This window comes from Pseudomonas sp. NFPP25, assembly GCF_900116505.1.
GTDB lineage: Bacteria > Pseudomonadota > Gammaproteobacteria > Pseudomonadales > Pseudomonadaceae > Aquipseudomonas > Aquipseudomonas protegens.
Genome location: NZ_FPBG01000001.1, coordinates 1,529,601 through 1,586,187 on the forward strand (window position 1 = coordinate 1,529,601; position 56,587 = coordinate 1,586,187).

Here is a 56,587-nt window from a genome sequence, read left to right on the forward strand (position 1 = left end):
GCCTTGTGAGAGGTTGCTGCCTCACTCGACCTGAAGACCACCATGGATATTCGACCGACGCAAACCAAGGACTGGAGGCTGTTGAAGCAAGTTCGTCTCGCCGCGCTGCAGGACGCCCCGACCGCGTTCGGGGTCAGCTACCAGAGTGCCGCCCGGTACAGTGACCAGCAGTGGCAGGAACGTGCCTCGGGCGCGACCAGCGCATTCTGGCTGGCCATCGAGGATGGCCAGCCCCTGGGAATGATCGGCGCCGCAGTCAGTGAGGCAAACCGCTACAACCTGATCGGCATGTGGGTCGCACCCGCGGCCCGTGGCTCCGGCGTGGCGGCCCGGCTGGTGGAAGCGGTGAAGTCGCGCGCACGGGAACAAGGCCATGAGCGGGTGTTCCTCGACGTCTCCCCCGCCAATGCCAGGGCCGCGAGTTTCTATCTGCGCCAGGGGTTCGCGTTCATTGATGAGTGGGAGCCTCTGCAAAGCCACCCCCACATCCAGGTGCAGACCATGCTCTGGACAGTGCAGGGCTGACTGCAACGGCCCCTTCGGCATCAGGCCCGCCGGTTAGCCCTCGCCAATGCCGCAAGCGGCAGGCCCGTACCCTGGACCGCCGCCCTGGCTTGCCGGTGGTGCCGGCTGTTCTGGGAGCCCGTCAAGCGATCAGCGGGCCATGTCGAGGACCAGCCTGCCATGGCCATGGCGGCCCCTGCTTTTTTCCAGCGCCTGCGGGGCGTCACTCAGGGGGAAGGCTTGGACAGCGACCTGCAAGCGGCCCTGGTCGAACAGCTCGGCAATCCTCGCCAACTGGCCACCATCACCACGGGTGGCGAAATTCACCGGGGTCACGCCATAGTCGTTGGCCAGGGTGATGTCGGGCTGGCTCACCGGGGAAACCAGCACCCCGTGCCGTTTCAACAGGGCGAACGACAGCGCCTGGGTTTGCTCCCCCACCAAGTCCAGGACCACATCGACCGCGGGCCGCCATTGAGTGAAATCCTGGCGGCGATAGTCGATGACCTGATCGGCCCCTAGCCCTTTGAGGTAGGCATGGTTGTCCGCCGAAGCGCTGGCGATGACCTCGGCCCCCAGGTACTTGGCGATCTGCACCGCCATGCTGCCCACACCTCCTGCCGCGGCATGGATCAACACCTTCTGCCCGGGCTGCACGCCGGCATGTTCGGTCAGGGCCTGCCAGGCGGTCAGCGCCGTGGCGGGCACGGCGCCGGCCTGCAACGCAGTGAGGGAACGGGGCAGCAACGCCAGCGTGGATTCCCGGGCAACCGCCTTGCCGGCATAGCCGCCCGTGATGTTGATGAAACCGAACACCCGGTCACCGACCTCGAACCGGCTGGCGCCCCGGCCGGTGGCAAGCACCCGCCCGGCCACCTCGACCCCCGGGGTGAAAGGCAGTGGCAGCGGGATGAATGCCTGCATGGCACCGGACAGGATCTTCCAGTCGATAGGGTTGACTCCAGCACCGGCGACATCGATCAGCACTTCACCTTCGCCAGCCACAGGGTCGGCAACTTCTTCCAGGCGCAGGACATCGGGACTGCCGTATTGGTAGGCACGTATGGCTTTCATGGACACCTCGATCAGGCAAGAAAACACAGGGAAACCGCAGCCGCCGCGAGGGAACCGGCCCCCGCTGGCGGGTGATCAGCGACGGCGGGCGTCGAGGCTGAAACGACCGGCACCGAACGCCACGACCTGCAACAGGCCACCGGCCATGGCCAGGTTCTTGAAGAAGTGGATGAACTGGTTCTGGTCGCCCAGTGCGTTATGGAAGGCCAAGGCAGTGACCACGCTGAACAACGCCAGCAATGCCGCGACAGTGCGGGTCCGCCAGCCAGCGACCAGGGCCAGGCCGCCGCCAATTTCAACGATGACCGCCAGGGCCAGGGCCAGCTGCGGAAATGGCAAGCCGACAGAGCCGATGTAACCGATCATCATCGCCGGTGCCGCCAGCTTCGAGACGCCGGACAACAGGAAGATCGCGCTGAGCAGCACTCGGCCAGCCAGTGCGGCCACGGCCTGGGGAGTATCGGAGCGGCTTTGTTGGCGAGTGTCGGGTTGAGCAATATGGGCAGAAGCGGACATGAGGTATTTCCTTCAGTTGGGTGCGATCCGAGATGAATCGCCCGGGTGAAGAAAGCTTGCGCCGCCACAGCTTCTCTGAATAGCCGACTAATTTAGATCATTAGGTTCGATAAAATAGGCAAGAATACAACGCTCACTGGACACTGCCTCACCCCCTCCCCGGCTGGAATCGATCACACTGCCGGGGCGTCAACGCCGATAACGCTCAAGGAACCCGAGATGATCTACGACCCCGGCACCCCGACGCTGGACCAATTGCGCGTATTCCTGACCGTGGTGGAAGTCGGCAGCTTCGCCGGCGCCGCAAGAAAACTGCACCGCGCTACGTCCGTCATCAGCTACTCCATCGCCAACCTGGAAATGCAGCTCGGGGTCTCGCTGTTCGACCGCCAGAGCACGCGCAAGCCGCAACTCACCGAGGCCGGACGCACCGTGCTCGTAGAGGCCAGGACCATCGCCAACGGCGTCCATGGCCTGCGTGCCAAGGTCAGGGGCCTGTTGCAAGGCCTGGAGGCCGAGGTCCACCTAGTGCTCGATGTGATGCTGGCCCCCGAGCGTGTGGTGGACGCCCTCAAGGCCTTTCGCGAAGCCTTTCCCACGGTGGCCCTGCACCTGCACATGGAAGCCCTGGGAGCAGTCACCGAGCGGGTGATCGAGCGCGGCGCAGTCGTCGGCATCAGTGGGCCGATGAACGAAAGCATCGACGGGATCGAAAGAATCGGGGTGGGCAGTGTCGAGCTGATTCCGGTGGCCGCGCCGGATCATCCCCTGGCCGTCAGCGATGCCAACCTAACCGGCGCCGGGCGCGAATTCATCCAGCTGGTGCTGTCGGACCGCTCGACGCTGACCCGGGGCAGGGATTTCGCGGTGCTGAGCAACCGCACCTGGCGGCTGGCGGACCTGGGCGCCAAGCACATGTTGCTGCGTGCCGGCATCGGCTGGGGCAACATGCCGCGGCCCATGGTCGAGGAGGACCTGCGCAGCGGCCGGCTGGTGCGCCTGAACCTTCCGGAATATCAAAGCGGGATCTACGCCTTCGACGCCATCTACCGCAGCGACACGCCGCCGGGCCCGGCGGCGCGATGGCTGATCGAACGGTTCCTGCAACAGGTTTCGACGCCGCCGGCCATCCAGCCCCAGGCATAAGGCCTGGAGCCGGCAACGCGCTGAGCGTGGGACATTGCGCGGCTCGGTAGCGTGTCGTACGGGCCGGCGGTGATTGGCACCGGGCCCTGGCAAGCGGCCGCCTGGCGCACTCAGCCCAGCAACTCGCTGATCCAGCGCACCTGCCGGGCCATGTCCTGCACCTTCTCTTCGGGCACCGCCTGTGCCCGGCTGAAGTTTTCCAGGGTGCGCTGTTTCAGGCGCAGCAGGCGCTGCCATTTGGCCAGGAACGCCGGGCTGCGGGCCTGCAGTTGCAGAGGGCCGAAGTACAGCTCCCGGGGGCTGTAGCTCACCGGCCCTGTGCGCTCGGCGACGATGATTTCGTAGTCGAAACGGTTTTCCCGCAGCACCTCTTCGCACAGGATGCGGTAGCCGTTGTCCATCAGCCACTGGCGCAGGGGCTGCTCGCCCCCGTTGGGCTGCAGGATCAACCGCTCCTGGCCATTGAGGCGCGCCTTGCCGGCTTGCAGCAGGTCACGGATGGTCTCGCCACCCATGCCGCACAGGCTGATGGCGCTGATGGCGTCGCCCGGTTCGATCGCCGCCAGGCCATCGGCCAGGCGCACGCTGACCTGCTGCTCCAGGCCGTTGTCGCGCACCGTGCGCCGGGCCGCGTGGAACGGCGTCAACGCCACCTCTCCGGCCACCGCCGCGCTGATGCTGCCGCGCAGCAGCAAGGCCACCGGCAGATAGCCGTGATCCGAGCCGATATCGGCCAGGCGTGCGCCGGTTGGTACATGCGCCGCCACGCGCGCCAGGCGCATGGACAATGTCTGCTGATTCAACTGCTGCCCCTTTTCACCACCAAGGTCCGGCACCTTGTGCCGGATCGGGGGGCGATTCTGGCGAGCAATGCCAGGCATTTCAAATTTATGCGACCGGGGCCGGGGATGCGGGTGCCGCAAAGGCCCGCTCCGGACAGGGTCGAAAGCAGCGTCCTCCATGGCGGGTTTCTGAGCGCAGGCAGACCTTCGTTGCTGGCCGCGTGCAACCTGGTCAGTGATAGACTGCGCGCCCATGGGGAGGTGAAAAAATGCTGTGTCCGGAATGTGAACAAGGCGAAGTAACCCAGGTTCAAGTGCGGGCAACGCAGGAAATCCTGCACCTTTGCCAGGAGTGCGAGTTGCTCTGGCTCAGCGCCGAGGTCATTGGCACCGAGCCTTTCAACAGCTTCACGTCCTACATGGAGGAACTGGGTTTACCGCCGCTCTGGAGCTCGCTGTATGTCCTTGAACCCGAAAAGATCACCAGCCCTCAGGCACGGAAATACCTGCGTTCGGTCGGATCGATCTAGGTTGCTCGAGCCACAACGACGATAGCCTCCCCCACACTCTGAAGCGCAAGAGATGAACTACCAACTCTGGATGGAACCGGATGACTGCCAGACCTTCTGCCTGAGCGGCCCACAGGGAAACACCGCACGCAAACTGCTTCACCCCGACGCCCGGCTTGTGTGGGAAGTGGAAGCCCCCAGCCACTTCGAAGCAATGACCCGGTACTACGCGTACATGCAATGGGGCGAATACAAGAGCGACCTTCCCGAACAGGAGCCCATGCCTTGAACTCCGCCCAGCAGGTGGGCATAGCCCCCGAGTTCATCATTCTGCAAACCGACCATTGGGTGCTCAATCATCACCTGTCGTCCGCCCTGCCCGGCTACCTGATGCTGGGCTCGCGATCCCGGGTCAATTCACTGGCCGAGCTGCACGAGAGCGCCCTGACGGAGTTGGGCGGCCTGCTCGCCAGGGTGCAGAAAAACCTGGAGCTGCAGCTCAAACCCAAGTGGCTGTATATCAGCCGGTTCGGCCATGCCCCCGGCTACCCCATCCATTTCCACTTTATTCCGGTGTACCCCTGGGTCGAGGAGCTGTTCTGGAGTGATCAGCGCTACCGGCTGCTTGAAACTTTCGCCCATGAGGAAAACGCCCTGTCACTGACTGACGGGGCGGAACTGACCCTGTTCATCTGGCGCGAATTCGGCGAAAACCCGCAACCGCCGGCCATTCAAGGGCCCTCCATCGAACAGGTCATCAAAGGCTTGCGCAGCTCCTTCAACTAGCAATGGCCCGTGGCGCTGCGCGCTGTTCTCCGCGCCCCAAGGCAAGCCCCCTTACCTGGCGGTTTTCTTCAGGGAAACCGGGATGCCCCACACCAGCTCTTCCATGCCGGTGTCCCCTTGCAGGCGGGTTTTCATCGGTTCGATACGCGCCAGCACCCGGCGGCCTGTGTCGTTGACATTCGCCAGCTCCTTGTCGCTGAACTTCTTGACCAGTTCCACGGGGGCCGGCCTCACGTAGACCTGGATATCCCGCAGTGCGCATTTGATGTTCTGCGGGTCGATAGCCTTGCAAGTCTTCTTGTCGTAGCTCACGGCCGGGGTTTTCAGGTGGAAGCGGTCGCTGAGCAGTATCTGGCCGGGCTGGATACTGAAGGCCAGGGGCGCGTAGGCGTCGGGGATCTGTGCCTTCAACTTGACGGACTGGACATCACGGATCTTGGTGCCTTCGGTCCAACCGCCTTCCGACACCTGCCGGCGGGTGTTGTATTGCTGCTCTTGCCAGGCCACGCACTGGCCGGAGGCGACATGCACGGTACTGCAGACATTCTGGGTGTGGGTGGTATCCGCGTAGGAAGCGTCGCGCCAGTATTGTTCCTTGACGAACTGGCGATACAGCACCGCAGACATGTCCACCGAACCACGGGCACTGCTGGCCGGCTGGCCCTTCGCGGCGCCTACCTGGGCCAGGCTGCTGTCGATCCTGTAATCAATGCCGCCGGACATCAGGTAGGTTCCCGGCGGGACGATGTGCACTTCAAGGAAGTCCCAGAGAAATACGGTTTCCTTGATTTTCTCCAGGTCGTTATTGGCGAAGGACTGCATGTAGCCCTGGCCCGGCTGGTCCTTGTTGCTGAAGATCACGCGATGGGAATAGCTGGAGAGGTCGGTCACGCTCTTGTTGGGCATGAGCGCCGGCACCAGCACCACGGACATACCGTCCCGGGTCGCGCCATCGATGATTTCCAGGATCTGGTTGGTCGGGTTCTGCGTGGCGCTGCCATTGAGGTCGGAACTGCCCAGCGGGGCACAGGCGCTCAAGAGCGTGACTGAAACCAGAACAGCCAGGGGGCGGAGGCGCTTTACCAGGGTCTTCATTGGATATCCTTATCTGTAACGCAGCGAGGGCCAGATCCCTTTGGCAATACCGCTCAGATCAGGGGCGAGTGCCGGCCAATGGGGGCGAAAGCGGCCTACTTTACTGCGTCGACCCGCCGCAGTAAAAGGCCGGCGCGGCAAGGCCGCACCTTGCTGCCTGGTCCGGAGAGGGCCGCCCGCATCCTAGAACTTCGCCTGCATCCCCACCCGCAGCGTGCGCCCCGGTGCCGGCATGAAGCTCTGCGCCAGCGGGTCCAGGTAGTAGCGGTCGGTGAGGTTCTGCAGCGACACGTTGAGGCTGGCGTCTTCCTTCAGTTTGTAGTTGAGGAACAGATCGAACAGCGCCACTTCGCGGTAATTCAGTTGCGGCGTGGTGGCGCCGGTCTGCCAGGGCTTGTCGGCGGTAACCGTGGGGCCGGAGGTGTAGGTGATGCGCGTGCCGAGGGTCAGGCTCTGGTCGAAGAAGCGCAGGCCAGTGGTCAGGTTGCCGGCAAAGCGTGGCGGGTTCTGGGTGTTGGTGTAGGAGCCCATGAAGCTGCCCGGGGTGCAGTCCGGGGTGTCGGCGGTTTTCTGGTAGGGGTTGCTGGTGGCGCGCAGGGTGGCCGCGAAAGCCGCGTCGCAGGTTTCGGTCTTCAGGTAGTAGGTGGACGACAGGTCGGCAAACACCCGCCCGGCATCGTAGCGGGTCTGCAGTTCCAGGCCGCTGGTTTTGTAGCTGTCGGTGTTGCTGAAGCGCATCAGGCCCCACAGGCCCGGGCTCGGGTCGTAGTAGCGGGTGATGTAGTTCTTGATGGTGTTGTTGAAGTAGGCCAGCTTGAACGCCGCCGAGTCGTCATCCACCAGCAGGCCCTTTTGCAGGGTGCTGGCGCCGATCTCCCAGTTGCTCGAACGCTCGGGCTTGAGGCCCTTGCCGGGCATCGTCTGCTGCACGCCCTGGCTGGTTTCGAACAGCGAAGGCATGCGAAAGCCCTGGGTGTACGAGGCATACACGAAGGTGTCCGGCAGCACTTCGATATTGATACCGAAGGCCGGGGCAAAGGCGCCACCGCTGTTGCTGTTCTTGCCGGAGTAGTTGTAGCCGGTGACCACCTCGCCGACCTGGGACGGATAGACCGTGGAGTCGGTGGCGCCAAAGTCGTTGTAGCGCACGCCCTCGAAGGGGAAGTTGGTGTTCTGGAAGACGATGCCGTTGTTCAGGCGCGGGTCGGTGGCGTCGGTGTACTGGCCGTTCTGGTCGGGGAACCACATCATGTTGCCGGAATTGTCGCCGTTGGAAACCCGCAGGTAGCGCAGGTCACGTTCCTCGCGACGCGCCGTGGCCGTGGGCACGTGATCCTTGCTGCGATAGTGGGTGTAGCGCCCGCCGCCCCACAGGGTGAGGCTGTCCACCGGCTTGTACTCCAGCTTGCCGTTGAAACTGAACTCCTGCCGCGAACCTTCGCGCAGCATGCGGTTGGCGTTGATATCGTCCTGGGTGGTGGCCACGCTTTTCTGCGGGCGCAGTTCCTCCAGCTGGAACGAGCCGCCCAGGTCCAGCTTCAAGTCGCCGTAGCCGGTCTCGAAACGCGAGGTATTGGCCAGGCCACCGCCCACCCGGCGATCGGCCTGGCGGCTCCAGTTGCGGTCCGAACGGTAGGCCTGGGATGCCGGCGCCGAGACGGCGGTCAACTGGCTGGTCTGCGCATCGGTCATCCACAGGTCGGCGCTCAGGTCCACCAGCGGGTTGCCTGCAGGCAGGTAGTTGTAGCGCGCGGTGTAGGTGTCGATCTGGGTGTGGCCCAGGGGGTACTGGTAGATGCCGCCAGTGCCGAAACGGAAGATGTCCGAGGGCATGATCTCGCCGATGCGTCCGTCGTAGCGCCGGTAGCCCAGGTCGAAGGTGTGGCCGTCCGCCGGGCGCAGGGTGGTCTTGAGCAGCCAGGATTCGGTCTTCGACGAGGAGTTCAGCACCTCTTCCCCGGCGTTGTAGGTGGTGGCGACGCTGGTCTCTTCATCGCCGTAACGGTCATAGGTGCGGTAGCGATCCTGGCCCTTCTTGCCGGCGAAATAGTTGCCCTGATTGCGATGGGCGTAGGCCGCCACCACATCGAAGAATTCATGGGAATAGGCGAACGCGGCACTGCCGGCCTCGGCCTCCGAGCCGAACAGCCCGCCGCGGCTCTGATGCGGCTCGGAGTACAGGTCCTGGGTCTTGGAGTGCGGATCGCGGGAGGCCGGGGCCACACCGTTGTTCCAGACATCACCCTTGAGGCGCAGGCCGATATTCTGACCGTCCTTGAGGATGTCGCCGACCCCGAGGGTGCGCATCTTCACCGTGCCGCCTATGGCACTGGAGGTCAGGCTCGGGCCCTTGTCGATGGCGATGTCGCTGATCATGTCCGGGTCGATGTAGCTGCGTTGCTGGGTCCCGGCATAACCGCGATAGACATCCAGCGCCTGCTGCGAACCGTCCACCGTCACCGCCACCCGGCTCTGGCCCTGGATGCCGCGGATGTTCACATCCAGGCCGCCGCCATTGCGGCTGTCACCGACCTGGACCCCGGGCTGGCCCTTGAGCATGTCGCCCACCGACACCACGCCAAAGCGCTGCATGTCGTCGGCAGAGATGTATACCGATGAACGCGGTGCCCGGTACACCTCTTCCTCGTCAGGATTTTCGCCCTTGACCTTCTGGGTCGGCAGCGACACCGCATCAAGGCGCAGGCGCAAGGCATAGCCGCCGTCGGCCTGGCGCACGTAGCCCAGGCCGGTGCCCGACAGCAGCTGGTTCAAGCCCGCCTCGGTATTGAAATCCCCTTGCAGGCCCTGGCTGGTCTTGCCTGCGGTGAGCAGCGCACTGCCGGCCATGCTGATGCCCGCCTCGGCGCCAAAGCGCGACAGCACCTGGTCCAGGGGACCGGCGCCGATGCTGTAGTGGCGCTCGCCGGCAGCCAACACCACTTCACTACAGAGCGGCTGCAAACCGAGCAACAGCAGGCCGAAGGTATGGGTACGCAAGACACGAGCAGGGAAAATCATGCAGGGCTCCTAGGGATCGAAACCCACCTGTGCCGGTGGGTAATACCTGAAGGCCAAGCCAGATCGAAAAAACTATCGCGCCGGTGAAAAAAAAGTTTCAGGCCGGCACCACGGTCACCCAGTAACGGGTTCTTCGCTCGATGCGCACCGGCAAGGTATTGGCTACCAGGGCCAGGGCGGCATCGGTGTCGTCCAACTGGAAACTGCCGGTTACGCGCAGGCCCGCCACGGCTTCGCTGCAACGCAAGAAGCCCGGGCGATAGCGCGACAGCTCTGCCAGCAACTGATCCAGGCGCATGCGCTCGGCGGGCAGGATGCCGCGCATCCAGGCCTGGGCCAGAAACGTATCGATGGGGCTTGGCCGCCCTGCTCCCCGGCCATCGACTCGGGTTTGCCAGCCGGCCTGCAACGCCAGCGGTGCTGGGTGCTGCCGTGCGCTCACCTGCACCAGCCCGCGCAACACCGTCACCTGGGTGCCCAGGCGATCGTGAAGCACCAGCAGGTTGGCACCACGGCTATAGAGCACCGCATCCGGGGTCGACAGTTGCAGGGATGCAGAGCCCGCCGGGGTGTCCAGGGCCAGTTCGCCCTCGATCAATTGCAGGCTGCGCTGCCGGGCGCTCAGGTCCAGGTTCACCGCACTGGCGGTGTTCAGCCATAACGAGCCACCGTCGGCCAGGGCCCAATGGCGTCGCTCGCCGACGCCGGTGCGATAACTGGCCAGGGCTGAGCGCACCAGGGTGGAATCCGCCCCCTGCCAGGAAATGCCCCCCAACAGCCCCAGGGCCAGCAGGCACTTGAGCACCTGTCGCCGTCGCTGCGGATCGGCGCCCGCCGCTTGCAATGCCCGGCGCGCCGTGGCATCGGCCAACAGATTGGCCCCTGGCTGCAACATCAGCGGCAGGCTGCTGACCCGCTGCCACGCGTATTCATGCTCGACGCTGGCTTGCCGCCACTGCTGCAGGGCCTGATGGTCCGCGGCGCTCATCAGCCCGGACTGCATCCGCACCAGCCAGTCGATGGCGCTGTCCCGCACTCGGGGATCGACCGCAGCGCCACTCATTCAAAACGGCTCGCGTAACAGACACTGAAGGCCTTGCCCATGGCCCGCTGCACCTGGGCCACGGTCAAGCCCAACTGCGCAGCGATCTGCGGATAGGTCAGGCCATCGAGCTGGGACAGAAAGAAAATCTGCCGCACCCGCGACGACAACCCCACCAGCAGCGAATCCAGCTGCAACAGGGTCTCGATCATCAGATGCCGCTCCTCCGGCGAAGGCTCCTCCCCCACCGGCCGCGCCGCCAGGGCTTCCAGATAAGCCCGTTCGATCGCCTGGCGGCGCCAGCGATTGATCAGCAGGCCGTTGGCAATGGTGGCCAGGAACGCCATGGGCTGGCGCAACTCACGCACATCCTCCTGGGAGCGCAGCACCCGGATAAAGGTGTCATGGGCCAGGTCCTCGGCATCGGCACTGTGCCCCAGGCGCCGGTGCAGCCAGCCCCGCAGCCAGCCGTGATGGTTCGCATACAACTGGGCGACGGGCGAAGAGAGGCTGTGGTTGTGCATGGGAGATTCGCATTAATGATAATGCTTCTCATTTTATTGTTTCAGTGCGGGAGTTGTACAGCGGCGAATCAGGATGTCTGTCGATCGATATCGCGGCGAAGCACCACAGCCGTGGTGATGTCCTCGACGGACTCGTGACTGGCCACTGCATCCCGGACTCGGTTCAGATCATCAATGGTCCGGGATTCGATCTCGATCACCAGATCAAGCTGGCCACTGACCGAAGAGATGCGTCGCACCTGGGAGTGCTGGGCCAGCATGTCCAGCAGGCTGATGGCCGGCGTGCGTTTCAGGCACACCAGAAACATGGCGCGAATCACGTTGGCGTCGATTTCGCCAATATCCGCCCGGTAGCCCCTGATCACGCCATTGCGCTCAAGGTTGAGGACACGCTCGCTGGTGGCGCTTCTGGACAGTCCGATTCTCGCGGCCAGGGCCTTCAGGGCAATCCGCGCTTCTTTAGACAGAATGTCCAGTATTTCGCGATCTTTCACGTCCAGGTCGCGCATCAAGACTCCTCACTTTGACTACCGAATTTGTGCCGGTCGATTCCGACAATATGCAGGCCAACACCGACCGCATACCTACTGCCGTCAAGGATTTCGCATGCCAAGCTAACTGAAAACAATAACTTGGAAAACCATTACCATGACCAACCTTTCCCATCCCGCCCCGCAGTTCTCGCCCCGCGATGCCGAACAACTGGCCGAGCAGCTTTTCAATGTCGTCGCCACGGCCTCGCCCCTGGATGGCGAGCGCGACTGCAACTACCGGTTGAACACTGCAAGCGATGCGGGGTGGATTCTGAAGGTGGTCAATTCGAGTGAACCGCGAACTGAAAGCGAGCTGCAGACGGCCATCCTCAGCCACCTCGCCAGCTACAACCCCGAGCTTGCCGTGCCGCAGCTGAAGAAGAGCCTTGCCGGTGGCTTCCTCGCCTCGGCCGTGGCGCCCTCCGGTGAAACCCATGCGGTGCGCCTGGTGAGCTGGCTGCACGGCACTCCCCTGGCCGAGGTCAAGCGCACCTTCGCCCTCATGCGCAGCCTGGGCCAATCGTTCGCCGACATGGATCGTGCGTTGCAGGGCTTCATGCATCACGGTGCGGTGCGCGACCTGGACTGGGACCTGCGGCACGCCGCGCGCTCCAGATCGCGCCTGCATTTCGTCAAGGACCCTGGCCGACGAGCCATTCTGGAGCGCTTCATTTCCGCGTTCGAAAACACCGTGCAACCCAGGCTTGCGCGGTTGCGCACGCAGGTCATTCACAATGACGGCAATGACTGGAACATCCTCGTCGACCCGCAGACTCATCAGCAGGTCTCGGGCATCATCGACTTTGGCGATGCCGTGCATACGGTGCTGATTGCCGAAGTCGCCATCACCTGCGCCTACTCCATTCTCGACATGGAGGACCCCATCGGCGCGGCCGCCGCCCTCACCGCCGGCTTCCACGAGCGCTACCCGCTGCAGCCGCAAGAACTGGACGTGCTGTTCAACCTGATCGCCATGCGCCTGGTCATCAGCGTCACCTTGTCGGCCTCGCGCCACGAGCAGACCCAGGACAACCCTTACCTGGCCATCAGCGAAGCCCCGGCCTGGCGCCTGCTGGAAAAAATGGACCGCATGAACCCGCGCCTGGCGACGGCGATCCTGCGCAAGGCCTGCGGTTATGACGCGATAGAAGGTGCCGGGGCGGTTCGCCGCTGGGTGGATGAAAACCGCCACGCCTTCGCGGACATCGTGCATCCGGCGGCGGCGACCCTGAACAAGGCCATTGTGCCGTTCGCCGATGCCGCCCATGTGCTGACGGTCGCCTCCGCCGAGCAGCGTCCGGCAGAGGCGGCGAAATGGTGGAACGATTTCGCGGCTGAACATCAAGTGCCACTGGGCATCGGCCCCTGGGGCGAAGAACGGACCATCTACACCGATGCGGCATTTGAATCGCGCTTCATTGCAGGGCAACGTCGGATCATTCACCTGGGCGTCGACTTGATCATGCCGGCCGGAACGCCGCTGTACACACCGCTTGCCGGCGTAGTGCGCAGCGTCGAGGTCGAGCGTGAACCGCTGGGCTATGGCGGCTTGATCATGCTTGAGCATTCGCCTGAGGGCTGCCCGCCGTTCCTGACCCTGTGGGGGCACATGGCCCACGAAGCGCTGACCCGCCTCAAGCCCGGGGACCGTCTTGAGGCGGGTGCCCTGGTGGGCCACATGGGCGCGGACACGGAAAACGGCGGCTGGCTGCCCCATGTGCACTTCCAGATGTCCACCGATACCCAGCTGCAAGCGAGCGAGTTCATCGGCGTCGGTGAGCGCGCCTACCTTGAGGTGTGGGCCGACCTGTTCCCGGATGCATCGACCCTGGCCGGAATCCCTGCGGAAACCTACAGCCAGGAAGGCAGAAGCAAAGCAGAGATCGTGGCCAAGCGTAAACAACTGCTGCTGCCCAACTTGTCGATTTCCTACTCGGACCCGATCAAGTTCGTACGCGGTGATGGGGTCTGGTTGATAGACAACTTTGGCCGGGCCTACCTGGACTGCTTCAACAACGTCTGCCATCTGGGCCACTCCCATCCCGATGTGGTGCAGGCCCTGGCGCGCCAGGCTTCACGCCTGAACACCAACACCCGTTACCTGCACGACAACATCGTCGAGTACGCCGAGCGGCTCACCGCGACTTTGCCCGAAGGCCTGGCGGTGGCCTCCTTCGGCTGTTCAGGCAGCGAAGCCAATAGCCTGATGCTGCGCATGGCGCGCAATCACACCGGGCGCAACGATGCCATCGTGCTGGACTGGGCCTACCACGGCACCACCCAGGAGCTGATCGATCTGAGCCCCTACAAGTACAAGCGCAAGGCCGGCAAAGGCCGTGCAGAACACGTATTCGAGGCGGCGGTGCCGGATGCCTACCGCGCTGCGGATCACTGGCCATTCGAGGAGCTGGGCAAGCGTTTCGCGCAAAGTGTCGCCGAGCAGATCGATAGCATGCGCAAGCAGGGCCGGGCCCCGGCGTTCTTTCTCGCGGAGTCCATTCCCAGCGTCGCCGGGCAACTGTTTTTCCCGGAAAACTACTTGCAGGAAGTCTATGCAATGGTGCGTGCCGAGGGCGGCCTGTGCCTGGCCGATGAAGTCCAGGTCGGCTTTGGTCGAGTGGGCAGCCACTGGTGGGCCTTTGAAACCCAGGGCGTGGTGCCCGATGCGGTGTCCATGGGCAAACCCATTGGCAACGGGCACCCGATGTCGGCAGTGGTGACCACCCGCGAAATCGCCGACAGCTTCAACAATGGCATGGAGTACTTCAACACCTTCGCCGGCAACCCGGTTTCCTGTGCCGTGGGGCTCAGCGTTCTCGATGTGATTGAACGCGACAACCTGAAACTCAACGCACTGACGGTGGGCAACTATTTGCTCGATGGCTTTCGCACGCTGCAGCAGCGCTACGATGCCATTGGCGACGTACGCGGCCTGGGGCTGTTCCTCGGGATTGAACTGGTCACCGATCGCAAGAGCAAGGCTCCCGCTACGCAACTGGCCAGAAAGGTCGCCGATGGTGCCCGGGAGCGCGGGATTCTGATCGGCACCGAAGGCCCCTACGACAACGTACTGAAAATGCGCCCCTCGATGATTTTCAGCCAGAAGAACGCCGACTTCCTGCTTGAGGTCCTGGACGAAAGCTTCAAGGCGGCACTGCGCTAGAGCATCAGGATCGAGGCCACAGTGCTCCAAACCGGGCTGGCCGACATAGTGTCGGCCAACTCCGGCAATGTGTCCGGCACGCGGACACCTTGCCGGGTGCTTTGCGCAATGACCTGTGCAAAGCTTTTCCCGAGCCAGGGTGAAGAGCCCACAACAAAAAATAATAATTCTTCAAAGGTGCCATCCCATGCTAACCAGAACGCTCAAGGGTCTGCTTGCCGCATCCACCGTCGCCGCCGCGGCGCTCCTCTGCCCCGCAGCCGCTCAGGCTGATGACTTGCAATCGATCCGGGAATCCAGAGAAATCCGCATCGCCATGAGCGGGCAATACTCGCCCTTCAGCTTTGCCAACGAGCAGAACCAGATCGTCGGCTTCGACGCCTCCATCAGCGAAGCCCTGGCCCAGCGGCTTGGGGTGAAGGTCAGCATTGTCACCACGCCCTTCGACGGGATCATTGCCGGGCTCCTGGCCAAGAAATACGACGCCATCATCGCCTCCATGACCATCACCCCTGAACGCCTGAGGGCCGTGGATTTCGTCGGCCCCTACTACCACGCCGGCCGCACCATCGTGGTGAAGGAAGACTCGCCGATCAACAGCCTGGCTGACCTGAAGGATGTGACGGTGGGCGTCACCCTCGGCGATGCCCACGACAAATGGGCCAGGGCGCGCGGCAACCTGAAGGTCAAGACCTACAAAGGGCTTCCCGAGATGCTGGTCGACCTGGAAGCCGGGCGCCTCGACGCGCTGGTGATGGACAGCGTTCCGGTACTGGTGGCCGTCAAGGAAACCGGGCAGAAAGTGCGCATCATCACGCCACCCGACAGTGACGGTGGGGTTGAAGGCATGGGCATTGCGCTGCGCAAGAACAACCCCGAGCTCAAGGCGGCGATGCAGCAGGCACTGAACGACATGCTCGCCGATGGCAGCTACGAAAAGATCTCGATGAAGTGGATCGGCAAGGACATTCGCTGACTCCTCTTCAGCCTGGCTCGACCTGGGGTCGGGCCGGTCAACCTGACCTTTTCGAGCCTGCCCATGGATCTGACACTCATACAGCGCACCCTGCCGTTTTTTCTGGAGGCGGCCTGGGTCACGGTGCACGTTTCGCTACTGGCACTGCTGCTGGGCCTGCTGGTCGCCATCGTGCTGGTGGCGGCCCGGCTGTCCGGCTTTTTCCTGCTTCGCTGCCTGGCCAGGGTCTACATCAGCGTTTTTCGCGGCACGCCCTGCCTGGTCCAACTCTTCCTCCTCTACTTTGGCGGCCCGCAGATCGGCCTTGAGCTAGAGCCGTTTTCCGCTGGCGTCATCGGCCTGGGCCTGAACATCGCGGCCTACATGGCCGAATCCATTCGCGGCGCCATCAGCAACGTCGATCCCGGCCAGGTCGAAGCGGCCCGCTCAATCGGTTTCGGCAAGGGCCAGACCCTGTGGCTGATCACCCTGCCGCAAACCGCCAAGCTGATGATCAGGCCACTGGGGGTCAATGCGGTCGCGCTGATCAAGGGCTCGGCCCTGGTGTCGACCATCTCGGTGGTGGAACTCTCCTATACAGCGCAGCGCTTTATCAGCTCCACCTACAAGCCATTCGAGATCTTCATGGTGTCGGCCATTTTGTATATCGCCATGGTCTACACGGTCAGATTGCTGGTTGACCACCTCGACAAACGCTTCGCGGCAAAGTGAGACGCGTCAATGCAAAGCCTCGATCTCAGTATCCTCACCCCCTATTCCGAGCTGCTGGCAACCGGACTCTGGTGGACCATCGTCTTGTTTCTCTGCTCCAGCGTATTGAGCCTGATGGCGGGCATAGCCTTCGCCCTTATCGTGCTCTACACCCCCAAACTGGTATCCCTTCCCATACGCTTCATGACCTGGCTGCTGATGGGCACGCCCCTGCTGCTTCAGCTGTACCTGATCTATTACGGCCTGGTGCAAGTGGGGATCGATATCCCGGCATTGATGGCTGGCATCATCGGCCTGAGCCTGCACTTCGCCGTCTACAACGCCGACGTCATTCGTGCCGGGGTCCTGTCGGTCGATCCGGGGCAGATTGAAGGCGCGCGCTCCATTGGCCTGAGCCGCAGCCAGGCTCAGCGCTACGTGATTGTGCCGCAAGCCCTGCGCAGTACCCTGGCGCCCCTGGGCAACAACCTGATCGTGCTGCTCAAGGACACCTCCCTGGTGTCGATCATCGGCATTGCCGAACTGGTCTACAGCGCCCAGCGCGCCGTGAGCGAGACCTATAGCCCGTTCGAGTTCTATCTGGCCGTCGCGGTGATTTATTACGCGGTCAATCTTGTCCTGGAAGCCGGCCTGCACCTTCTTGAAACCAAGGTAGAGATGTCACGATGACCACAGAAAAGCTCATGGTTGAAGTCAAGGGCGCGCGCAAGGCGTATGGCGCACTTGAAGTGCTCAAAGGCATCGATCTGTCTGTCTCGCGCGGGCAGATCATCGCCATCATCGGCCCCAGTGGTTCGGGCAAAAGCACCCTGCTGCGCTCCATCAATCACCTGGAAGTGCTGAACGAGGGGGAGATCTGGCTGGAAGGCGAACACGTCAACCGCCCCTTGAAAGGTCGAGCCTTTGAACAGCACATCAATAGCGTGCGCCAGCAGATGGGCATGGTGTTCCAGCACTTCAACCTGTTCCCGCACCTGACCGTGCATGAAAACATCGCCCTCGGCCCGGTCAAGCTCAAAGGGCTGACCAGGCCAGCCGCTCGCGAGCTGGCCATGGAGTACCTGTCGAAGGTCGGCCTGGCCAACAAGTTCGACGAGTACCCTTCTCGCCTGTCCGGCGGGCAGAAACAGCGCGTGGCCATTGCCCGGGCCCTGGCGATGCGCCCCAAGGTCATGCTGTTCGATGAAGCCACCTCGGCGCTGGACCCCGAGCTGGTGGAAGAGGTCAACCAGGTCATGAAGCAACTCGCCGCCGAACACATGACCATGTTGATCGTCACCCATGAAATGCGCTTTGCCGGCGAAGTGGCGGACCGGATCATCTTCATGGACGGTGGCGTGGTGGTCGAGGAAGGCGCGCCACAAGAGATCCTGCAGAACCCGACTCACGAACGAACCCGGTCGTTCTTGAAAAAGCATTTGCACGCCTAGATGAGTGGCCCGCGCACTGGCTAAAGGTTGCTTCGCATCAAGATTGATCAGGCAACCACGCAGTGAACACCACAAGGAGCGATCAAGAAGGAACGCTTCGTTGCTTTCGACCGCACAGATCGCACTGATGCCCAAAACGCCCAGCCCGCGAAAAGACGTAACATCGATAGTGGCATTTTGATAGCAACCCCCGGATCTCGTTGTTTATGATGCAAGCCATGCTCGGGGCAACAGGCACCTGTGCAGGCCAGTTTTCAAGGATAAAAGCAAAGGGATACTGTGAGTCGAGTCATCAACCGTGTCATTCAACAAGCAGCGGAAAACTTTTCCGACAGCTTGAGTGCGTTCTACCCATCCTACGGCCGCAATGGCATGAACGAACGCAACCTCACCTTTCAGTTGGCCAATGCGTTTGGCACACGCAACAACGCCCATGCGTTCATGGAAGTGCCGTTCCTCAACCCGCTCACCCAGCGCTATGAGTATCGGATCGACTGCATGTTGTTCGACAAGGAACGTGTGTTCTTTGTCGAGGCCAAGCGCCTCTTCACCCCGAAGAAAGCCGAACAACTGCGTATCGACTTTCAAAGGATGAAAGCGGAAAACCTGGCCCCGGTCCTGGAGAAGTTCATCTCCCCTTCCACCAAGACCCGCAGTGTCTACCGCTTGATGCTTGCCGAAACCTGGCACCCGAACATTGTCAGTTGGTGGCAAATGGAAGACTCCACCCGAACCTGGGACAACAGCTGGCTGCCGGAGAACCGTGGCGTGGTCGAGGTCAAGACTTTCAACAACCAAAGAACACTGTATTGGCTGTACGCTTATGAACAGCTGGAGATGCCCGTATGAACGCTCCCACATTGATCAAGCCCTACGACATTGCCGAACACCTTCACCGCTACACCGCCTGGGCGGCAAGTCGTGCAGCGAGCACCAAGACCTGTCGCTTCGATGTGAGTACCGGCAAGACAATCATCGAAGCCACAGGCCTGCACCTGCTACTAGCGGGCCCGCAACTTCTGCCGTCTCCCGAGAACATCGATGCCCAGCACAAAATATGGCGCGAGACCGCAATCGAAGCAGCCAGGAACAAGGGCCTGGTCGGATTCGGCCACGGCGTCGCAGCAAAGCTCATCAATGTTTATCTCAAGGGTGCCTTTGTCTGCGCCGGCCAGGAGTTGCACCCCCATGTCCAGGCTCTGCATCCCCCTATCGACAAGCTTTTGCTGGATGAGCTCTACGATCAAGATGTTGGCGGTTTACGGGCAGTCTGGGCACAAGCACGAAAGCAACGCTGGTCGAAGTTCGATGCCGAGCAGTATCAAGCCGTGATCAATGGCATACGGGAAGTCCTGACAGGACGCCCACTGTGGCACGTCGAGGCCTATTGGCGTGGCTACCAATGAGTGTCCAGAATCCGTGCATTTGCAGGATGCCCTCTCGATACCACCTCGTTTATCTACCTGAACGCTGAGGCGACATCGACAGGCGAGAAAAGAGCGGAACCGATGTGCACCGGTTGGCGGAATGTCGCTGGGACCGGGCCAAGCCTTAGGTCGGTATCACGGGCGCAACGGCAACGGCAGCCTGTGTGACCTGTAACCATGGTTTTTTGACCGGCGATGCCGCGTCATCTATTTGCGGTGACGGCTTGAACTGCAGAATGGCCAGGCACCTGCGAAGGCGAAATTCCCGCCCCTCCACTGGGGTCCGTTCCTCAGCCGAGGCGGTCGATGGCGCTTGTAAGATTGACGCGGGCTTGCTGTTCGAATGCATCGAAGTACGGTGCGGTCGTATAGATGCGCCCGCGTGCCAGGAAGCCCTCCAGGACCTGGCGCCGCTTTCGGCGGTACACAAACAGAGGTACATATCGGTACTCGCGACGGACTTGGCGGTCGTACTCCTCAAACCGCGCAGCCGATGCCCCAAGGATCGCCAGATCCGTGTCCACCAACACGGCCTCGTCTGCCGACGCTGGAGCGCCGTCGTGTCGCGTCACCATGATCAGGCCGTAAAGCCTGCGTCGGATTTCATCGTCCAGGCCGCTATCGCGTGCCACGTCGTCCAGCCATTGCGCACTGCGCAGCTCGTTGTCGCTGCGAAGGGGGTCGTATATGGCGTCATGAAACCAAAGTGCGAGGTCGACTTCAGCGGGGGCGTGACAAGCAGCGTTGATGAGTCGGCGCACCTGGAGGCATTCCTGCAAATGCTGGCAGTTGTGATACGCACGATGGGGCTCGCGGTAGCGTCGAAGGAGCTCTTCGTAGGTTTCTCGCGGCGGGCATCCGACGCCAAGCTCCGCCCAGAGGCGAGCCCAGGCGGCGAAATCCACACCATCAGGCACCTCGGGGGCGCCGTGCGCGCCGGCCGGAAAGAGGTTGCGCCCTTCTGGCGTTCCCCTCATCGCTCCTCCTCCCCATCAATGTAACGCTCGACCCAGGCGATCAACGTCGGTGCGGCGAAGGCCGTCGGCAGCAGCGGCCGCGCCGTGGTGGACAGCGTGAACGCCCCCTGGATAAAGCATGTAATGCCCGCCACCAGCGCGTCGAGCCCTCGGACGCGGCGTCCGCGTTCGGCGAACCGCTGCCGGAGCAGGCCCTTGAGGAGCTTCATCTGCGCCGCTAGCACGGCCTGATAGACCTCACGCACGTCTGGGTCGTGGGCCGACTGCTCGCCGATCATCACCCATGCCGCCACCGCATCGGGCTGCGCGTCCGAACCGTAGGCAAGGTGTGCTGCAATGTAGGCCTGAAGCCTTTGCTCGGCGGTCTGGGCCTCAGCGGCCCGGGACTCGTAGCGCTGATGGGCGTAGCCGGCCAGTGAGTCGACCAGTGCCACCAAGATCTCGCGCTTGTCCTTGAAGTGGTAGTGCACGAGGCCAGGCGCTAGCTCCGCATGCCGGGCGATGGCCGCTACGGTTGCGCCAGCGTAGCCGGCCTTGGCCATGACGGCCTGGAGTGCCGCCACGATCTGACCGCGTCTTTCATCAGTGTTCGAGCGCCGTGCCATGTCACCTTTCCAATGTTGGTTGCGCGACCAGCTTAGCATTGACATCGACCCTGCCACACCCTAGCTTTCCGAATATTGGTTATCAGACCAATTTTGGAGATCACGATGAATTCCTTCGCTGAAAAACTGGTGGCCGGGGCCACGGCTCCGTCGGCCTCGGTCGAGCTACCGCTGGGTGACAAGGTGCGGTGTGTCCTGGTGCACGAGTTTCTTTCAGCCAGCGAGTGCGAAGCGTTGATAGAAGCCACGGAGCAGTGCGGATTCGCCAGCGCAGGGTCGGACTACCCGTCCTCCTACCGCGATAATGACCGGATCGTGGCAGACGACCCAGCTCTGGCCGGGCGGCTATTCGAACGCTTGAAGCACTGCGCCTTGCGGATGCCGAGGCTCGGGACGGTGATCGATGAGGACGGCTGGCGTCCGGTCGGCATCAATGAGCGGCTGCGCTTCTGCCGCTACCGGCCCGGCACCCAGTTCCGTGCCCATCAGGATGGTGTACACCATCGCCAGCGCCAACAGTCACGCCTGACCTTCATGATTTATCTTAACGACGATGCATTCAGCGGCGGAGAGACCGTGTTCTTCGAGGGACGGTCCGCCGCCATGTCGAACCGGAATTCCACGCTCAGGCTGCGCCCCCGAAAGGGCAGCCTGATCGTATTCGACCACACACTCTGGCACGCCGGCGCCTTAGTGGACGCTGGCCAAAAATACGTCATGCGCAGTGACCTGATGTACGAGCCACAGCAATCCTTGCAAGTCGACGGCCCCTTCCAGCCGGGCCACCGCGGTTACGTATGGGCGCTTGCCGACCTTGGCGACAGGGGCTTTGCAAGCGCCGGGCGTGACGCAACCATCCGGCTGTGGGATCGCGAGGGCCGGTGCCTGGGCCAGCTTGACGGACATACACAATCCATTCTGGGTCTGGTGGGCGTGGCGCCTGGCGAGCTTGTTTCTCACTCGCGGGATCGAACAGTCCGGCATTGGTCCTTGGCGACCGGCAAGTCAAGGTTGATCGGCACATCGGACTCGGCCGTCCTGTCCTCGGCAAAGTTAGGCGCTGGCCTCTTCGTAACCGGGGCTGCTGACGGTCGCGTGACAGTCTGGAACCTGGCGACAGGTGCCACGGACAAGCGTCAGGCCCACGCCTGCTGGGTCTGGGCGATCGCGCCTACGGCCAAGGGTGGTTTCGCCAGCGCATCGGAGGACGGAACCGTCAGGCTGTGGCAACCCGAGGAGCGGGACTGCGTACAAGTGCTCGATCTGGGCCGCCCCCTGAGGACGCTGGCGAGCTGGATCGACGCCGATGGCAGCGTCACCTTGGCCGCTGGTGATCTCGACGGCGCGGTGCACCTGCTAGCGACCGAACCGATGCTCGCGCTCCTGGATTGCCTTGCCACTCATGACGGGCCTGTGCGGCGCGTGCGCTTCGAGGCGCGACACATGCTGCTGACCTGCGGCGAGGACGGATTCGTCAAGCGCTGGAACCTGCCCTCACGACAGGGGGTGAGCATCGGCTCACACGACAACTTTGCAACCGATGTGCTCCCCACCCGCGCCGGTGGCTGGATCAGCTGTGGGTATGACGGCCGGATATTGGTGCATGGCGACAAGGGTTAGGGTTTAGGTGGGCACCGTCGCCGACTCCGTGTCTACCTATCGGTCGGGTCCGCTTTTGGCTGTGGACTCAACGTACAAGTTGCCACTTGCTCTGGTGCATTAATGTTCAAATGCTGAGGGCGAGAACTCTAGATGCGCGGGCCGTCGGGGCGCAAATCAATGAAGCGGTTAAGCTTCAGAGGTTGGTCGCTACCGCGAAAGTAGACGTCGGCCTCGACAATTGAAGTTCCATTGGCCAAGTCCTTCATCTTGAATCTTGACGCGCGGTCGCGAGTCTCTCTTGTTCTGAGCGCTTCAGGCCAAGTGTTTTCGAGGCGGTAAACTACCCTGTCCACGTGCTCCATGACGACGTCTGGCGCCATAACAACCACCTCAAACTGGTAATACGCTCGACCGTCGCCACCGTACAAACGTGTTCCTGTCTCCGAAAAGAAGCTCGTGTGCAGCAAGGCGATGTTTTCCAGCGTTACATTCTGCTCCTCGCTGGGAACAGGAATCTTCCGCGCTTGCTCGGGAAGACTCTGGATCTCAAGAAAACTTCCAATTTTTAAGCCAGACCCTCCCTTGATTCGCTCGGTTATCTCTAAGAAAAGCCTTTCGACGTACGGCTGGAATAAAACCAATATCACCAGGACGATAATCGGCCATATGAGGCTTGTAATAATGCTGACAACTGGCACGGTCATTCGCTCAGGTGGAACCAGGAAGAGCGCGTGTACAAACAAAACTCCACATAGTGCAATGATCGCAGCCTTACGCTGCCGAGCCCTTGCCTTCAACTTGCCCTTATCTTCCGGCGATCGTGCGCTATCCATGTGTTGATCCTCCTGTATTTCCCCCGAAAGCGTGCTACCGCCGTGCAGCGTTCAATTGGCCGTGAACAAAAAACGGCAGAGTCCGTCTGCAACTAAAATCAGGTTAGGCGAGGAAGTGGATGAGCGTTTTTTTTATGGAACGTGCGTGCGCCACATCTGTATGAAATCTCCCGGAACTGAAGGCCCGGTGGGCAAAGAGACACGCTCAAAGTTAAAAACGGCTAATAGCAGACGTTTAGGGTAGAGAAATAAATCTGTCCGTGTTTCTTGTGGCGACCACTACAGTTCAGCTTTCATGTAGAAACGCGGGTTTCGATTTTTACTTGGGTTCTTCACACCGCCTGGGCCGGAAGCAGACAGCTGTCGAGATGGGGTTCAGTAGCCGAGTTAAAGGGCCACCCTGCCTTTCTGCGCCTTTGGCCAACAGGTCGCTGGTATGATTTGCGTCGGGAGCCGCCTGCTGGAGGCGGTGTGTTTGAGCACAGGAAGTCCCATGAAAAGAATGCTGTTCGGTGTGTGCCTGCTTTCACTGGCCGGTTGTGTCAGCTCGCCCGATACCTCCTTCACCCAGGCCACCCCAGGTTGCAAAGCGGCCACCGCTGAGTTCAATGGGAAACCGGTCACGACGCAGTTCTGCATCAAGACCATCGCCTTCAAACCCTCACAATACCGAGTCACTGTTAACGACCAGGTGCTGTTCACCGGTACCGACTACCAACGCGTCGCCTTTACCAAAACCATCAAGGAAGGTCCGGCCAAGGGCACATGCAATGAGCTGATCGAGTTGCAGGGCTCTGGCTCGACAACAGTGCCATTGAACGAGTTGCCCACCGAATTGGTGGCAGGCTGCCGGATTACGGCAGACGCGGCCGGTAACTCCCAAGCCTTCAGCAAAGACGACGCCTGTGACAAGGTGTTCTACAAGTCGCTGGCGCCGTTGCTGGGCAAGGTGATGCCGGCTGAAGTGGCCCGCCAATGCAGCGTGACGGTGGGCGAGCAGACCGTGTTTGACCAACGTTTCAACTTTTAGAAAAAAGCACTGGAGCAGAGGCAGGAAAGCGGGCACAAAGCCGATCGCTGGAAAGCGCCCCGTTCAAGCAAAAAGGCGACGCATTGCGTCGCCTTTTTTGTTGCTTCATTACGCAACCAGGGGTCAGGCAGGATCAGCCTGCCCCAAGGTTCTATCACCCAAGGTACGCAACAGATCGAAGCCATCACTGAGCAACAGGCCGATGGCAAAGCGGATCTGTGAGAGGTCCTGCGGACCAGAAGCGCAGTCGAGGATTTCCAGCAGGTTGCGAGCTGCGCCGATGCGTTGCTGAGCGCAGGTATACAGATCGGACAACGAGGCGTTGGCGTCCAGGTAGAGGACGGGATAGTCGGTGTCGTTGCGGGTGAGCGGGATGGGGTTGCAGGTAGGTGTGCGGGTCATTGGTGAAGCTCCATGAGAGACAAGTCTTTACCGCCGTCAAACAGCCAACTGGAATCGGCTAAGAGACGAGGTTTATGCCCATAGTTTTTTGGCCCGCGATGACCAGTCACTTAAGTTGCGGTGACGTGTTGGACTATAGAAGTGACATTCGCTCGATGACAATTTCTGGGTAAAAGATCGTTCGGTTTATCGTTTCAAAAACATACAGTGATCAGCTTGTGACAGGCTGCCTTTGCCCGGAAGCAGCCTCTTACCAATGGCCGCTTTCGACCCTAAGCTGACGGTGGGCATAGGCAGAAATCGGCCAAAAGGTGCCTCACACGCATCTCAGCTTCGCCCCCATGACCCAGCCCGTCCCAGTGAGCGAAGTGAGCTCTTTGAGCGCGTTGTTAGGAGATAGTGAGGACATGCTGGTAGACAGTGCTTCTTTCGGTATCACAGAATAATTTTTTATGAGCTCCTGTCAAAACGTTTGCCTCGACGTTGCCTGCAATTGCTCTGTAATGAGCTCCCCTCATGTTTTTATAAATATCGAAGAAACCACTTTCGGGGAGTCCAGTGTCTTTTTTTGAAAGCAACGCGCCGTAGATTGCTGTTTTGCTGTCGCAAATACCTCTGCACGCCTCCTCAAAAGTATCCCATACCTCGTTCTTTGGCGTGCCTGTTTTGAAGACATTGTAAATTTTCGGGTAAGAAACAGTTTTCCTGTCTCTTGCAGCTGAGATCAGAATTTCTCGGATTGTCTGAATCGGGTCTTGCATAGTTTGGCCATTCCCTAACTATAAGTAGACGACACACGCGGGATAAAATTTTCCGCCACTTGTGTCTGATAAAGTTACTTCCCCTTCAGCAGCACCTTAGGTACGGCTATAACGCGACAATAGCGGGGGAAAAGCGACATGAGTCTTCACGGAGATTACGAAGTCGCTAGCAACGTGTCCATGGCCTGTTACTGCTGCTGCTCGTAACGAGCCACCCTCCCCGAGGGTGACGCTTCTGGCCGAAAACTTTCAGTCAAAGTAGGAAAATCAACCCTGCTCCATTGCTTCCTTCGCTCCCCCCCTACCGGCTCACGCCTCCTCAATTTTCCGGTGAATCGCGATCAGATCAGGAAGGAATTTTAGACAATTCCCTGTAAAAAACTCTCGGGACTTATTGATCCGATATTTATCAAACAAACAATGCAAAGCCTGCTCTAGCTTTGAATAGTTTGTGGTTTCAAGCTGGCTTAAGATCGTGAAGCGAAAAGGTACCCCCGTCGTATAGAGCTGTGTGATGCGCTTGTCGACTGACCCACTGGTTATTCCAATCTTTACGATCTCGACTTGCTCAGCGGTATAGAGACCGGTGGAGAGCACGTACAGCGTCCCGATATCCGCCTCTAGCTTGGCAAGGTCCTCCCCCTCAATGAAATCATCAGCCTTGGTGTCCACTGAGGCGGCGTCTGCCAAGAGAGTCATTAGGTGAGGCTTACGACTTTTATCTGCCGCGATGTCCGAGGCGCCTCTGCAGGCTAAGTAAATTCGGGCAAGAACAGCATGGTCAACATCTTTGTAGTTACCTGCAGCGACGTTTTTCAAATGGCTTGGCGTGCCAACGTACTGAGGGTATCCGGTCTTCACGAACTCTCGGATCTGTTGCGGTGTCAGTCCCTCAGGATGCTGCCGAAGAATCTCCCGTACCACATCGGTGAAGCTTAGTTCGCCCTGCATACTCAATCCTAGAAAATGCTGATTTACGTTGATGGTACCAGCGGATCAACCAATGAAACATAACTCACGCACATCGCAGAAATACGCTTTTCTTCACAACTTGTGACGACTCCTGCTGGCCGATAGGTGCCTCTCGCAAAGGGCAGCTACCGGCCAATAGCGGCCCGTCAGATCCTGCTGAAGTCATCCCTTAGATGCCGGTGAGCAACTGTAGAGTTCTAGTCTCACTTCTCAATCGAAACTACACAATTCCACTTTGGCCTTTGCTGAATGCTGTTCGCGTGCTGAAAACCATGCTGCCCACAAATAGCGTCCACCGTCTAAAACAAGCAACCCAACCGCAGTCCAGATTGGCACATATGTCAGCCACTGTTCAGGCTTGATCCGCTCACCCAGGATCAACGCTACTGCGACCATCAATATCGGTTCTACGTAACCCAGTAAACCGAACAGGCTGAAAGGTAGATGCTTTCCTGCAACGGTGTAGGACATGAATGCCGCCGAACTGATGATTGCCAACAGCGCAAGCAATAGATACAAATTGGGCACCTGAGTGAACACCCCCGGCGTCGACCTGACTCCCATCGCAAAATAGGCGGCAACCGGTAGCGTAAGCCGAGGCTCGCGGTAGAGAGCTTACGCCGCAACATGAAATACAGTGGAAAACCGAAGGCAACCAACAGCGTAGACCACGATATTTTCCCAACCTGATAAAGCTCATTGAGCGCGCCTAGCCCAGCGCAAAGAGCGGCAATTTTTTGGATTGGTGTCAGCTGGTCACCGTAAGCAACTTTGCCGAACAGGAGCATTACGAGAGGCTGCAGGAATTAGCCAAGTGAAACATCGAGGCCATGCCCGTTGAGCGGTGCCCACATGAATAGCCATTGCTGTGTACCCAGCAGAGCGCTGCTCAAGCAAAGTCCGATGAGTAACCGTGGCCTCTGCCTAAGGCGTTGCCAGACGATCTTCACTTGGCACCATGCCATGCTCCGCTAATTATTAAAAAAGCGGTGATACAAGGCAGCATCAGCAGCATGCGCCAGCCAAAAATTTCCACTCCAGTGAGTGGGGATAGCAAGGTTGCGTAGTAGTAAAGGATGGCGAAAAGGCAGGATGAAGTGATAGACAGAGCGACGCCTTTGAACAAGGGGCCTCCATTTCTTTGAAGTGAGAATTATCCGACGGCTAAATTGCCCATGGGGGCGCGGGAATAAATTTTGATTCGACCCATTTTTTGAAGGCCGTTACTACGGCGCTGGGAAACTTAGATGAGGGTCTGACCAGATAAACCCCTCCGGCGGTGTCCAGCTGCCAGTCCGGGAGAACATGAAGCAACTTTCCGGCCGCAATGTCATGACGTATCAACCATTCGCCAGCACCCAATATTCCTGAATCAGCGCAAGCCGCGGCGAGTAATGATTCGCTGTCGTTGGCCGTCAGGTTTCCTTTTGGCAAGACGGTCTGGAATTCGCTGCCGCGATAAAGTTTCCACTGCGGAAAAGACGCAAGACCACTGAAGCGAAGACAATTGTGCTCGATCAGGTCGTGTGGGGTTTCGGGCATGCCGTGCTTTTCGATATACGCCGGCGAAGCACAAAGAATCCGGCGATGGTCACTAAGTTGCATTGCTATTAGTCGGTTGTCTTCCAGTTCTCCGATCCGGATCGCAACGTCAAATCCTTCGTCAATGATGTCGACCAGGCGTTCGCTATAGTCTGCGAGAATCGAGACGTGCGGATGATCCCTGAGAAACTCCGGCAACATGGGGCCAAGCCATCGCCGTCCCATAGCTGCCGGCAGAGCGAGTCGCAAGGTACCTCGAACTTCGTTAGCACCTTCCGCCGCCTGCTGCTGAGCTGCATCCATCAGGTCTATGGCCGCGCGCAAACGCTCTTCAAGCTTGGAGCCCACTTGCGTAATTCGGACTTGCCGTGTGGAGCGCTCGACGAGACGGACTCCCAGGCGCTTTTCCATCGCGGCCAGTCGTTTCGAAACGATGGTAGGGTGTCGCTGCAGAAGCCTGCCTGCAGCGACAAAGGAGCCTTGCGAGGCAACGGCCAGAAACGCAGCGATTTCGTCACTGTGCTGATTATTCAGAACGTCAAGATTCATGGTTTTAGAATGATAGCTCCTGAGGACTGCCCCGACTCCAACGCTGTGTGCGCCAGCGATGCATCTTTCAAAGCGTAGCTGGCCCAGATACGAGGTTTGATAATCCCCGACTCTATAGCTGCCAACACATCCTGTGCCCGCTCTTGATATTCAGCCGCGCTGGCGGTGTGCGCTGCAAGCGATGGACGCGTCAGAAACAGCGATCCTTTAGCGTTAAGCGTTGACAACTCAACAGCCGAGGGCGCACCTGACGATGCCCCAAACGATACCATCAGTCCGCGTGGGCGTAGGCTATCCAAAGACGCCTCGAAGGAAGCACGTCCGATTGGGTCATAGACCACATCGACCTTTCGGCCTTGGGTAATACGACTGACCTCGGATGCCAGGTTGTTGGCGTCGAACACCAGTACCTCATCACAACCTGATGTCAGTGCTTTTTCAACACTGGCTTGTTTTGAAACTACACCGATCACTGTCGCCCCAAGGTGTTTGGCCCAGGGCACCATGATCTCTCCCAATCCTCCCGCCACACCATAAATCAGGACAGTTTTGCCGTGGGTTACTGGATAGGTGGTTTTTAGCAAGTACTGCGCTGTAATGCCTTTGAACATGACAGCGGCAGCATCATCGAAGGACAAGGTTTCGGGTATCTTCACCAGCCGCTCTGCCGGATAAAGTCGGGCGGACGCGTATGATCCTATAGGTCCGGTGGCATAAGCGACACGATCGCCAACCTGAACGTTACTGACACCTTCACCAATGATGACGACCCGTCCGGCTCCCTCTAATCCGAGAACGGATGGCAGCGCAACAGGCGTTACGCCCTTTCGTTGAGTCACGTCGAGGAAGTTGACCCCAATGGCCTCCTGTTCAATCCAAACCTCACCTGGCCCTGGCAATTGCTCATTCACTGGTTCCAGTTTCAGAACCTCAGGCGCGCCGAATTGGTTAAAACGGATAGCGGATATCATGGTAATTTTCTCCACAGTCAGAAGCTGTTTCCAAGCCGATGCCGCCAGTGTGAGAACTTAACCTCAGATGAACAAGATGGGCTTAATGCAGAACATTAATGCATTAATTGCAGCAATAGCATCGTTAAATCAACTGCAGCGCAAGACGATGAGGGGCGAACAGAGCTGAGGGAAAAAAGTAGCTGCTACGTGTGCGCAACGAGTCGATTCAATAGTTCAGGAGCGACCGCTTCTGGCCGATTGCGGCCTGTCACGAACGGTAGAAATCGGCCAAATGCAGTCATTGAGTATCAAGAGGCGGTTCAGTAGAACCGCGGCCTGTAGATCCTTTTGCGTTCTTCAGTTCAATGCAGTGGCCTTTTTTTCAACTAGCCCAGCTCCCACTACCAGCATTTCAGGCAAGCTTTTTCTATCTTCGTCTGATGCAGCGCCGATATGAACATCACCTTTCCACAGCTCCCCAGCTACAACTCTAAGATCTAGGTCTGTCTGAGTGCTTCTTAAATCCTCGTGCCCAACGTAGTGCCAGCGTTTGTTTTGAATAGGTGCTTTTGATGTGTAAAGCAGGAGATCAAATCTGTCAGGTAACTCGTCCGGAAGTCTTTGTTCAGTAGAAAAAATTTATATATTCCAAGCAAAATGGTGTCTTTGTGTCGCTCTGATACATACAAAACCTTGGCTGGCTTAAATCCTCCTTCTACAGGGATCAATACGATGTCACCAGCTGTCGTTTTCTTGAGTTTCACAGTCCGAGTCTCTTCAAAGTTTCATTAAATAACTGATCGGTACCGGTTAGCGACGGCCCGTCTTCGGCCGTCGCTATGCATGGTCAAACCTCAGTCTGCTTCGCCCTCTCCAGGGCATCATCGGTCTCAATACCCAGATATCGAACGGTGCTCTCCAGCGTCGAATGGCCGAGCAGCAGTTGAACCGCCCGCAGGCTCTTTGTCCTGCGATTTGAAGCCTTACTCGGATGGCCGAGATTTCTCTCAGGATGCCGTTGAGTCGATAGCAGCCCCTTCTGCACTCGACCAGAAACTAGCGTTGGAAAACGCTACTACGGATGACTGCCCCGCCTCCCCTCTACCCCTGCGCGACCCAATACCAAACCGCTCCCCCCTCAAACGCCGGCATCACTTCCCCCTGCGCAAAGTAGCGCCGCGACTCCGGCGCCGCCGGGGTAAACCAATAACCGGCCTTACTACAGGTCTCCCCCGCCACCACCGGCGCTACACGTTTCGGGTGGCTCGGCCGAAGGTTCCTCGCATAGGCCACCAGATCCTTGGGATAGACCCTATGCTCGACCCCGCTGTCATCGATGCCATACAGAAAGGCGATGGCTGCCGCCTCGAACGCCCAATACCCGCAATAGCTGCCCTCGTCCCCTTGCAGGTGGCTGTCGTGCCAGGGCGCCTGTTCGAACGCGGGGTACCAGTCGTCACAGTACTGCTGCAAAAGGCCGCTGGCCTTGGTCGGGTCGTCGGCGTAGATGGCTTGTATCAGCGGTGTGTAGACGTCGTGGTACCAGTCATCGACGTCATATCGGTCGGGCAGCAGTTTGCTCAGCAGGTCTTCGTAGAGGGTGTCGTCCCCGGCGTAGCCTGCGGGGTCGATCAGGGCTACGAAGCGTTGGAGCAGGTCGCTGCGGTGCAGCAGGATGCACAGGCTGAACACCTGGACGCACTCTTGGTAATGGTCGAGCCAGTCGTCGATCGCCAAGGGGGTGATGTTCGGAATCTGGTTGTATTCAGCCAGTTGTCTTTGCAGGTGTTCGTAACTGTCCACCAGGGTTTCCAGCAGGGGAATCAGCAGGTCGATGCTGTGGCCGGCGGTGTAGCGGATGAGGATTTCCTTGAAGATCCACTTCTGGAAATGCCGGGCCCTGAGGGACTTTTCCTGGGCTTCGGAGTCGGACTCAAAGGTGTTTTCGGCAAAGAACTCCACGCTGTGCTGGTAGTTGCTGAAGAAGTTCGCAAGGCGTTCTGCGCTGAGGAATGCTTGTCGTCTGTCCTTGGTCATGGGTCTTCCTTACCTGAACGGCGCCCGCTCCAGGCGTTGCCGGCAAGCGCGGCAACGCGCAGTCACCGGTCTAAAAAACAAAGCCCGCGACACAAGGCGCAGGCTGGATAGGGTTGCAGCAGGTCGAGCCGGATCAGTTACCCGGCCCCTTAGAAGTTCGCCGGGGTGTTGGCGCTGATGATTTCCGCCTCATCCTGGCCAATGTTGCGAAAGCTGTGGGGCAAGGTGGTGGGGAAGTAATAGCCATCCCCCGGGTTGAGCACGCTGACTTGCCCGTCCACGGTCAACTCCACGGTGCCGCGGGTCACCAGGCCGCACTCCTCGCCTTCGGCATGCACGATGGCTTCTTCGCCGGAGCTGGCGCCGGGGGCGTATTGCTCGCGCAGAAAGCGCATCTGCCGGTTGGCCACCGGGGCGCCGATCATCAACAGGCGCAGGCCGTCGCGGCCCAGGTCGGGCTGTTCGTTGGCGCGGAACACGTATTGGTGCTCCCGGGGCGGTTGGTCGAAGGTGAAGAAGTCGGCCAGGGACATGGGGATGCCTTCCAGCAGCTTTTTCAGGGAGCTGACGGAGGGGCTGACGCGGTTCTGTTCGATCAGGGAGATGGTGGCATTGGTTACGCCGCTACGACGGGCCAGCTCGCGCTGGGAGAGTTTGTAGCTTTCGCGAACGAGTTTGAGTCGGGTGCCCGTGTCCATAACAGCCTTATGTGAGAAGTACTTAAGGGTATTTTTGCGGCGGTTGGGTCGCGAACGTCGCGATTTGGCTGCCCTGGAGCCTGAAAAGGCGGCTATTTAAACATGTTTGACAGGCAAGCTGTAAAGACTGGCGATGAGGGGTGCCGCGGGGGAAATGTGGGCGTTGTCGGGGGGCGTCGGGAGGTCCTGCGGACCTCGTCGCAGCCTGCGGCAGCGGCTACAGGGTGGAGGCTGTAGCCGCGTGCACATTCAGATGCCGAAGCGGTCGCGCAGGGCGTAGTACGCGGCGCCCATGGCGGTCAGTGGGGCCTGGAAGGTGCGCCCGCCGATCATCGGCATGTGCGGCAGGGAGGCGAAGGCGTTGAAGCGCTCGGCGTCGCCGCGGATCATTTCGGCAATCAGCTTGCCCGCCAGGTGCGAACAGGTAACACCGTGGCCGCTGTAGCCCTGCATGTAGTAGGCGTTCTTTTCGATACGGCCGAATTGCGGCATGCGCGACATGGTCAGCAGGAAATTGCCGGTCCAGCGGTAGTCGATCTTCACGTCCTTGAGCTGGGGGAAGGTCTTGAGGATCTTCGGCCGGATCAGTTGCTCGATATCATCCGGTTCCCGGGCGCCGTAGACCACGCCGCCGCCGTACAGCAGACGGTTGTCGCCGGTCAGGCGGAAGTAGTCCAGCAGGTAGTTGCAGTCTTCCACGCAGTAGTTGTTGCTGATCAGGCTGCGGGCCAGTTGTTCCGGCAACTGCTCGGTGACCACGATCTGCGAACCGCAGGGCATGCTCTTGCGGGTCACGCGGGGGTCGAGGTCCTGCTGCAGGTAGGCGTTGCCGGCGATCAGCAGGTATTTGGCGCGGACCACGCCCTTGGCGGTGCGCACCACGTTGGGTTCGCCGTAGGTGATTTCCACCGCCGCCGACTGTTCGAAGATCTTGCCGCCCAGGCCGATGATGGCGCTGGCTTCGCCCAGGGCCAGGTTCAGCGGGTGGATGTGGCCGCCCTGCATGTCCAGCAGGCCGCCGATGTAGTTCTTGGTGCCGACTTCGCGGTCGATCTGCGCCTTGTCGAGCATCTTCAGGTTGTTATTGCCCAGGCGCTCCCAGTTGCGCTTCTGTTCCGCCAGGCCCTTGAGCTGCTTGTTGTTCAGGGCGGCGAAGATGCCACCGGGGCGGTAGTCGCACTGGATGTCGTAGTGCTGGATGCGCTGGCGGATGATGTCGGCGCCTTCGAAGATCATGCTGCCGAGCACTTCGGCGCTTTTTTCGCCGTAGCGTTCTTCGATCACGTCCACGTCGCGGCTGTAGGAGTTGACCAGTTGCCCGCCGTTGCGCCCGCTGGCGCCGAAGCCGACCTTGGCCGCTTCCAGCACGGTGACGCTATAGCCCGCTTCCGCCAGGAACAAGGCCGAGGACAGGCCGGTGTAGCCGGCGCCGATCACGCAGACGTCGCACTCCACCAACTCTTCGAGTTGCGGGTAGTCGGTGTTCTGGTTGCGGGTCGCCGCGTAGTAGCTGTTCACGTAGGTTTGCATGAGAAATTCCCCAGCGGGTACGGGCCCAGGCCCGCCGCCGCTGTTGTTATAAGAGTTAGAGCTTGATCCAGGTCGCTTTGAGCTCGGTGTATTTGTCGAAGGCGTGCAACGACTTGTCGCGGCCGTTGCCGGACTGTTTGAAGCCGCCGAACGGCGCAGTCATGTCGCCGCCGTCGTACTGGTTGACCCATACGCTGCCGGCCCGCAGGCCACGGGCAAAACGGTGGGCGCGGCTGAGGTTGGCGGTCCAGACCCCGGCCGCCAGGCCGAAGATGCTGTCGTTGGCGATCTGCAGCGCCTCTTCTTCGGTATCGAAGCTGATGACCGACAGCACCGGGCCGAAGATCTCTTCCCGGGCGATGGTCATGGCGTTGGTCACGCCGTCGAAGATCGTCGGCTCGACATACAGGCCGCCAGTGCTTTCCAGGGCACGGGCACCACCGGCCAGCAGTTGGCCGCCCTGCTCCTTGCCGATGTCGATGTAGCGCAGCACGTTCTCCAGCTGGCGCTGGTCCACTACCGCGCCGACCCGGGTCTCGGGGTCGAGGGCGTGGCCCGGTTTCCAGCCCTTGAGGGCCTCCACCAGCAGCGGGATGAACTGCTCGCGGATCGAGCGCTGCACCAGCAGGCGCGAGCCGGCGGTGCAGACTTCGCCCTGGTTGAAGGCGATGGCCGCAGCCGCTGCTTCAGCCGCTGCGCGCAAGTCCGGGGCGTCGGCAAACACCACGTTGGGGCTCTTGCCACCGGCTTCCAGCCACACCCGCTTCATGTTGCTTTCGCCGGAGTACACCAGCAACTGCTTGCCCACGGCGGTGGAGCCGGTGAAGGCCAGCACGTCCACGTCCATGTGCAGGGCCAGGGCCTTGCCGACGGTGTGGCCGTAACCCGGCAGGACGTTGAACACGCCCTTGGGGATACCGGCGTCCAGGGCCAGCTGGGCGATGCGGATCGCGGTCAGCGGCGACTTTTCCGACGGTTTGAGGATGAACGAGTTGCCCATCGCCAGGGCCGGGGCGAACTTCCAGCTGGCCATGATCAGCGGGAAGTTCCACGGCACGATGGCCGCCACCACGCCTGCCGGTTCCCGGGTCACCAGGCCCAGCTGGTCGTGGGGCGTGGCCGCCACTTCGTCGTAGAGCTTGTCGATGGCTTCGGCGTTCCAGCGGATGGCGTTGGCCGTGGCCGGAATGTCGATGGCCATGGAGTCGCCAATCGGCTTGCCCATGTCCAGGGTTTCCAGGAGCGCCAGTTCTTCCTGGTGCTCAAGGATCAGTTCGGCAAAGCGCGTGAGGATGCGCTTGCGCTCGGCCGGGGCCTTGCCCGACCAGACGCCACTGTTGAACGCCTGGCGCGCCACGGCCACCGCACGATCGGCATCGGCCTGATCGGTGCTGGCGACGTTGGCCAGGAAGCGCCCGTCCACCGGGCTCAGGCATTCAAAGGTGGCACCGCTGGCGGCGGCGCAGTACTGGCCGTCGATAAAGGCACGGCCTTCGAGGCTGAGGGACTGGAAGTGCTGCTCCCAGTCGCTGCGGGATTTAGTCATGGCAAATACTCAACGCAGGAAGTGACACGGTCATCAGACCGTGTGCAGGTACCAGTTGTATTCCAGGTCGGAGATGGAGTTTTCGAACTCCGCCAACTCGCTTTCCTTACAGGCCACGAACACGTCGATGTACATCGGGTCGATGTACTTGGCCATCACTTCGCTGTCGTCCAGTACGCGCAGGGCGTCCCGCAGGTTGGTGGGCAGGCTTTGTTCGTTCTGCTCGTAGGAGTTGCCTTCAACCGGCGCGCCCGGGTCGATCTTGTTGGTCAGGCCGTGGTGAATGCCCGCCAGCACCGAAGCCATCAGCAGGTAAGGGTTGGCGTCGGCGCCAGCCACCCGGTGCTCGATGCGCACCGCATCGGCAGAACCTGTGGGTACGCGCACGGCCACGGTGCGGTTGTCGATGCCCCAGGTCGGCGAGTTCGGCACGTAGAACTGCGCACCGAAGCGGCGGTACGAGTTGACGTTGGGGCATAGGAAAGCCATCTGCTGCGGCAGGGTGTCGAGCACGCCGCCGATGGCATGGCGCAGGGCTTCGTTGGTCTCTGGGTCTTCACTGGCGAAGATGTTGTTGCCCTGTTTGTCGAGGATCGAGATGTGCACGTGCAGGCCGTTGCCCGCCTGGCCCGGATAAGGCTTGGCCATGAAGGTGGTGTCCATTTCATGGTCGTAGGCGATGTTCTTTACCAGGCGCTTGAGCAGTACTGCGTAGTCACAGGCCTTGATCGGGTCGCTGACGTGGTGCAGGTTGACTTCGAACTGCGCCGGGGCGCTTTCCTTGACGATGGCGTCGGCCGGAATGCCCTGCTCTTTCGCGCCTTCGAGGATGTCTTGCAGGCAGTCGACGTACTCGTCGAGGTCGTCGATCAGGTAGACCTGGGTGGAATGCGGACGCTTGCCGGAGATCGGCGAACGGGGCGACTGCGGACGGCCGTTCACGTTGTCCTGGTCGATCAGGTAGAACTCCAGCTCGAAGGCGGCGCAGATGGTCAGGCCCATCTCGTCGAACTTGCTCACCACCTGGCGCAGCACTTCGCGAGGGTCGGCGAAGAACGGCTGGCCTTCGATCTCGTGCATGGTCATCAGCAGTTGCGCGGTGGGGCGCTTCTGCCAGGGCTCGACGCTCAGGGTGCCGGGGATCGGGTAGCAGATGCGGTCGGCATCACCGATGTCCAGGCCCAGGCCGGTGCTTTCCACCGTGGAACCGTTGATATCCAGGGCAAACAGCGAGGCGGGCAGGTTGATGCCCTTCTCGTAGACCTTGTGCAGCGCGGTGCGCTCGATGCGCTTGCCGCGCACCACACCGTTCATGTCTGCAATCAGCAGATCGACGTAGAGAACCTCGGGGTGTTTTTTCAGGAAGGCATTGGCTTCATTGAGTTGAATGGCACGCGGGGGGACCGACATGATGCACCTATTGTGTTAATTATTATGTTCACTGCTGTGACACGCCAGCAGTCAACCCGAAAGAAAAACCGGAGTCAATAGCCAACAGCAGCCACCATTCGTCAATTATTTTGCCCCACTAAAGGTCGATACGCCGCGCAATCCGCGCCGCCTGCGGGTTTCAAGCAGATAATGTTTAGAATTTTTTACATGAAAGTTGTTAATTAAAATCAACGAGGATAAGCTCTGGAAAAACTCGTTCCAGCGTGAATTTCGAGGTGATAAAAATGGCATTCAAGCCATTGATCGGCGTTACTGCGTGCGTCAAAGAGATCGGCCTGCACCCCTACCACGTCAGCGGCGACAAGTACTTGCGTGCTGTCAGCGTCGCGGCCGAGGGCCTGCCCCTGATCATTCCTTCCCTGGCGGATCTGATCGACATCGACGATCTGCTGCGGCAAGTGGATGGGCTGCTGTTTACCGGCTCGCCATCCAATGTCGAACCCTTCCATTACCAAGGCACTCCCAGCGAGCCGGGCACCGCCCACGACCCGCAGCGCGATGCCACCACCCTGCCCCTGCTGCGCGCGGCGATTGCCGCCGGCGTGCCGGTGCTCGGCATCTGCCGCGGTTTCCAGGAAATGAACGTGGCCTTCGGCGGCAGCCTGCACCAGAAGGTGCATGAACTGCCGGGCTACATGGACCACCGCGAAGCCGACGATCCGCGCATCGAAGTGCAGTACGCCCCGGCGCACCCGGTGGCGATCCAGCCCGGCGGTGTGTTCGAGGCCATGGGCCTGGGCGGCGAGATCCAGGTCAACTCGATCCACAGCCAGGGCGTCGACCGCCTGGCCCCCGGCCTGCGGGTCGAGGCCGTGGCCCCGGACGGCCTGATCGAGGCGCTATCGGTGGAACACAGCAAGGCCTTCGCCTTCGGCGTGCAGTGGCACCCGGAATGGCAGGTGCTGTCGAACCCGGCCTACCTGCGGATCTTCCAGGCCTTTGGCGACGCCTGCCGGCAACGGGCCGCACAACGGCGCTGAACCACCGGCCGCGGCCATAACCCAGACGATTCATCACGCCCTGCCCCGCGGCGAGCGCGCCTGTGCGCGCCCGTCGTCCAGCGTGAGCAACACACGGCAAGACCACAACAACAAATAGCGTCAGGCCGCCAGGGAGGCAGCGCCGAATCAGCCCGCACTCACTGCGGGCTGGCAATCAACCTTTAGGCCCGGCCGAATTGATCGGGCTGCTGACACCTGTTGGGAGTTTCACATGGCAAACGCCTCCAGCACTTACCGCAAGGCCCTCGAAGGCACTCCGAGCCCGCAGAAGGTCCTGGTCAAGATCGACCGCGTGACCAAGAAGTTCGATGAAACCGTGGCCGTGGACGATGTGTCCCTGGAGATCCACCAAGGCGAGATCTTTGCCCTGCTGGGCGGTTCCGGCTCCGGCAAATCCACCCTGCTGCGCATGCTCGCCGGCTTCGAACGCCCCACCGAAGGCCGCATCCTGCTGGATGGCGTGGACATCACCGACATGCCGCCCTACGAGCGGCCGATCAACATGATGTTCCAGTCCTACGCCCTGTTCCCCCACATGACCGTGGCCCAGAACATTGCCTTCGGCCTCAAGCAGGACCGCCTGCCGGCCAGCGAGATCGACGCCCGGGTCGAGGAAATGCTCAAGCTGGTGCACATGACCCAGTACGCCAAGCGCAAGCCGCACCAGCTCTCCGGTGGCCAGCGCCAGCGCGTGGCCCTGGCCCGCTCCCTGGCCAAGCGCCCCAAGCTGCTCTTGCTGGACGAACCCATGGGCGCCCTGGACAAGAAGCTGCGCTCGCAGATGCAACTGGAACTGGTGGAGATCATCGAGCGCGTGGGCGTGACCTGCGTGATGGTGACCCACGACCAGGAAGAGGCCATGACCATGGCCCAGCGCATCGCCATCATGCACCTGGGCTGGATCGCCCAGACCGGCAGCCCGGTGGACATCTACGAAGCGCCGGTGAGCCGCCTGGTGTGCGAATTCATCGGCAACGTCAACGCCTTCGACGGCACCGTTACCGAAGACCTGGAAGGCTACGCCATCATCGACTGCGCGGACCTCGAGCAGCAGATCTACGTCGGCCACGGGGTCAGCACCTCGGTGCAGGACAAGTCGGTGACCTACGCCATCCGCCCGGAAAAGATGCTGGTCACCACCCTCAAGCCCGACGCCCGCTACAACTGGTCCAAGGGCAAGGTGCATGACATCGCCTACCTGGGCGGTCACTCGGTGTTCTACGTCGAGCTGCCTGGCGGCAAGATCGTCCAGTCGTTCATGGCCAACGCCGAGCGCCGTGGCTCGCGGCCGACCTGGGATGACGAAGTCTACGTCTGGTGGGAAGACGACAGCGGCGTGGTACTGCGAGCATGAGTACATCGACCATGAGCACTTTCAATCAGAAGCTGTTCCGTATGCTGCCCAGCGGTCGCAAGCTGGTGATCGGCATTCCTTTCCTCTGGCTGTTCCTGTTCTTCATGCTGCCGTTCTTCCTGGTGATGAAGATCAGCTTCTCGGAAGCGGCCCTGGCGATTCCGCCCTACTCGGAGATCTACAGCTACGCCGAACAGAAATTCCAGCTGCTGCTGAACCTCGGCAACTACGCCATGTTGGCCGGCGACGAGCTGTATTTCTCGGCCTACCTGGGTTCGCTGAAGGTGGCCCTGCTGAGCACCCTGATGTGCCTGGTGGTGGGTTTCCCCATGGCCTATGCCATCTCCAAGGCCAGCAAGGAGGCGCAGAACGTCTTGCTGCTGCTGATCATGATGCCGACCTGGACCGCGATCCTGATCCGCGTCTACGCCTGGATGGGCATCCTCAGCAACAACGGCCTGCTCAACAGCTTCCTGATGTGGACCGGGCTGATCAGCCAGCCGCTGGAAATCCTCAACACCAACACCGCCGTCTATATAGGCGTGGTCTACGCCTACCTGCCGTTCATGGTGCTGCCGCTGTACGCCAACCTGGTCAAGCATGACCAGAGCCTGCTGGAAGCCGCATCCGACCTGGGTTCGAGCAACTTCAACAACTTCTGGAAAATCACCGTGCCCCTGGCCAAGAACGGCATCATTGCCGGCTGCATGCTGGTGTTCATTCCGGTGGTGGGCGAGTTCGTGATTCCGGAACTCTTGGGCGGCCCGGAAACCCTGATGATCGGCCGCGTGCTGTGGCAGGAGTTCTTCAACAACCGTGACTGGCCGGTGGCCTCCGCCCTGGCGGTGGTGATGCTGGCGATCCTGATTATCCCGATCTTGCTGTTCAACCGCAGCCAGGCCAAAGAGATGGAGGCACGGGCATGAAACGCTTCGAATTTTCCAAACTGATGCTGGTGCTGGGCCTGCTGTTCATCTACCTGCCGATGCTGATCCTGGTGATCTACTCGTTCAACGCCTCCAAGCTGGTGACAGTGTGGGGCGGCTGGTCGATCAAGTGGTACGTCGGCCTGCTGGACAACCAGCAACTGATGGGCTCGGTAATGCGCTCCCTGGAGATCGCCTGCTACACCGCCATTGCCGCGGTGGCCCTGGGCACCCTGGCGGCCTTCGTGCTGACCCGGGTCACCCGTTTCAAGGGCCGCACGCTGTTCGGCGGCCTGGTCACCGCGCCGCTGGTGATGCCGGAAGTGATCACCGGCCTGTCCTTGCTGCTGCTGTTCGTGGCCATGGCGCAATTGATCGGCTGGCCCATGGAACGGGGCATCGTCACCATCTGGATCGCCCACACCACATTCTGCGCAGCCTATGTAGCCGTGGTAGTCTCCGCGCGCCTGCGGGAGCTGGACCTGTCCATCGAAGAAGCAGCCATGGACCTGGGAGCGCGACCGTTCAAGGTGTTCTTCCTGATCACCATCCCGATGATCGCGCCGTCACTGGCGGCCGGCGGCATGATGTCCTTCGCCCTGTCCCTGGATGACCTGGTACTGGCCAGCTTCGTCTCCGGCCCGGGTTCCACCACCTTGCCGATGGAAGTGTTCTCGGCGGTGCGCCTGGGGGTCAAGCCGGAGATCAACGCCGTGGCCAGCCTGATCCTGCTGGCGGTGTCCCTGGTGACCTTCCTGGTCTGGTACTTCGGCCGTCGCGCCGAAGCGGCCCGCAAGCGGGCGATCCAGGAGGCCATGGACTTCACCGCCAACGAATCCTGGCAGCCACCGGCAGCGAAAAAACCTGCGGTACGAACACCTGCGACGGCCTAATCGCCTCTTCGCCAGCAAGCAGGCTCCTACGGATAACCCAAACCTGTAGGAGCCAGCTTGCTGGCGAAAAAGGCTCACCCCGAACCCTCGAGTTGCACACGCAGCAATCTGCACAATAAGAAATGGAGTTGTAGTGATGAAAATGCTTGGCAGGACTCTGCTCTCACTGTCCTTGATGGGCGCAATGGTTACCGGCGCTCAAGCCAACGACAAAGTGCTGCGCGTCTACAACTGGTCGGACTACATCGCCCCGGACACCCTGAAGAAGTTCGAGGCCGAGACCGGCATCCACGTCACCTACGACGTCTTCGACAGCAACGAAACCCTGGAAGCGCGCCTGCTCACCGGCAAGTCCGGCTACGACATCGTGGTGCCGTCCAACAGCTTCCTGGCCAAGCAGATCAAGGCCGGGGTCTACCAGGAACTGGACAAGTCCCGCTTGCCCAACTGGAAGAACCTCAACCCGGTGCTGCTGAAAAACGCCTCCGCCAGCGACCCGGACAACGCCCATGCCTTTCCCTACATGTGGGGTTCGATCGGCATTGGCTACAACCCGGACAAGGTCAGGGCGGCCCTGGGCGCCGACGCCCCGACCAACTCCTGGGACCTGCTGTTCAAGCCGGAGAACGCCGAGAAGCTCAAGGCCTGCGGCATCAGCTTCCTCGACTCGCCCACCGAGATGCTCCCCGCCGCCCTGCACTACCTGGGCTACCCGGTGACCAGCAAGGACAAGGCGCAGATCCTCGAAGCCGAAGCCCTGTTCATGAAGATCCGTCCTTCGGTGACCTACTTCCACTCCTCCAAGTACATCTCGGACCTGGCCAACGGCAACATCTGCGTGGCCGTGGGTTATTCCGGCGACGTGCTGCAGGCCCGTTCCCGCGCCGAAGAGGCCGGCAACAAGGAGAAGGTCGCGTTCAGCATTCCCAAGGAAGGCGCCGGCAGCTTCTACGACATGATGGCCATCCCCAAGGACGCCACCAACGTCGACAACGCCTACCTGTTCATGAATTTCCTGATGCGCGCGGACATCATCGCCGAGGTCACCAACAGCCTGGGCTACAGCAACGCCAACGCGGCGGCCACGCCGCTGGTGGACGAAGCGATCCGCAACGACCCGGCGTCCTACCCGCCCCAGGCCGTACTGGCCACCCTCTACGCAGTACCGGACCAGCCGATCGCCATCCAGCGCGTGATGAACCGCGGCTGGACCAGGATCAAGCTGGGCAAATGACTCAAGCTGCCCGCCGCTGGCGGGCACCGCTCGCCTTTTTCCGTTCACGTCGCGCCTTACCACCGCGACACTCCTGCGAACGGCTTCACCCGGCTCCCTCGGTTGGGGTGAATCCTTGGCGCCTTCGGGCGCCTTTTTTGCGTTCCCTGCAGCCGCTGGCGCAGGCGCGAATGGCTGGAGCGACATAGGCGATCCCGGCAACAGAGGGTCCTGCGGCCCCTTTCGCAGCCTCGCTAACGCTCGGCAGCGACTACAGCTGGCAGACAGCCATTACTTTGGCTAGATTCAGCCGACACGGCTCCCCTCCCACTTCGTACAATGACCGCCACAGGTCCTTCGACATGCATGCAACCTTACGTGCGCTCTTGCTGGCTTCTGCCTTGTTCCCGCTGTACGCCAGCGCCGCACCACCGGTGCTGGCGCTGGTGGCCCTGCCCTCTACGGCCAAGCCGGCGCCGGGCAGCGAACACTCCATCGGCAACATGCCGCTGGCGACCTCGCAACAGGGCCTGGGCCTGTGCTTCAGCCACAGCGCGGCGGCGGTATTCAACTATTACCAGTGCCAGGCGGCCAAGGAAGACTGCACCCGCATCGACAAGAACCAGCTGGCGGCGCCCCTGGACATGGCGCGCTTTGGCCGCAAACCCACGGGCGAGGTAGACAGCGTCGCCTCCTACGAGGACATCGACGAGGGCGGTGACCCGCTCTACACCCTGGAAACCGCGGCCCTGATGGTGGGCTCCGTGGTGTCCCAGGCGTGCTTTTCCGAAGAGAAACTGTTCAAGGACAAGTTCGTGCCCAGCGGCGCCATCAGCGCCGAGGACGTCAAGGCCCAGCGCGCAGTACTCAAAGCGCTGGAGGACTTCTATCAACAGAACCGGCTCAAGGCCCCCTGTGCCGAGTGTGTCGCCAGCGCGACGCAGGTGGCCGAACTCCAGGCCATCTACGCCACCACCCGCGATCCCCGGGGCATCGCCCAGGCCCTGGGCAAGCCGCACTTCGGCGGTTTTTTCTCGGCCATCATCATCCCCCCCGAATGCCGGCGCCTGAGCCGCCGGGCACTCTTCGAACTCCAGGACAAGCTGCAGATCCGCGCCCTGCCGGAAACGGCCGCGCAGAACAACTTCGCTGGCCTGTACCCGGCGCTGAAACAGGCGATCGATGCCGACAACCCGGTGATCATTGCCAACGTCTGCCTGTATCGCGGCGCCAAGCAGAAAAAATGCCCCGAGCAGTACCGGCACAGCCTGGTGGCCTACGCACATGCCCGTCTGTGTACGCCCCAGGGCCAGTGCCAGGAAGGGCTCAAGGTGCTCAACAGCTGGGGCGAGCAATGGCAGAACCACGAGGGCCAGCAATGGTTCGATGCCCGGCGCCTGCTGGACAGCACCGGCTATGGCAAGCAGAGCATTGGCTGGCTGGAACACAAGAGCGCGGACCAGGACTGAGCAGCCCGGCGGGTCCCGAGGGCTCCTGCTCGCACCGGCCCCCTTCGGGCTGATAACAGCCGAATCCCGGCGCGGCCATTGCCCAGCGGCAACTGGCCGCTACACAACAGCAGGTTCCTCGCCTCAGGAAGTGGTATTTTTTGCGGCTTCTGGCGTGGCTGATCGGCATGAAGCCAAGGCCGCCAACTTTCAGGGAGCTGCACCGATGAAGTCTGCCGTACACCCTTGCCCGTTGCCCCATGACTCCAGCATCGCGGCCCTGGCCCCGGGTGCCACCTTCATCGACTGCCGCCGCACCCTGGCCGAGGACCCCGAACGCAGCGCCATGCGTCACCTGCTGTGCCTGATGAGCCAGACCCCGGCCTGGATCGACCGCCTGATGGGCCTGCGCAACCGCGTGGTGCAGCTGTTCGGCCTCAAGGACCTGGGGCGCCTGACCCGCATCGACCTGTCGCGCCCCGACGAGGATTACCAGCCCGGCGACCGGGTGGGTATCTTCACCCTGATTTCCCAGAGCCCCGACGAGGTGCTGGTGGTGGACCGCGACAAGCACCTGGACGTGCACCTGTCGCTCAACCGCCTGCCGCTGGACGCCGAGGGCCGGCGCCCGGTGGTGCTGTCCACCGTGGTCCACCCGCACAACCGCCTGGGGCGCCTGTACATGCTGCCGGTGGCGCCGTTCCACCGGATCATCGCGCCCATGACCCTGGCCACTATCAATAACTGCTGAGCCTTCCATCCCAAGGATCTTGCCGTGCACACACCGGATTTCGATGTTGTAGTCGTAGGCCTGGGCGCCATGGGCGCCGCCACCCTCTATCAACTGGCCAAGCGCGGGGTAAGGGTGGCGGGCATCGACCGCTTCGCCCCGCCCCACGACCTGGGTTCCAGCCACGGCGACACCCGCATCACCCGCCAGGCGGTGGGCGAAGGGGCGGCCTATGTGCCCCTGGCGATCCGCTCGCAGCAGATCTGGCGCGAACTGGAGGCGGAGCTGGATGTGCAGTTGTTCGAGCAATGCGGGGTGCTGGTGATGACCGCCAGCACCGACCCGCAGCGCCCGGCAGGGGCCCGGGACTTCACCGACAACAGCATCGAGCTGGCCCGGCGCTATGGCATCGAGCACCAGGAGCTGGACGCCGCCGAGATCCGCCGGCGCTTCCCGCAGTTCGCCCCGCTGGATGACAGCGCCCGGGGCTACTTCGAACCCGGCGGCGGCTTTGTCCGCCCGGAACGCTGCATCGATGCGCAACTGACCCGGGCCCGGCAACTGGGGGCAACCCTGATCACCGGCCAGACAGTGCTGGAGCTGGACGCCCAGGATGACGGGGTGCACATCATCAGCGACGGCTCGCGGCTGTTTGCCCGACAGGTCATCGTCAGCGCCGGCATGTGGTCGGCGCAGTTGCTGGGGGCGCCCTTCGATTCGCTGTTGCAGGTGTGCCGTCAGCAGCTGTACTGGTTCCGCCTGGATGAGCCCGAGCGCTACCCGGCCCGCTCCCCGAGCTTCATTCTCCACAGCGCCGATGACGTGGACGCCTGCTACGGCTTCCCGCCGATTCCCGGCGAAGGCAGCGTGAAGATCGCCACCGAGCAGTACAGCGCCAGCAGCCAGCCGGACAGCCTCGACCGCCAGCCCAGCAGCGCCGACGCCCAGCGCCTGTTCCACAAGCTGATCGCACCCCATATCGCCGGGTTGGCCCCCGAGTTGGTGAAGGCCAGTGTCTGTGCCTACACCGTGACCCCGGATTCGGGGTTCATCATCGACCGCCACCCGCGCCTGGCCAATGTCACCGTGGTCAGCGCCTGTTCCGGCCATGGCTTCAAGCATTCGGCGGCGATTGGCGAAGCCCTGGCCCAGCAGCACGTGGACGGCTGCAGCGAAATCGACCTGGAAAGTTTTTCTCTGCACCGCTTCAACTGACGGCAACGGCCCCTTTATCGGGGCCGTGGTGAAAAAAAATCCTCGGGGTGACGTTTTTCGCCGTTTATCTGCCGTTTTCAGCCTTGCTGGTTGGCCGAGTCTCTACGATTCTTTAGAAACCCCTCAGGGCGGCGCATCGCCGCCCCACGTAGAACAACCGGAGCGCCCCATGAAGAGCGTCGCAGAACTGCTGAAACTCAAGGCCAAGCACAACCAGCAAGTGCACACCATCGCCCCGCACCAGATGGTCCTGGAGGCGCTGATGGTGATGGCCGAGAAAAACGTCGGCGCCTTGCCGGTGCTGGAGAATGGCGTGGTGGTCGGGGTCATCAGCGAGCGCGACTACGCGCGCAAGCTGGTGCTCCACGGGCGCTCCTCGGTGGGCACCCCGGTCAGCGCGATCATGAGCTCGCCGGTAATCACCGTGGACTCGCACCAGAGCGTGGACACCTGCATGAACATCATGACCGACAGCCACCTGCGCCACCTGCCGGTGGTGGAAAACGGCCAGTTGCTGGGCCTGCTGTCCATCGGCGACCTGGTCAAGGAAGCAATCGCCGAACAGGCCGACCTGATCCGCCAGCTGGAGCAGTACATCCGCGGCGAATGACCCCAGGCCCTGCGCCGCCCTGGCTCACAGGGCGTCACCCGCCGTGAAGAATTGCCGCCCATCGCTCTTGAGCAGATCCAGCAGGGCCTGGGCTGCGGGCGACAGGTAGCCTTCGGCGCGTACCAGCACCACGATGCTGCGGCGCATGCAGGTTTGCGCCAGGGGCACTTCCCGCAGGTGGGCGATGCCCTTGAAGTCGTCCAGGGTTTCCCGGGCCAGAAAACTCAGCAGCCCGGTCTTGGCGATCAGCCGCGGCAACAGGGAGATGGTGTTGGTCTCTATCTGCACCGAGGGCAGCGGCAGTTCATGGCTCTGGAACACGTTGTCGATCCAGCGTCGCGCCGACACCCGGGTGCCCGGCAGCACCCAGCGGTAGGCGCACAAGTCGCGCAGGCGCATGGGCGTGGCGAATATCGGGTGGTCGCGGCTGGCCACCACCACCGCCCGGTCTTCGAACAGGGTGTGGTGGCTCAGGTGCGGGTCGCCTTCGAACATCGGGCAGATGACCATGTCCAGGCGCCCGGAGCGCAGGGACTCGCGCAACAGGTCGTCCTGGCCGATCACCAGGTTCAAGGTGATGTCCGGGGCCCGCTCCAGCAAAGTGGCGGTCATCTGCGGCAGCAGGTGTTCGGCCATGCTGGCGGCACAGCCCAGGCGGATGTTGCCGAGCACGCCGCTGGCGAAGTCCCGCACCTCGCGGTGGGTCTCGGCGATGTTCTGCTGCAGTTGCCGGCTGCGCCGCTGCAGCAACTCACCCACGGCGGTGAGCTTGATGCCGCGGCCTTCACGCTCGAACAGCTTGGTGCCGAAGGACTCCTCCAGGCGCTGGATGCTCTTGGTCAGCGCCGGCTGGCTGCGGTTGAGCTTCTGCGCCGCCCGGCCCAGGTGGCCGAGCTCGGCGATGGTGTCGAAATAGGTCAGGTCGCGCAGGTCCATGATCGATCAACAATAGTTATGAGTTGATCACAATTAGAAACTGGACTTGATCAATCGCGCTATCAATAATTTGCTCCGGCGCAGGTTTTACCGCTCCCGCAACAGGAGTGGCCAGCGTCTTGGAGAGTCGTCCCTTGTCGCCATCGCTTCGTCTATCCCTGAATACCTGGCCCCAGGCGCTGCAATGGCCGGCCTGGCTGTTGCTGGCCGGCATCAGCGGCCAGTTGCTCAAGTACCTGGAGATTCCCGCCGGGCAGTTTCTCGGGCCGATGCTCACGGCGATCCTGTTTGGCGTGTGCGGTGCCAGCATCCGCGTGCCGCGCCTGGCGTTTCGCCTGGGCCAGGGCTCGGTGGGCATGCTCGCCGCCCACTCCATGACCCTCGCCGTGCTCACGGCCATGCTCCAGTCCTGGCACGTGATGCTGGTGGCCACCCTGCTCACCGTCAGCCTCAGCGCCCTGGTGGGCCTGGTGCTGGTGCGCTTCGGCGCGATTGCCGCCAGCACCGCGGCCTGGGGCACGGCGCCCGGTGCGGCCTCGGCCATGGTGTCGATGGCCGACGAGTTCGGCGCCGACTCACGGGTGGTGGCCACCATGCAGTACGTGCGGGTGGTGTGCGTGGTGATGGTCGGGGCCCTGGTCAGCCACTGGATCGGCGCTCCGGCCAGCGGCAGCGAGGCCCACGCCAGCCAGATGGCCCTGCACGGCATGAGCCTGCCGAATGTTGGCCTGAGCATCGTGGCGATCGTCTGCGGTGTGCTCCTGGGTTCGCGGGTGCCTGCCGGGGCCCTGCTGGTGCCGCTGCTGCTGGGCGGCGCGCTGCAGGTCAGCGGGCTGTTGCAGATCAGCCTGCCGTCCTGGCTGCTGGCCTGCGCCTACGGCGCCATCGGCGGCTATATCGGCCTGCGCTTCGACCGCCCGACTCTGAGCTATGTGTTCGGCCACCTGCCGGCGATGATCGGCGGCGCCCTGCTACTGATCGCCCTCTGTGCCCTCTCTGCCTGGGGGCTGGCCCTGTGGATGGGCAAGGACTTTCTCTCGGTCTACCTGGCCACCAGCCCCGGCGGCCTGGACACCATGGCGATCATCGCGGTGGACACCCATTCGGATGTCGGCCTGGTGCTGGCGATGCAGACCCTGCGCCTGTTCGCGGTGATTGTCAGCGGCGCGTTTTTCGCCCGGCTGATCATCAAGTGGTCGCGATAGGTGCCGGAGCAAGCTCCCCTGCCCCCCCCTTACAGTGCTTGCCCTTGATTGATCGGCATCAGCACCCAAGGCACATTTTTTTAACAACCTGAAATAGTAAATCCAAGCGGTGTGAAACCTGCCCCTGTTCGCCGCCAGCCTTCCAGGCTGGGGCTTTGCACGGATTCCACCGCCTCTTGGGGGCGATTCGCAAAGCCTGTCCCCAGGTCTTTCCTTGACGATTAAGAAACGTCTTGCCGTCAGCTCTTGTTAAGATCGCGCACATTTGCGTGAAGATTTGATGACAGGCAGGTTATTTGTGAAGTTGATCCGTCGTTGCCTAAAACACCCTCTTGCACCCCTGTGCGCCCTGTTCGGCCTGCTGTTGCTGCTGCCCATGGGCGCGCGCCTGGCCCTGGGCTGGTCCAACCCGCTGGGCTATCTGTCGGACCTGGCCAGCGCCAGCCTGCTGACCGTACTCCTGTACCGCCGGCCCTGGTGGCTGGCGCTGCCGGTGCTGCTGGTCTGGGCCCTGCTGACCCTGGTCAGCGCCGAGCTGGTAAGCGCCGTGGGGCGCATGCCCAACCTCGCCGACCTGCACTACCTGGTGGATCCGCAGTTTGTCGGCAACTCCACCGGCGGCGGGCTGACCCACCCGGACCTGGGCCTGGCGCTGTTGCTGGGGCTGGTGCTGTGGCTGGTGGTCCAGCGCGCCCACCGCGGGGTGCGCCCCCCGGCACTGCCGCGCCATAGCTGGAGCCTGCCGGTGCTGTTGCTGGTGGCCCACGGCGGCATCCAGTACCTCAAGCCCAGCGAAGCCGACCAGTGGCAACTGTTCAACCTGCCCCACCAGGCCCTGGCCACCGCCACCGGCCAGGCGCAGATGCAGGTGGAGGACTGGCTGCAAGGCGACGTCGCCGATGTCCCACCGCCCATGGCCGGGCTCACCCGCCTGGACCTGGAAGGCCAGCCGCTGCTGCCCAGCGCTGGCCGCGCGCGCAACGTGCTGCTGATCACCCTCGAAGGCATTCCCGGTGCCTATATCCGCACCAACCGCGAAGCCCTGAACAGCCGCTACCAGGAAGACCTGATGCCCAAGCTCAGCGCCTGGGCCGAGCGCGGCATGAATACCCCGGACTACGTGCTGCACAGCCACCAGACCATCCGCGGCCTGTACGCCATGCTCTGCGGCGACTACGACAAGCTCGACAACGGCACCCCCAAGGGCGTCGAGATGCTCACCCAGAGCCAGCGCAACCAGGCCTGCCTGCCGGCGCAGATGCACAAGTTCGGCTTCAACACCCACTACCTGCAGGGCGCCGGCCTGCGCTTCATGGCCAAGGACAAGATCATGCCGCACATCGGCTTCGATTCGACCCACGGCCTGGAGTGGTTCAAGAACGACAACTACCTGGAGTTCCCCTGGGGCAAGGACGACAAGGCCTTCTTCGAAGGCGCCCTGGGCTACGTCGACCAGCTGAAGAAGAACAAGAAGCCGTGGATGCTCACCCTGCTGACCGTCGGCACCCACCAGCCCTACTCGGCGCCCGAGGACTACCTGGAACGCTATGAGACGCCGAAGCAGGCCGCCGTGGGCTACCTGGACGACGCCATCGACCAGTTCCTCACGGGCCTGGAGCGCAAGGGCGTGCTCAAGGACACCCTGGTGATCATTACCTCCGATGAGTCCCACGGCATCGACGGCGTGCGCCTGGCTTCGTCCTGGGGCTTCAACCTGATGCTCGCCCCGGACCAGGACCTGCTGCCCCATCTCAAGTCCGGCACCTACGGCCACGTCGACCTCAGCGCCTCGGTGCTGGACTACTTCGGCCTGCCGGTGCCCGCCAGCCTCAGCGGCCGCTCGCTGTTGCGCGACTATGCCCAGGGCCGGGAAATCATGTCCTACACCAACGGCAAGCTGCGCTACCACGATGGCCAGGGCACCTTCACCGAGTGCGACTTCCAACAGCGCTGCCGCTACTACGCCAGCCCCGGTTTCATCGCCGACAGCGCCAGCCTGCAAGGCCAGTACGGCGGCCTGCGGGCCCGGCAGATCAGCGCGCGTGCGGCGAACCTGGACCGCAGCCTGCTGCAGTCGCCGCTGAACCAGCACTACCAGTTCGGCAGCCCGGCGATCATCCCGCTGCAGGCGCAGATCAAGGACGACTGGGCCGACAACCTGATCGGCGCCCAGTACCTGGAAATGCCCAAGGGCTCCCAGACCCGGGTGCGCTTCACCGTGCGCTCCGCCGACCCGCAGCAAAACGCCTACATCCTGCTCAAGGGCAAGGAGCTGGAACAGGACGTGCCCCTGGGCCTGCCGGAAGAAATGCTGGTCACACCCGACCAGCCGTTGCAGATGGACTTCAGCTTCGACAACCCGGAAACCCGCAAGGCCTTCTCCTTCCACCTGCTGGGCTATGGCCTGGGAGCGGTGGAAGTCAGCGACTTCAGCGTGATCACCGAGTTGCCGGGGCAGACCGAAAGCGTCGACCCCGAAGAAGACAGCAACGCCCACTCCAGCTGACCCCTGCCGCACGCCGAGCCGCCCCCCTTGGGGCGATGCTCGGCGCGCCCTTCTGCATGCCCCGCAAAAATATTTTCCTGTACATGAAACTTTTTTTGTACAGGAAAAGTCGGACCGTTGATGTCATTTAAACATCATTGAGCTATCACGCTGCCTCATCGAGGCACGCCCCTGTGAAGCATTCAGTCAACGGTTTAGGAGCGGTCCTTCCTATGTTTTCCAATCTGAGCATTTCGCAAAAGCTCTATGCCGGTTTCGGCGTCGTCCTGCTGATCCTCCTGCTGCTGGTGCTGGCGGCCCTGCGCGGCTTCGATCAAGTCAGCAGCAGCGTCAAAAGCACCATCCACAGCCATGAAGTGCTGAACCAGTCCGACGCCCTCTTGCGCAGCCTGATCAATATCGAGACCGGCATGCGCGGTTATGCCCTGACCGGTCGCGACAGCTTCCTCGAACCTCTGGAACAAGGCGAAAAAGCCTTTACCGACTACTACGCCCGGATCAAGAGCAGCACCGCCGACAACCCCGAGCAGCAGGCGCGCCTGGAGCGACTCAAGGCCCTGCACGACCAGTGGCTGCGCGAGGACATCCAGGGCAACCTGGCCCTGCGCCGGGCGATCAATGCCGGGACTCAGCCGGCCACCGCCATGGCCGAGCAGATCAGCGCCGGCCGCGACAAGGCCAAGATGGACGCCATGCGCCAGCTCACCAATGAGTTGCGCGAAGCGGAAAAAAGCCTGCAGGACGCCCGCAGCCAGGCCATGGACAACGCCAAGGCTTCGGCCCTGGCGATCCTGCTCGGCGGCGGCATGCTGGCGGCACTGCTGGCCATGCTCGTTGCCTGGTCGCTGTCGAGCAACCTGGTCGGACGCATCCGCCAGTCCGTGGAAGTGGCCGAGGCCATCGCCGCCGGCCACCTGGACAACCGCATCAGCACCCAGGGGCGCGATGAAGTCAGCGAGCTGCAGCAGGCTTTCGCCGCCATGCAGGAACGCCTGCGGTCGATGATCAGCCAGATCAAGTTGGGAGCCGAGCAACTGGTGAGCGCCTCCCAGAGCATTTCCAGTGCCTCGCTGCAGCTCTCGGCATCGGCCCAGGAACAGTCCCACTCGGCCTCATCCATGGCCGCCACGGTGGAAGAACTGACGGTGAGCATCAACCATGTGGCGGACAACGCCGGGGACGCTCATGCCCTGTCCAGCGAATCCGGGCGCCAGTCCGAGGAAGGCGGCAGCGTGATCCAGGACACCCTGGGCAGCATGCGCCTGATCGCCGAGACCGTGCAGGCTTCGGCCACCCAGATCGGTGAACTGGGCCAGCATGCCGAACAGATCTCCAGCATTGTCAGTGTGATCAAGGGCATTGCCGAGCAGACCAACCTGCTGGCCCTCAATGCGGCCATCGAGGCCGCCCGGGCCGGCGAGCAAGGCCGTGGCTTTGCCGTGGTCGCCGATGAAGTGCGCCTGCTGGCCCAGCGCACGGCCAATTCGACCCAGGAGATCACCGAGATGGTCGACAAGATCCAGCTGGGCACCCGGGAAGCGGTGAGCAGCATGGACGTCGGAGTCAATCAGGTGAAAAGCGGCGTCGAACAGGCCCAGCAGGCCGGCGAGGCCATCGTCAATATCCGCACCTCCTCCGGCAATGTGGTGCGGGTGGTGGACCAGATCTCCCTGGCCCTGCGGGAACAGACCGCCGCCAGCCAGGATGTGGCGCGCAACGTCGAGCGCATTGCCCAGATGTCCCAGCAGAACAGCCAGGCCGTGGAGGAAACCACCGAGACCGCCCGCTCCCTGCAGCAACTGGCGCAAAACCTGGAGCAGCAGGTGAACGTGTTCAGGCTCTAGGGCTGGAGCCCTCACCGGGGCGACCGCCCAGGCATCGACGCAAAACCCTGGCATCCCCAAGGTTTTGCGTTTATTCCTGATAACCGTCCCCTCTACAGACGAGCGCAGCCCATGATCGATCGCCCCACTGCCCCGCCGCTCGAACAACTCGCCGCCGCCATGCACGGCAAGCCGTTCATGGTCCTCACCGGCGCCGGTATCAGCACCCCGTCGGGGATCCCCGACTACCGCGACAGCGAGGGCGTGCGCCGTGGCCGCCAGCCGATGATGTACCAGGAATTCCTCGCCCAGCCCGAAGCCCGTCGCCGCTACTGGGCCCGGGCCATGCTCGGCTGGCCGCGCATTCGCCAGGCCCGGCCGAATGCCGCGCACCAGGCGTTGGCGCAATTGCAGGCCGCAGGCCGGATCGCCGGGGTGATCACTCAGAATGTCGATGCCCTGCACGACGAGGCCGGCAGCCTGGAGGTCATCGAGCTCCACGGCAGCCTGCAGCGGGTCTTGTGCCTGGACTGCGGCCAGCGCAGCCAGCGGGAGGCCATCCAGCAGCAACTGGAGGCGCACAACCCTTACCTGGCCGGCGTTGACGCGGTGCAGGCGCCGGACGGCGACACCCTGCTGGACCCGGCCTTCGAGGAACGCTTCCAGGTGCCCCACTGCCCCTACTGCAATGGCTCGCGATTGAAACCCGATGTGGTGTTCTTCGGCGAGAACGTGGCCGCGGCCACCGCTGCCCGGGCCTTGAGCGCCGTGCACGAAGCCGCAGGCCTGCTGGTGGTGGGTTCGTCGCTGATGGCCTATTCGGCGTTCCGCCTGTGCCGCGCCGTGGCCGAGCAAGGCAAGCCGCTGCTGGCCATCAACTTCGGCAAGACCCGCGCCGACGAGCTGCTGGACCTCAAGCTCGGCGAGCCCTGTGACCTGTTGCTGCCCCAGTTGGCCGAACGCCTGCTGCGTTGAGCCTCAGAGTAGCGCCAGGCGCTGGCCGAGGTTTTCCTCGCGCAGGATGTCGAACAGCGCCTGGGCCGCGGTGGACAGCTCGTCCCCCGGCTTGGTCAGTACACCAATGGCCCGCTCCACCACCGGATCGTGCAGGGTCAGGCAGTGCCCGCCCAGCTCGCGCATCTGCTGGGCGCACAACGCCGGCACCGCACTCACCCCCAGGCCGCTGGCGACCATGCGCCCCACGGTCGCCAACTGGTGGCTTTCAAACTCCACCGGCAGTTGCACGCCCCGTGCCCGCAGGTGATCTTCGAGCATCACCCGCACCGTGGACGGCCGCTGCAAGGTGATGAAGGGCTCCTGCAACAGCGCCTGCCAGTCGATCTCGCTGCGCCGGGCCAGGGGCGAATCCCGGGGCACCACGGCGACAAAGCGGTCGATGTACAGCGGGGTGAACACCAGCGAGGTGCTGTCCTGGGGCTCGAACGCCACCCCCAGCTCCACCTCGCGATCACGGACCATCTCCAGCACCTGCTCGTTGACCACGTCGTTGACCGTGACGTTGACCTGGGGATATCTGGCCCGAAAGTGCTTGAGGATCGGCGGCAGCAGGTTGCCGGCAAAGGACGGCATCGCCGCCAGGGTCACCCGGCCTCGCTGCAGGCTGAAACGCTGGCGCAGTTCGTCCTCGGCGTTGTCCCAGTCGGCGATCAGACGCCGCGCCAGGGGCAGCAGGGCCTCGCCTTCCGGGGTCAGGGCCACATTGCGCGTATTGCGCGTGAACAGGCGCCCACCCAGGCCTTCCTCCAGCGCCTTGATCGTCAGGCTCAGGGCCGACTGCGACAGGTGCAGCCGTTCGCAGGCCAGGGCAAAGCTCAAACTGTGGGCCACGGCCAGAAATGCCCGTATCTGTTTAACCGTCATCTGCCATTCTCTTGGGTGTATGCCGCCCTGGATTATGCTGCTTTTCCAATCAATCAACCTTAAAAATCAACTTAACAAATCAATCCCGCAGCGCAACACTGGCCCGCAAACGGCTGGCCAGCCGCCAACGAACAAGAAAGAGGAAGGTGCAAATGGCAGGTTTCGACAAGCGCGTGGCGTCCTACGAGGAAGCCCTGGAAGGTCTGCAAGACGGCATGACCGTGATCGCCGGCGGCTTCGGCCTGTGCGGTATCCCCGAAAACCTGATCGCCGAGATCAAGCGCCGCGGTACCCGCGACCTGACCGTGGTGTCCAACAACTGCGGGGTCGACGGTTTCGGCCTGGGCGTGCTCCTGGAAGACCGCCAGATCAGCAAGGTGATCGCTTCCTACGTGGGTGAAAACGCCCTGTTCGAGAAGCAGTTGCTCAGCGGCGAGATCGAAGTGGTACTGACCCCACAGGGCACCCTGGCGGAAAAAATGCGCGCCGGCGGCGCCGGGATCCCGGCCTTCTTCACCGCCACCGGCGTCGGCACCCCGGTGGCCGACGGCAAGGAAACCCGCGAATTCAAGGGCCGCACCTACCTGATGGAAGAGTCCATCACCGGTGACTTCGCCATCGTCAAGGGCTGGAAGGCCGACCACTTTGGCAACGTGGTCTACCGCCACACCGCGCAGAACTTCAACCCCCTGGCGGCCACCGCCGGCAAGATCACCGTGGTCGAAGTGGAAGAAATCGTCGAACCGGGCGAGCTGGACCCGACGCAGATCCACACCCCCGGCATCTACGTCGACCGGGTCATCTGCGGCACCTTCGAGAAGCGCATAGAACAGCGCACCGTGCGCAAGTGATCGCCCTTCCCCAGCCCGACTAAAAGGACAACAAACATGGCTCTTACCCGCGAACAAATGGCTCAGCGCGTCGCCCGCGAACTGCAGGACGGCTTCTACGTCAACCTTGGCATCGGCATCCCGACCCTGGTGGCCAACTACATCCCCGACGGCATGGAAGTCATGCTGCAGTCGGAAAACGGCCTCCTGGGCATGGGCGCCTTCCCCACCGAGGACGAAGTCGACGCCGACATGATCAACGCCGGCAAACAGACGGTGACCGCGCGCATCGGCGCCTCGATCTTCTCGTCCGCCGAATCCTTCGCGATGATCCGCGGCGGCCATATCGACCTGACCGTGCTCGGCGCCTTCGAAGTGGACGTGCAGGGCAACATCGCCTCCTGGATGATCCCCGGCAAGCTGGTCAAGGGCATGGGCGGCGCCATGGATCTGGTGGCCGGTGCCGAGAACATCATCGTCACCATGACCCACGCCTCGAAAGACGGCGAATCCAAATTGCTCAGCCGTTGCAGCCTGCCGCTGACCGGCGCCCAGTGCATCAAGCGCGTGCTCACCGACCTTGCGTACCTGGAGATCGAGAACGGCGCCTTCATCCTCAAGGAGCGCGCCCCCGGGGTCAGCGTCGAGGAAATCGTCAGCAAGACCGCCGGCAAGCTGATCGTGCCGGACCACGTGCCTGAAATGCAGTTCGCCTGAGGAGCCCCATCATGCAAGACGTCGTAATCGTTGCCGCCACCCGCACCGCCGTGGGCAGTTTCCAGGGCTCCCTGGCGAACATTCCCGCCGTTGACCTGGGCGCCGCGGTCATCCGCCAATTGCTGGCCCAGACCGGCATCGACCCGGCCCAGGTCGACGAAGTGCTCATGGGCCAGGTGCTCACCGCCGGCGCCGGGCAGAACCCCGCCCGCCAGGCCGCGATCAAGGCCGGCCTGCCCCACGCGGTACCCGCCATGACCCTGAACAAGGTCTGCGGCTCCGGCCTCAAGGCCCTGCACCTGGGCGCCCAGGCCATCCGCTGCGGCGATGCCGAGGTGATCATCGCCGGCGGCCAGGAAAACATGAGCCTGTCCAACTACGTGCTGCCCGGCGCCCGCACCGGCCTGCGCATGGGCCACAGCCAGATGGTCGACTCCATGATCAGCGACGGCCTGTGGGACGCCTTCAACGACTACCACATGGGCATCACCGCCGAGAACCTGGTGGAGAAATACGGCATCAGCCGTGAAGCCCAGGACGCCTTCGCCGCCGCTTCCCAACACAAAGCCGCAGC

At 62.0% G+C, this 56,587-nt stretch carries 53 protein-coding genes and 1 pseudogene; 30 read left to right on the top strand and 24 right to left on the bottom strand.

Annotation, left to right across the window (positions count from 1 at the left end; genetic code table 11):
- Positions 1-42 precede the first annotated feature (42 nt).
- Complete coding sequence (locus BM382_RS06635) at positions 43-525, top strand: GNAT family N-acetyltransferase (RefSeq protein WP_015635142.1); 483 nt, start codon at positions 43-45, stop codon at positions 523-525.
- A gap of 129 nt (positions 526-654) precedes the next feature.
- Here the strand turns inward: BM382_RS06635 and BM382_RS06640 are convergent, their stop codons facing one another.
- Positions 655-1,578 carry an NADP-dependent oxidoreductase gene (locus BM382_RS06640; RefSeq protein WP_169893653.1) on the bottom strand — a complete coding sequence of 308 codons (924 nt, stop codon included), beginning with the start codon at positions 1,576-1,578 and terminating at the stop codon, positions 655-657.
- Between the two features lie 75 nt (positions 1,579-1,653).
- Entirely contained in the window at positions 1,654-2,094 is a 441-nt protein-coding gene (locus tag BM382_RS06645) for a DoxX family protein (RefSeq protein ID WP_011060672.1), read from the bottom strand.
- Between the two features lie 219 nt (positions 2,095-2,313).
- On the opposite strand from BM382_RS06645, the gene BM382_RS06650 reads away from it, so the two are divergent.
- A complete protein-coding gene (locus tag BM382_RS06650) occupies positions 2,314-3,240 on the top strand; it encodes a LysR family transcriptional regulator (RefSeq protein ID WP_072442387.1) in 927 nt (308 codons plus the stop codon).
- A 110-nt stretch (positions 3,241-3,350) separates the two neighbouring features.
- On the opposite strand, the gene BM382_RS06655 is transcribed toward BM382_RS06650, so the two are convergent.
- Positions 3,351-4,043 (bottom strand): tRNA (adenine(22)-N(1))-methyltransferase, encoded by a 693-nt coding sequence (locus BM382_RS06655; protein ID WP_026022876.1) that lies wholly within the window; start codon positions 4,041-4,043, stop codon positions 3,351-3,353.
- A 248-nt stretch (positions 4,044-4,291) separates the two neighbouring features.
- On the opposite strand from BM382_RS06655, the gene BM382_RS31555 reads away from it, so the two are divergent.
- The 3 genes from BM382_RS31555 to BM382_RS06665 are packed head-to-tail and all read left to right on the top strand — an operon-like array spanning position 4,292 to position 5,317.
- Positions 4,292-4,552 carry a hypothetical protein gene (locus BM382_RS31555; protein WP_011060669.1) on the top strand — a complete coding sequence of 87 codons (261 nt, stop codon included), beginning with the start codon at positions 4,292-4,294 and terminating at the stop codon, positions 4,550-4,552.
- Positions 4,553-4,604: 52 nt separating this feature from the next.
- A complete protein-coding gene (locus BM382_RS06660) occupies positions 4,605-4,820 on the top strand; it encodes a hypothetical protein (protein ID WP_019095014.1) in 216 nt (71 codons plus the stop codon).
- A 14-nt stretch (positions 4,821-4,834) separates the two neighbouring features.
- Positions 4,835-5,317, top strand: a complete 483-nt coding sequence (locus BM382_RS06665) for a hydrolase (RefSeq protein ID WP_026020215.1) — start codon at positions 4,835-4,837, stop codon at positions 5,315-5,317.
- A 51-nt stretch (positions 5,318-5,368) separates the two neighbouring features.
- Here BM382_RS06665 and BM382_RS06670 read toward each other — a convergent pair whose 3' ends face one another.
- The 5 genes from BM382_RS06670 to BM382_RS06690 all read right to left on the bottom strand — a co-directional run bounded on the left by BM382_RS06670 (position 5,369) and on the right by BM382_RS06690 (position 11,505).
- On the bottom strand, positions 5,369-6,412 hold the full coding sequence (locus tag BM382_RS06670; protein WP_072442389.1) for a hypothetical protein: 1,044 nt from the start codon (positions 6,410-6,412) through the stop codon (positions 5,369-5,371).
- A 183-nt stretch (positions 6,413-6,595) separates the two neighbouring features.
- On the bottom strand, positions 6,596-9,430 hold the full coding sequence (locus BM382_RS06675; RefSeq protein ID WP_072442391.1) for a TonB-dependent receptor: 2,835 nt from the start codon (positions 9,428-9,430) through the stop codon (positions 6,596-6,598).
- Positions 9,431-9,527: 97 nt separating this feature from the next.
- Positions 9,528-10,493 carry a DUF4880 domain-containing protein gene (locus BM382_RS06680; RefSeq protein WP_072442393.1) on the bottom strand — a complete coding sequence of 322 codons (966 nt, stop codon included), beginning with the start codon at positions 10,491-10,493 and terminating at the stop codon, positions 9,528-9,530.
- Positions 10,490-10,996 carry a sigma-70 family RNA polymerase sigma factor gene (locus BM382_RS06685; protein ID WP_011060663.1) on the bottom strand — a complete coding sequence of 169 codons (507 nt, stop codon included), beginning with the start codon at positions 10,994-10,996 and terminating at the stop codon, positions 10,490-10,492. The genes BM382_RS06680 and BM382_RS06685 overlap by 4 nt, the downstream gene beginning before the upstream one ends.
- 68 nt (positions 10,997-11,064) lie before the next feature.
- The gene (locus BM382_RS06690) at positions 11,065-11,505 is read right to left on the bottom strand and encodes an Lrp/AsnC family transcriptional regulator (RefSeq protein ID WP_011060662.1); all 441 of its coding nucleotides are present in this window, start codon (positions 11,503-11,505) and stop codon (positions 11,065-11,067) included.
- A 139-nt stretch (positions 11,506-11,644) separates the two neighbouring features.
- Here BM382_RS06690 and BM382_RS06695 point away from each other — a divergent pair, with 139 nt between their 5' ends.
- The 7 genes from BM382_RS06695 to BM382_RS06725 all read left to right on the top strand — a co-directional run bounded on the left by BM382_RS06695 (position 11,645) and on the right by BM382_RS06725 (position 19,215).
- Positions 11,645-14,692: an aminotransferase class III-fold pyridoxal phosphate-dependent enzyme gene (locus BM382_RS06695; protein WP_072442395.1), complete on the top strand. Its 3,048-nt coding sequence runs from the start codon at positions 11,645-11,647 to the stop codon at positions 14,690-14,692.
- 187 nt (positions 14,693-14,879) lie between these two features.
- Positions 14,880-15,668, top strand: coding sequence for an ABC transporter substrate-binding protein (locus tag BM382_RS06700; RefSeq protein WP_011060660.1), 789 nt, complete (start codon positions 14,880-14,882; stop codon positions 15,666-15,668).
- Positions 15,669-15,731: 63 nt separating this feature from the next.
- Positions 15,732-16,379, top strand: a complete 648-nt coding sequence (locus BM382_RS06705; protein ID WP_011060659.1) for an amino acid ABC transporter permease — start codon at positions 15,732-15,734, stop codon at positions 16,377-16,379.
- A gap of 9 nt (positions 16,380-16,388) precedes the next feature.
- Complete coding sequence (locus tag BM382_RS06710; protein ID WP_011060658.1) at positions 16,389-17,048, top strand: amino acid ABC transporter permease; 660 nt, start codon at positions 16,389-16,391, stop codon at positions 17,046-17,048.
- Positions 17,045-17,809, top strand: a complete 765-nt coding sequence (locus BM382_RS06715) for an amino acid ABC transporter ATP-binding protein (RefSeq protein ID WP_011060657.1) — start codon at positions 17,045-17,047, stop codon at positions 17,807-17,809. The genes BM382_RS06710 and BM382_RS06715 overlap by 4 nt, the downstream gene beginning before the upstream one ends.
- Before the next feature lie 279 nt (positions 17,810-18,088).
- Positions 18,089-18,658, top strand: coding sequence for a hypothetical protein (locus tag BM382_RS06720; protein ID WP_019095020.1), 570 nt, complete (start codon positions 18,089-18,091; stop codon positions 18,656-18,658).
- Positions 18,655-19,215: a hypothetical protein gene (locus BM382_RS06725; protein WP_019095021.1), complete on the top strand. Its 561-nt coding sequence runs from the start codon at positions 18,655-18,657 to the stop codon at positions 19,213-19,215. The genes BM382_RS06720 and BM382_RS06725 overlap by 4 nt, the downstream gene beginning before the upstream one ends.
- Before the next feature lie 311 nt (positions 19,216-19,526).
- Here the strand turns inward: BM382_RS06725 and BM382_RS06730 are convergent, their stop codons facing one another.
- Together BM382_RS06730 and BM382_RS06735 are read right to left on the bottom strand one after the other, a co-directional pair.
- Entirely contained in the window at positions 19,527-20,213 is a 687-nt protein-coding gene (locus BM382_RS06730) for an HD domain-containing protein (RefSeq protein WP_072442397.1), read from the bottom strand.
- A complete protein-coding gene (locus BM382_RS06735; RefSeq protein WP_072442399.1) occupies positions 20,210-20,818 on the bottom strand; it encodes a TetR family transcriptional regulator in 609 nt (202 codons plus the stop codon). The genes BM382_RS06730 and BM382_RS06735 overlap by 4 nt, the downstream gene beginning before the upstream one ends.
- A gap of 105 nt (positions 20,819-20,923) precedes the next feature.
- Between BM382_RS06735 and BM382_RS06740 the strand changes: the two genes are divergently transcribed.
- Complete coding sequence (locus BM382_RS06740) at positions 20,924-22,438, top strand: 2OG-Fe(II) oxygenase (RefSeq protein WP_072442401.1); 1,515 nt, start codon at positions 20,924-20,926, stop codon at positions 22,436-22,438.
- Between the two features lie 128 nt (positions 22,439-22,566).
- Here the strand turns inward: BM382_RS06740 and BM382_RS06745 are convergent, their stop codons facing one another.
- Entirely contained in the window at positions 22,567-23,253 is a 687-nt protein-coding gene (locus tag BM382_RS06745; protein WP_072442403.1) for a pYEATS domain-containing protein, read from the bottom strand.
- Positions 23,254-23,746: 493 nt separating this feature from the next.
- Between BM382_RS06745 and BM382_RS06750 the strand changes: the two genes are divergently transcribed.
- Complete coding sequence (locus BM382_RS06750; protein WP_139187206.1) at positions 23,747-24,283, top strand: hypothetical protein; 537 nt, start codon at positions 23,747-23,749, stop codon at positions 24,281-24,283.
- Between the two features lie 123 nt (positions 24,284-24,406).
- Here the strand turns inward: BM382_RS06750 and BM382_RS06755 are convergent, their stop codons facing one another.
- From BM382_RS06755 to BM382_RS06805, 11 genes and pseudogenes are all read right to left on the bottom strand, one after another.
- Positions 24,407-24,685, bottom strand: a complete 279-nt coding sequence (locus BM382_RS06755) for a hypothetical protein (protein ID WP_011060647.1) — start codon at positions 24,683-24,685, stop codon at positions 24,407-24,409.
- A 389-nt stretch (positions 24,686-25,074) separates the two neighbouring features.
- Positions 25,075-25,446 (bottom strand): hypothetical protein, encoded by a 372-nt coding sequence (locus BM382_RS31560; protein ID WP_139187207.1) that lies wholly within the window; start codon positions 25,444-25,446, stop codon positions 25,075-25,077.
- Between the two features lie 309 nt (positions 25,447-25,755).
- Positions 25,756-26,397 (bottom strand): GIY-YIG nuclease family protein, encoded by a 642-nt coding sequence (locus tag BM382_RS32060; protein ID WP_019095026.1) that lies wholly within the window; start codon positions 26,395-26,397, stop codon positions 25,756-25,758.
- Between the two features lie 231 nt (positions 26,398-26,628).
- Positions 26,629-27,544 (bottom strand): annotated as a pseudogene (gene rarD, locus BM382_RS06765) (EamA family transporter RarD).
- A 38-nt stretch (positions 27,545-27,582) separates the two neighbouring features.
- Entirely contained in the window at positions 27,583-28,509 is a 927-nt protein-coding gene (locus tag BM382_RS06770; RefSeq protein ID WP_072442407.1) for a LysR family transcriptional regulator, read from the bottom strand.
- On the bottom strand, positions 28,506-29,480 hold the full coding sequence (locus tag BM382_RS06775) for a quinone oxidoreductase family protein (RefSeq protein WP_011060644.1): 975 nt from the start codon (positions 29,478-29,480) through the stop codon (positions 28,506-28,508). Before BM382_RS06775 ends, BM382_RS06770 begins: the two co-directional genes overlap by 4 nt.
- Before the next feature lie 1,083 nt (positions 29,481-30,563).
- Positions 30,564-31,499 (bottom strand): PoNe immunity protein domain-containing protein, encoded by a 936-nt coding sequence (locus BM382_RS06785; RefSeq protein ID WP_072442409.1) that lies wholly within the window; start codon positions 31,497-31,499, stop codon positions 30,564-30,566.
- A 149-nt stretch (positions 31,500-31,648) separates the two neighbouring features.
- Entirely contained in the window at positions 31,649-32,197 is a 549-nt protein-coding gene (locus BM382_RS06790; protein WP_011060642.1) for a cupin domain-containing protein, read from the bottom strand.
- 249 nt (positions 32,198-32,446) lie between these two features.
- Entirely contained in the window at positions 32,447-33,727 is a 1,281-nt protein-coding gene (locus tag BM382_RS06795; RefSeq protein WP_072442412.1) for an NAD(P)/FAD-dependent oxidoreductase, read from the bottom strand.
- Positions 33,728-33,782: 55 nt separating this feature from the next.
- Positions 33,783-35,273, bottom strand: a complete 1,491-nt coding sequence (locus tag BM382_RS06800; RefSeq protein WP_072442414.1) for an aldehyde dehydrogenase — start codon at positions 35,271-35,273, stop codon at positions 33,783-33,785.
- Between the two features lie 33 nt (positions 35,274-35,306).
- Positions 35,307-36,683: a glutamine synthetase family protein gene (locus BM382_RS06805; protein WP_011060639.1), complete on the bottom strand. Its 1,377-nt coding sequence runs from the start codon at positions 36,681-36,683 to the stop codon at positions 35,307-35,309.
- Between the two features lie 266 nt (positions 36,684-36,949).
- Here BM382_RS06805 and BM382_RS06810 point away from each other — a divergent pair, with 266 nt between their 5' ends.
- The 9 genes from BM382_RS06810 (at position 36,950) to BM382_RS06850 (ending at position 46,115) form a co-directional block, all read left to right on the top strand.
- A complete protein-coding gene (locus BM382_RS06810; protein ID WP_011060638.1) occupies positions 36,950-37,705 on the top strand; it encodes a gamma-glutamyl-gamma-aminobutyrate hydrolase family protein in 756 nt (251 codons plus the stop codon).
- A gap of 232 nt (positions 37,706-37,937) precedes the next feature.
- A complete protein-coding gene (gene potA / locus BM382_RS06815) occupies positions 37,938-39,080 on the top strand; it encodes an ABC transporter ATP-binding protein (protein WP_011060637.1) in 1,143 nt (380 codons plus the stop codon).
- Positions 39,081-39,124: 44 nt separating this feature from the next.
- Positions 39,125-40,006: an ABC transporter permease subunit gene (locus BM382_RS06820; RefSeq protein ID WP_162865010.1), complete on the top strand. Its 882-nt coding sequence runs from the start codon at positions 39,125-39,127 to the stop codon at positions 40,004-40,006.
- Entirely contained in the window at positions 40,003-40,899 is an 897-nt protein-coding gene (locus tag BM382_RS06825; RefSeq protein WP_011060635.1) for an ABC transporter permease subunit, read from the top strand. The genes BM382_RS06820 and BM382_RS06825 overlap by 4 nt, the downstream gene beginning before the upstream one ends.
- 136 nt (positions 40,900-41,035) lie before the next feature.
- Positions 41,036-42,133 (top strand): polyamine ABC transporter substrate-binding protein, encoded by a 1,098-nt coding sequence (locus BM382_RS06830; RefSeq protein WP_072442416.1) that lies wholly within the window; start codon positions 41,036-41,038, stop codon positions 42,131-42,133.
- A gap of 341 nt (positions 42,134-42,474) precedes the next feature.
- Positions 42,475-43,581, top strand: coding sequence for a hypothetical protein (locus BM382_RS06835; protein WP_239690402.1), 1,107 nt, complete (start codon positions 42,475-42,477; stop codon positions 43,579-43,581).
- A 205-nt stretch (positions 43,582-43,786) separates the two neighbouring features.
- A complete protein-coding gene (locus tag BM382_RS06840) occupies positions 43,787-44,311 on the top strand; it encodes a DUF2867 domain-containing protein (protein WP_011060632.1) in 525 nt (174 codons plus the stop codon).
- A gap of 24 nt (positions 44,312-44,335) precedes the next feature.
- Positions 44,336-45,505, top strand: a complete 1,170-nt coding sequence (gene solA, locus BM382_RS06845; protein ID WP_072442418.1) for an N-methyl-L-tryptophan oxidase — start codon at positions 44,336-44,338, stop codon at positions 45,503-45,505.
- A 169-nt stretch (positions 45,506-45,674) separates the two neighbouring features.
- Positions 45,675-46,115, top strand: a complete 441-nt coding sequence (locus BM382_RS06850) for a CBS domain-containing protein (protein ID WP_011060630.1) — start codon at positions 45,675-45,677, stop codon at positions 46,113-46,115.
- 24 nt (positions 46,116-46,139) lie between these two features.
- On the opposite strand, the gene BM382_RS06855 is transcribed toward BM382_RS06850, so the two are convergent.
- Positions 46,140-47,051: a LysR family transcriptional regulator gene (locus BM382_RS06855; protein WP_011060629.1), complete on the bottom strand. Its 912-nt coding sequence runs from the start codon at positions 47,049-47,051 to the stop codon at positions 46,140-46,142.
- 134 nt (positions 47,052-47,185) lie between these two features.
- On the opposite strand from BM382_RS06855, the gene BM382_RS06860 reads away from it, so the two are divergent.
- The 4 genes from BM382_RS06860 to BM382_RS06875 all read left to right on the top strand — a co-directional run bounded on the left by BM382_RS06860 (position 47,186) and on the right by BM382_RS06875 (position 53,560).
- The gene (locus tag BM382_RS06860) at positions 47,186-48,256 is read left to right on the top strand and encodes an AbrB family transcriptional regulator (protein ID WP_072442420.1); all 1,071 of its coding nucleotides are present in this window, start codon (positions 47,186-47,188) and stop codon (positions 48,254-48,256) included.
- Positions 48,257-48,536: 280 nt separating this feature from the next.
- On the top strand, positions 48,537-50,762 hold the full coding sequence (locus BM382_RS06865; protein ID WP_072442422.1) for an LTA synthase family protein: 2,226 nt from the start codon (positions 48,537-48,539) through the stop codon (positions 50,760-50,762).
- A gap of 212 nt (positions 50,763-50,974) precedes the next feature.
- Positions 50,975-52,606 carry a methyl-accepting chemotaxis protein gene (locus BM382_RS06870; protein WP_011060626.1) on the top strand — a complete coding sequence of 544 codons (1,632 nt, stop codon included), beginning with the start codon at positions 50,975-50,977 and terminating at the stop codon, positions 52,604-52,606.
- Between the two features lie 111 nt (positions 52,607-52,717).
- On the top strand, positions 52,718-53,560 hold the full coding sequence (locus BM382_RS06875) for an NAD-dependent protein deacetylase (protein WP_019092914.1): 843 nt from the start codon (positions 52,718-52,720) through the stop codon (positions 53,558-53,560).
- A 3-nt stretch (positions 53,561-53,563) separates the two neighbouring features.
- Here the strand turns inward: BM382_RS06875 and BM382_RS06880 are convergent, their stop codons facing one another.
- Positions 53,564-54,466 (bottom strand): LysR family transcriptional regulator, encoded by a 903-nt coding sequence (locus tag BM382_RS06880; RefSeq protein ID WP_011060622.1) that lies wholly within the window; start codon positions 54,464-54,466, stop codon positions 53,564-53,566.
- 152 nt (positions 54,467-54,618) lie between these two features.
- Between BM382_RS06880 and BM382_RS06885 the strand changes: the two genes are divergently transcribed.
- The 3 genes from BM382_RS06885 to BM382_RS06895 all read left to right on the top strand — a co-directional run.
- Complete coding sequence (locus BM382_RS06885; protein WP_011060621.1) at positions 54,619-55,317, top strand: CoA transferase subunit A; 699 nt, start codon at positions 54,619-54,621, stop codon at positions 55,315-55,317.
- Positions 55,318-55,353: 36 nt separating this feature from the next.
- Complete coding sequence (locus tag BM382_RS06890) at positions 55,354-56,013, top strand: CoA transferase subunit B (RefSeq protein ID WP_011060620.1); 660 nt, start codon at positions 55,354-55,356, stop codon at positions 56,011-56,013.
- A gap of 11 nt (positions 56,014-56,024) precedes the next feature.
- Positions 56,025-56,587, top strand: a 563-nt coding sequence (locus BM382_RS06895) for a thiolase family protein (protein ID WP_275656325.1), incomplete at its 3' end; no start/stop codon positions are given.

Bases quoted from the DNA above. Each gene is read 5' to 3' on its own strand.
- BM382_RS06715 (WP_011060657.1), top strand. From the start codon at position 17,045: ATGACCACAGAAAAGCTCATGGTTGAAGTCAAGGGCGCGCGCAAGGCG.
- BM382_RS06830 (WP_072442416.1), top strand. From the start codon at position 41,036: ATGAAAATGCTTGGCAGGACTCTGCTCTCACTGTCCTTGATGGGCGCA.
- BM382_RS06870 (WP_011060626.1), top strand. From the start codon at position 50,975: ATGTTTTCCAATCTGAGCATTTCGCAAAAGCTCTATGCCGGTTTCGGC.
- BM382_RS06810 (WP_011060638.1), top strand. From the start codon at position 36,950: ATGGCATTCAAGCCATTGATCGGCGTTACTGCGTGCGTCAAAGAGATC.
- BM382_RS06730 (WP_072442397.1), bottom strand. From the start codon at position 20,213: ATGAGGGGAACGCCAGAAGGGCGCAACCTCTTTCCGGCCGGCGCGCAC.
- BM382_RS06855 (WP_011060629.1), bottom strand. From the start codon at position 47,051: ATGGACCTGCGCGACCTGACCTATTTCGACACCATCGCCGAGCTCGGC.
- BM382_RS06675 (WP_072442391.1), bottom strand. From the start codon at position 9,430: ATGATTTTCCCTGCTCGTGTCTTGCGTACCCATACCTTCGGCCTGCTG.
- potA (WP_011060637.1), top strand. From the start codon at position 37,938: ATGGCAAACGCCTCCAGCACTTACCGCAAGGCCCTCGAAGGCACTCCG.
- BM382_RS06745 (WP_072442403.1), bottom strand. From the start codon at position 23,253: ATGGATAGCGCACGATCGCCGGAAGATAAGGGCAAGTTGAAGGCAAGG.
- BM382_RS06775 (WP_011060644.1), bottom strand. From the start codon at position 29,480: ATGATATCCGCTATCCGTTTTAACCAATTCGGCGCGCCTGAGGTTCTG.
- BM382_RS31560 (WP_139187207.1), bottom strand. From the start codon at position 25,446: ATGCAAGACCCGATTCAGACAATCCGAGAAATTCTGATCTCAGCTGCA.
- BM382_RS06805 (WP_011060639.1), bottom strand. From the start codon at position 36,683: ATGTCGGTCCCCCCGCGTGCCATTCAACTCAATGAAGCCAATGCCTTC.
- BM382_RS06635 (WP_015635142.1), top strand. From the start codon at position 43: ATGGATATTCGACCGACGCAAACCAAGGACTGGAGGCTGTTGAAGCAA.
- BM382_RS06875 (WP_019092914.1), top strand. From the start codon at position 52,718: ATGATCGATCGCCCCACTGCCCCGCCGCTCGAACAACTCGCCGCCGCC.
- BM382_RS06670 (WP_072442389.1), bottom strand. From the start codon at position 6,412: ATGAAGACCCTGGTAAAGCGCCTCCGCCCCCTGGCTGTTCTGGTTTCA.
- BM382_RS32060 (WP_019095026.1), bottom strand. From the start codon at position 26,397: ATGCAGGGCGAACTAAGCTTCACCGATGTGGTACGGGAGATTCTTCGG.
- BM382_RS06725 (WP_019095021.1), top strand. From the start codon at position 18,655: ATGAACGCTCCCACATTGATCAAGCCCTACGACATTGCCGAACACCTT.
- BM382_RS06755 (WP_011060647.1), bottom strand. From the start codon at position 24,685: ATGACCCGCACACCTACCTGCAACCCCATCCCGCTCACCCGCAACGAC.
- BM382_RS06750 (WP_139187206.1), top strand. From the start codon at position 23,747: ATGAAAAGAATGCTGTTCGGTGTGTGCCTGCTTTCACTGGCCGGTTGT.
- BM382_RS06660 (WP_019095014.1), top strand. From the start codon at position 4,605: ATGAACTACCAACTCTGGATGGAACCGGATGACTGCCAGACCTTCTGC.
- BM382_RS06650 (WP_072442387.1), top strand. From the start codon at position 2,314: ATGATCTACGACCCCGGCACCCCGACGCTGGACCAATTGCGCGTATTC.
- BM382_RS06645 (WP_011060672.1), bottom strand. From the start codon at position 2,094: ATGTCCGCTTCTGCCCATATTGCTCAACCCGACACTCGCCAACAAAGC.
- BM382_RS06880 (WP_011060622.1), bottom strand. From the start codon at position 54,466: ATGACGGTTAAACAGATACGGGCATTTCTGGCCGTGGCCCACAGTTTG.
- BM382_RS06785 (WP_072442409.1), bottom strand. From the start codon at position 31,499: ATGACCAAGGACAGACGACAAGCATTCCTCAGCGCAGAACGCCTTGCG.
- BM382_RS06685 (WP_011060663.1), bottom strand. From the start codon at position 10,996: ATGCACAACCACAGCCTCTCTTCGCCCGTCGCCCAGTTGTATGCGAAC.
- BM382_RS06690 (WP_011060662.1), bottom strand. From the start codon at position 11,505: ATGCGCGACCTGGACGTGAAAGATCGCGAAATACTGGACATTCTGTCT.
- BM382_RS06740 (WP_072442401.1), top strand. From the start codon at position 20,924: ATGAATTCCTTCGCTGAAAAACTGGTGGCCGGGGCCACGGCTCCGTCG.
- BM382_RS06800 (WP_072442414.1), bottom strand. From the start codon at position 35,273: ATGACTAAATCCCGCAGCGACTGGGAGCAGCACTTCCAGTCCCTCAGC.
- BM382_RS06735 (WP_072442399.1), bottom strand. From the start codon at position 20,818: ATGGCACGGCGCTCGAACACTGATGAAAGACGCGGTCAGATCGTGGCG.
- BM382_RS06695 (WP_072442395.1), top strand. From the start codon at position 11,645: ATGACCAACCTTTCCCATCCCGCCCCGCAGTTCTCGCCCCGCGATGCC.
- BM382_RS06795 (WP_072442412.1), bottom strand. From the start codon at position 33,727: ATGCAAACCTACGTGAACAGCTACTACGCGGCGACCCGCAACCAGAAC.
- BM382_RS06790 (WP_011060642.1), bottom strand. From the start codon at position 32,197: ATGGACACGGGCACCCGACTCAAACTCGTTCGCGAAAGCTACAAACTC.
- BM382_RS06825 (WP_011060635.1), top strand. From the start codon at position 40,003: ATGAAACGCTTCGAATTTTCCAAACTGATGCTGGTGCTGGGCCTGCTG.
- BM382_RS06705 (WP_011060659.1), top strand. From the start codon at position 15,732: ATGGATCTGACACTCATACAGCGCACCCTGCCGTTTTTTCTGGAGGCG.
- BM382_RS06840 (WP_011060632.1), top strand. From the start codon at position 43,787: ATGAAGTCTGCCGTACACCCTTGCCCGTTGCCCCATGACTCCAGCATC.
- BM382_RS06700 (WP_011060660.1), top strand. From the start codon at position 14,880: ATGCTAACCAGAACGCTCAAGGGTCTGCTTGCCGCATCCACCGTCGCC.
- BM382_RS31555 (WP_011060669.1), top strand. From the start codon at position 4,292: ATGCTGTGTCCGGAATGTGAACAAGGCGAAGTAACCCAGGTTCAAGTG.
- BM382_RS06770 (WP_072442407.1), bottom strand. From the start codon at position 28,509: ATGAATCTTGACGTTCTGAATAATCAGCACAGTGACGAAATCGCTGCG.
- BM382_RS06835 (WP_239690402.1), top strand. From the start codon at position 42,475: ATGCATGCAACCTTACGTGCGCTCTTGCTGGCTTCTGCCTTGTTCCCG.
- BM382_RS06640 (WP_169893653.1), bottom strand. From the start codon at position 1,578: ATGAAAGCCATACGTGCCTACCAATACGGCAGTCCCGATGTCCTGCGC.
- BM382_RS06710 (WP_011060658.1), top strand. From the start codon at position 16,389: ATGCAAAGCCTCGATCTCAGTATCCTCACCCCCTATTCCGAGCTGCTG.
- BM382_RS06680 (WP_072442393.1), bottom strand. From the start codon at position 10,493: ATGAGTGGCGCTGCGGTCGATCCCCGAGTGCGGGACAGCGCCATCGAC.
- BM382_RS06885 (WP_011060621.1), top strand. From the start codon at position 54,619: ATGGCAGGTTTCGACAAGCGCGTGGCGTCCTACGAGGAAGCCCTGGAA.
- BM382_RS06890 (WP_011060620.1), top strand. From the start codon at position 55,354: ATGGCTCTTACCCGCGAACAAATGGCTCAGCGCGTCGCCCGCGAACTG.
- BM382_RS06850 (WP_011060630.1), top strand. From the start codon at position 45,675: ATGAAGAGCGTCGCAGAACTGCTGAAACTCAAGGCCAAGCACAACCAG.
- BM382_RS06865 (WP_072442422.1), top strand. From the start codon at position 48,537: ATGACAGGCAGGTTATTTGTGAAGTTGATCCGTCGTTGCCTAAAACAC.